Below are 56614 nucleotides of genomic sequence, written 5' to 3'. Positions count from 1 at the left end.
GTCGATGAAAGAGGTGCAGACATGCCCAACGCCATCACCCTCCAGGCATTGCTGGACGAACGGGAAATCATACGAGGCCTGTCCCGCTTCGCCCGCATCCTCGACAATAAACAGTGGGACCACTTAAGCGACGTCTTCGCGCAGGACATCAGCTTCGACTATGGCACCGGCGGCGACCAGCACGGTATGGCGGCGCTCACCGCCAACATGCGCCGCTTCCTCGACCGCTGCGGCGGCACGCAGCATCTCATCGGCAGCATCCTGGTCGATGTCGATGGCGACCGCGCGACGAGCCGATCCTATGTGCAGGCCCGGCATCAGCGGGTGAACGACCCCGCCGGACCCATATTCGATTCCAACGGCGAATATGTCGATCAGTGGGAAAGGCGCGCCGAAGGCTGGCGCATCATACGCCGCGACGCGATCTGGGCCGCGCACACAGGCGACCCGATGATCCTGCACGCTGAACCCGGCAATCTCGGCTGATAAGTCAGGGCTTGAGCCCAACACCGCCCCCTACCCCCGTTCGGGCTGAGCTTGTCGAAGCCTTCTTCTTCTAAAGAGATGTGAAACCCTTCGACAGGCTCTGCACGAACGGATTTAAGCGTTTAAATAATGGATAGCGCCCTCACCTCACGCCACCTCGGCAAAGGGCAGACACACGCTGTCAAACCCCAGCACATGCGCAACGCGGCCCAGTCCAACCCATGCCGCCACGCTATGCGCCAGGTCGACAATCTCCTCGTCCGAAAACAGCGCATGCGCCCGCTCCCAGAAATCCTCATCCTGCGCGATCGACTTCGGCTCCTGCGCAAAGCGCTCCGCAAATTCAATCGCCGTCCGCTCGCGAGGACTGAAGACAGGCGACGTCCGCCAATTCTCGACCGCCGCATAAAAGTCCTCATCGGGCGCTGATCCATTGTCGGCAACCGTATGCCCCGGCCGCTGCCCCGATGCGGCAAACATCGATTGAACGTCCCGCGCCGCGCGAAATTGCTGGCAGATGACACAACCGTTTATCTGCGCCGTCCGCGACCGCGCGCCTTCAAATTCCCGCAGCGACAACAGGCTATGCTGATAGACCGCTTTCGAAAAGCCGCCCGCTGCCCCCATGATCTCGCGCGCATAATTGCGCGATGCATAGCCATAGGGGTCGGCGGCATCCTGCTCGGGTAAGTCGATACGGATCATGGCATCTCTCCTTATGTCGCTGTTTTGTTGTTCACACGCCCGCTATTCAATCCACGCCCGGCGCACCGGGAAATTGTGCATAATATTGCCCGGTCAGCATGCCGCCATCCACGGCGATCTCCGCGCCCGCCAGATAGGATGCCTCGTCGCTCGCCAGGAACAGGGTCGCGCGCGCCACTTCCTCCGGCGCGCCGACCCGTTGCAGCGGCACATTGCCGAACCGCTCGCTCACCTTTTCCCGCGTCGATCCGTCATGATTGGTCATCACCGTATCCACGCCGCCCGGATGCACCGAATTGACGCGAATGCCCCGATGGCCAAGCTCCAGCGCGGCGACACGGGTCAGCCCCCGCACGCCCCATTTGCTGGATGAATAAGCGGCAAGCCCGTTCGCCCCCTTCATCCCATCGACCGAAGAGATGTTGACGATCGCACCCTTGCCACGGGCGATCATCCCCGGCGCGACGGCCTTGATGCCCAGAAATTCGCCGGTCAGATTGACCTTCAACACGCGCTCATATTCGGCAAGGCTGGTGTCCAGCAGTGTGCGGAACAGCAATATGCCCGCATTGTTCACCAATATGTCGACCGGCCCTAAATCCGCCTCGACCGCGCCGACCAGTTCGGCCCAGCCCTGCTCGCTCGTCACGTCATGATGATAGAAGCGCGCCGCCTCACCCAGTTCGGTCGCCAGTTGCGTGCCGACCTCGTCCAGCACATCGGTGATGGCGACCTTCGCGCCCTCCTCGGCAAAGAGTCGGCTGGTGGCGGCGCCCATGCCGCGAGCGCCCCCGGTGATGATCGCAACCTTACCCTGCAAACGGCCCATGGCGCCCTGCCTCTCCAAAAAAATTTCCGCACCGCGATACGCATTCTGGCGTTATTTCTTCGCAGACATCTTGATACGCGTGGATAAACCGGCGCAAGAACAAGGGCAACCGGAATCGGGCCTTGGTCTCAAAAGGCGCCAGAAATCCCGGAAAGGAGAGCGCAGCGATGCTGTTGAAGGACAAGGTGATCGTGATCAGCGGCGTCGGCCCCGGCATGGGTCAGGCGCTCGCAAAACTCGCCGCGCAGGAAGGCGCAAAGGTCGTCATGGGCGCCCGCAACATCGATTATCTCGAACAGGTGCGCACCGAAATCGCGGATCAGGGCGGACAAGCCATAGCCGTTAAATGCGACGTCAGCGATGAAGGGCAATGCCGCGATCTCGCTGAAAAGGCGACCACGACATTTGGCGGGCGCATCCACGGCCTCATCAACAGCGCTTATTATCACGGCGAATGGACTTTCGTTGACAATGCGGACGAAGCCCAATGGGCCAAAATCTATGACGTCAACTGCCTCGGCGCACTGCGCCTGACACGCGCTTGCGTGCCCCATCTGAAAGGCGGCGGCGCGGTGGTCAATGTTTCGACCATCGGCACGCTTCGGCCCGCTGGCGGCGAACATGGCATGGAAATGGGTTATGCCGTGTCGAAAGGCGGCCTCAACGTCCTCACCAAATATATGGCCGCCGATCTCGGCCGGTTCGGAATACGAGTGAACAGCTGCCGCATGGGCTGGATATACGGCGCGCCCGTGCAAGCCTATATCGACTCCCTCGTGACGGAAGGAACCAGCGCGGAAGACGTCATCGCGGCCGTGACCAAGGACATTCCCCTCGGCATCATCCCGCCCCAGGATGACTGCGCCCGCGCGGTACTGATGATGCTTTCCGATTATGCGGCAGTCGTCACCGGCGCGGCGCTGGACGTAAACGGCGGCCATTGGATGGCGCCCTGACACGATCATGCGAGTGGCAGGGTCAGGCGAAGCTCGTCGCCGTCTACACCTGTTCGGAAAATATCAGGAAAGGCAGATCAAGCGGTTCATACTGGAAGCCCAGCATTGAAATCGCGGCGGTAATTTGGCCTCTGTGATGCGTAGCGTGATTGAAGACATGGAGCAGCGCGCTTGACATCGGAAGCGCGCGAGCCTGCCCCGTCGTCATTATATAGCGAAGATCGTCAGCCAATGCGGCCTCGTCCAGATTATCGACATAGCCGCGCCAGCGGGCCGTTGCCGCGATCAAGCGGGACGCGAGTAGCGCGCGATTGCTCTCCAACTCTGCATCGAGGGAAAGAGCCGTTGTCTGCGCCTGCGTAAATCTCGGATACCAAATCTCGCTGTCTGTCAGCAGCAGATGATTGAGCGTTCCGTGGATCGATCCGAAAAAGAGGCCGCATGACTTATGATAAGGTTCGTCCGGGATCGACGCCACGGCCTCCAAAACGCGTTCAGTCGCCCAACCATGATAGCGCGCCATCTGCATGATCTGCATTTTGACAGAGGCGGCCATACAATCCCCAATTTGCCAGAAGCTGCAATTCTCCAGTTCGGAAGTGCCAGCTAGAGCATTTTCGAAACAGATGGCGTCATCTGCTGGCTCGGAAAATGCGGAAAACAAAAGACAAATAGAGCGTGATCCGATCCAATCTGATCGGATCACGCTCTAGTCCTCAAATGGAGGGCAGGAGCAACGATCGCGCCCCTGCCCTCACGAACTCAAGCCGCAGCGGGCATCTCACCCCAGGCCAGGTAACGCGGCGTACCATCTTCGCCAATCTCTTCGGTCAGGATGGACGTGACGCGGCTCACAGACTCCGCGATCCACCAACGCCCGTCCTGCTTGCGGTAGACATCCTGATATTCCACCGCGAGCCGGGTCACCGACCGCGTGGCGAGAATGATCGTCCGGAAATTGAGCGACCACAGCCCACGCGCTTCATCCGCGCTCACCAATTCGATATCCGCATTGGTCGCATGGTGAATGTCATAAACGCCGCCCGCCATCGCCATTTTCTGGAATATGGCGATAAACTCGTCGCGATCCGTGAATAGCGGGAAATTCTGGTAATCCAGCCTTATGCCCTGCGGCAGAAACGTCTCACGCAACTCGTCCACCAGCTTCAGGTCACAGGCGCGCAGGTAACGCGCCTTCAACTGACGGATGGCGTTGACGTCCTCCAATGCCGTCACGCGGGCGGCAAGCTCTTCCAGATTGATCGACATGATACTCTCCTCAGGGGTTGAACCTCCCCCCGTTTTTCTGCGGTTGGACAGATCGACCGTCCCCGCCTGTTTTAGGGCGTCTCTCGCGTGATTTTCGCGATGCCAGCCTCATATTTCAAATTATGAACGGACACGGACGTTTCCACCCGCTGGACGCCCGGCATCGGCCGAATGCGCTCCGTCACCAGATCGTTCAATTGCTCGATATTGGTGAACAGCCCCATCGCCAACAGGCTGTAACGGCCCAGCAGAACGATAACGCAGGTGATTTCCGGAATTTCGGATAGACGGCGCGCCAACTCCGACACATGGGATGGATCGGCATCGATCCCCATCATGCAAAGGTTGGGCGATCCCGCCATGCGGAAATCGGTGACGACGGTGAACTGGATCAGCCCTTCATTCTGCAACCGCTTGACGCGTGTGCGAATGGTGCCCTCCGTCACGCCCAGTTCGGCGGCGATGGCGCGGTTGGAAATGCGCGCGTCGCGGGCCAGCTTTTCGACGATCCCCTGGTCCAGCTTGTCCAGGCGCGCCCAATCGGCCTTCCCGGTCACAGCGGCACCACGTTGAATTCATATTTCACGATATCCACCGCCACCCCTGATGTGATGTGAACGACCCCGTCCACGCTGGCGATATGCTCGAACAACATCTCCTGCACCTCGCCAAAATCCCTCAGCGCGACGAGCAATTCCACATCATGGTCGCCGCTCATGACATTGACGCTCAGCACTTCGGGAAGATCGGCCAGATCGCGGCCAACCTCCTGAACATTGCGGCCCTGGACCTTCACGCCCAAGGCGATGATCACATTATAACCATGGGCCGCAAAATCGGTGACGGCAACGACGCGCATCGCTTTCCCGTCGTCCATCTTTTGCAGCCGGGCCGAAACGGTGGCAGCGGTAACGGACAGCCGTTCTGCAATTTCCTGATTGGTTGCGCGGCCGTTGGTCCGGAGTATCTCTATGATATTCGTATCGAGAGTATCCAGCGATGGCGGCGTCGTTTTCCGCCCGCTTCTGATCTGCATTCTTGCCCCGCCTTCAAAAATGTAGCCGGTTTAATAGCGCGCACTTGCGGGCAGCACCAGTGTCAAAGCTGATGCCGCCGTAATTTGCGCGGCTATCTGCCGCTCATCCTACCGTGTTTCGGCGGGATGCAGCGCCTTGCGAAGGGCCGCGACCGCGTCGCGCTTCATCTGGCGGACTGGCGCGGCGTCGGGCGTCACGTCAAAACCGTGATAGGCCCCCGGATATACGTGCAGTTCTGCCGCAACGCCTGCTTCGATCAGCCGCCGGGCATAATCCATGTCCTCCACCAGAAAGAGATCGAGCGCGCCCACGCAGATGAAAGCGGGCGGCAAACCAGCCAGGCTCTCCGCCCGCGCGGGGGCCGCGTAGGGCGATACGTCCGCCGATCCGGGCTCCTTACCCAGCAGGGATCGCCAGCCAAAGGCGTTGGCCTGCGGCGTCCACACGAATGCGCCCAGATGTTCGGGCTGGCGAGTGATGCAGGTGCGGTCGTCCAGCATCGGATAGATCAGGTTCTGGTGCGCGATCGCCGGGCCGCCCCGGTCGCGTGCCAGCAGCGCCAAAGCAGCGGCCAACCCGCCGCCCGCACTCTCGCCGCGAATGGCGATCCTCTTGGGATCGACGCCCAGCTGCGCCGCGCCGTCATGCAACCATTGCAGCGCCGCGTAACAATCCTCGACCGCGCCCGGCGCCACCGTTTCCGGCGCGAGCCGATAATCGACCGAAACGATGAGGGCGGAAGCGGAAAGCGCAAGCTCGATGTTGGAAAGGTGATTGGTACGCACCGACCCCATCACATAGCCGCCGCCATGAATATGCAGGATCGCGGGCAGAGTCCCTTGCGCATCGGCCAGACGATAAACCCTGACCAACAGCTCATGCCCATCGGGCGCGATGATCCGCTCCTCCCGCCATTCAACACCACTATCCTGCGGCTCAGGCGCCATCGCGGTCATCTGCTCCATGCCTTCGCGTATCGCAGGCAGGCTCTCGGCCGTGATGTCCAGCGCCGGCATGAACTCCAACCCCGGCAACAGGGTGGGGTCGATCAAGTCACGCATCATACTCTCCTATTTTTCCTATTTTCCTATTTCTTGTTTTTCAGTGCGTTCTTTTCACCACTTCCTTCACGCAATCCACCGCCATTTGCGCCCGCATTTGCGGGTTGATGCCTTGTTCGATGGCGTCTTGCTGGGGTATTTCGACGCTGATTGGTGTGTTGGGATTGAGGGCGTGGAGGAACGCTGGAATATTGAACGTGCCTTGTCCGGGGAGTTGCCGCTGGATGCCGGCTTCGCGTTCGAGTTCGCTGGGATCGATGGTTGTTGGGCCGTCGGCTATCTGGGCGATGGCGATGGCGGGGTGGGCAAGGAGGGCGAAGCTGGTGTCTGGTTCGGGTCCGCGCATGATGTGGAGGAGGTCGGCTGTGACCTTGATGTCGGATCGGCCGGAACGGGCTATTTCGTCGAGGGCGGCCCTTAAGGTTTGGACCTGGGAGGGGGGATAAAATTCGATTGCGAGGGCGATGTTGAACCCTGAAGCAAGCTCGGCCAGTTCGACGAGCTTCTCGGTGCGGCGGATGGGATCGCGGTCGTAGCACAGGACATTGGCGAGGGGCGCGCCAAGCGCGGCGCCGGTTTCGAGCGCGGGGATGAAGTCAGCGGGATTGGTGCGCCCCGCCATGGTGAAGGGGTAGATGAGGTCGACCGTGACCCCGGTGGCGGCGAGCGCATCGCGGGTCTGGCGCAGCGCCTGGGGGTCGCGCACCAGGTCATAGCTGGGCATGGCGGGCAGCACCTCCATGGAATGGAGGAACGGGCAGATGCCTGCGCAGCCCACCTGTGCGGCGATTTGCGCCAGCTGCCAGGGGGTGGTGTCGGTGACGGTGATATGGTCGAGCGACAGGCGTCTATCGGCCATATCCTCTCCTCCTGTTCCGCATGAGCCGTGCCGGGCGCGGACAAGCCGCGCCCGGCGGCTGATCAGGCCGCGGCTTCGCGCGCCTTGACCATGTCGAGGGCGACATCGACGATCATGTCCTCCTGCCCGCCGACCATCTTGCGACGGCCGAGTTCAACGAGGATAGTGCGGGTGTCGAGGCCGTAGGTTTCGGCGGCCTTTTCGGCATGACGCAGGAACGAGGAATAAACCCCGGCATAGCCCAGCGCGAGGGTCTCGCGATCGACCCGAACCGGCCGGTCCTGCAAGGGGCGAACCAGATCCTCGGCCGCGTCCATCAGCGCCATGACGTTACAGCCATGGTTCCAGCCCTTGCGCTCGGCAGCGGCGATGAACACCTCGAGCGGCGCGTTGCCCGCGCCCGCACCCATACCGGTCAGCGAGGCGTCGATCCGCACCGCGCCGCACTGCGCCGCGACGATCGAGTTGGCGACGCCGAGCGAGAGATTATGGTGAGCGTGGATGCCGCGCTGGGTCTCGGGCTTCAAGACCCGGTCATAGGCTTCGAACCGGGCCTTGACCCCGTCCATGTCGAGCGCGCCGCCGCTGTCGGTCACATAGACGCACTGCGCGCCATAGCTTTCCATGAGCAGCGCTTGGGCCGCGAGCTTCTCGGCATCGATCATGTGGCTCATCATCAGGAACCCCGAGACGTCCATGCCAAGATCGCGGGCGATGCCGATATGCTGTTTCGAGACGTCGGCCTCGGTGCAATGGGTCGCGACCCGCACCGAGCGCACGCCGATGTCATAGGCGCGGCGCAGTTCCTCGACCGTGCCGACGCCCGGCAGGATCAGCGTGGTGAGCACGGATTTGGTCAGCACCGAAGCGACCGCTTCGAGCCATTCCCAATCGGTATGCGCGCCGAAACCATAGTTGAAGCTCGCGCCATTGAGGCCGTCGCCATGGGCAACCTCGATCGCGTCGACGCCTGCGTCATCCAATGCCTTGGCGATCGATTTCACATGGTCGATGCCGTACATGTGGCGGATGGCGTGCATGCCATCGCGTAGCGTCACGTCCTGAATGTAGAGCTTGTCGCCCGCCTCGACGTTGAATGTGCTGGTCATGTCTTGATACTCCGTGGGCGCGCGCTTCAAGCGGCGACCGTCTTGCCCTGGGCGATGCGCTGCGCGAGCAGCTCGCCGGTCGCCTTGGCGGCGGCGGTCATGATGTCGAGATTGCCCGAATAGCTGGGCAGATAATCGCCCGCGCCCTCGACCTCGAGCAGGATCATGGTCTTGATGCCGGTGAACTCGCCGCGACCGGGGATGGTGAGCTTGTTGTTGTCGCCAAAGCGCTCGAACTGCACGTCCTGCTTGAGGCGATAGCCCGGCACATAGGCCTGCACCTTCTTGACCATCGCCTCGACCGAGGCGCGGATCGTCTCTTCATCCGCGCCTTCGGACAAAGTGAACACGGTGTCGCGCATGATCATCGGCGGTTCGGCGGGATTGAGGATGATGATCGCCTTGCCCTGCGCCGCGCCGCCGACCTTTTCGATGGCGCCTGCGGTGGTGCGGGTGAACTCGTCGATATTGGCGCGGGTGCCCGGACCCGCCGAGCGCGAGGAGACCGACGCGACGATCTCGGCATAATGGACGGTCGCGACCTGGGAGACGGCGGCAACCATCGGGATCGTCGCCTGCCCGCCGCAGGTCACCATGTTGACGTTGCCAGCATCGAGATTGGCTTCGCCATTGACCGTCGGGATGGTGTAGGGGCCGATCGCGGCGGGGGTGAGGTCGACCACCTGCTTGCCGTCCTTGCGCAGCGCTTCGTCATGGACCTTGTGGGCGTAAGCGGAGGTCGCGTCGAACACGATACCGATGTCGGGATAGACATCCATCTTCATGAGGCCTTCAAGGCCTTCATGGGTGGTGGCGACGCCGCGCTCGCGCGCCATGGCGAGGCCTTCGGACGCCTCGTCGATGCCGACCACGGCCACCAGTTCCATATTCTGGGGATATTTGATCATCTTGATCATGAGGTCGGTGCCGATATTGCCCGACCCGATGATCGCCGCCTTGACCTTGCCCGTCATTACTTACTCCTCACGGCATCGCCCGCAAGCGATGCGCCACTTTTCATATTCAGATAAAGCGCGCGGTGCAGCTGCCAACCCCGTGGAGCTGCATCTCGAATATATCGCCTGGCCGCGCCGGTTCGAGCGGCACCAGGCTGCCCGACAATATCACATCCCCGGCGTCGAGCGTTACCCCATAGGCGCCCAGCGTATTGGCGAGCCAGGCGACCGCCTGCGCTGGCGACCCCTGCACCGCATGGCCATAGCCTTCCGACAGCGGCTGCCCGTTCTTGGTGACGGTGACATGGAGATTGGGGAGGTCATGCTCGCGCGGGTTCACGCGCGCGTCCCCCAGCACATAGACGCCGCAGGACGCATTGTCAGCGACAGTGTCGACGATGCCGATCTTCCAGTCCTGGATGCGGCTATCGACGATCTCGAAACAGGGAACGATGCTCTCCGTCGCGGCGATCACATCTTCCGCCGTGACGCCCGGCCCCTTGAGGCTGTCCTTGAGGATGAAGCCGATCTCCGCCTCGGCGCGCGGCGCGATGAGGCCGTTTGCCGCGACATCGATGTCACCCTCGATATACATGCGGTCGGTCAGGAAACCGAAATCGGGCTGGTGCACGCCCAGCATGTCCTGCACGGCCTTGGAGGTGACGCCGATCTTCTTGCCGATGACGCGCTCGCCATCACCCTTGCGGCGTTCGAGCGCGCCAAGCGAGATCGCATAGGCGTCATCGATGCCAAGCTGCGGGTAACGCGCCATCAGCGGCGGCACGGTGCGCCCCTCGCGCAGCGCCTGGTAGAGCTCGTCCGCCAATGTTTCGTTCAGGCTATCGCTCACAGATAGGCTCCGTCCTGGAAGATGAGGGGATCGACCGCGTCGGACAGGCGCACCGCCTTGACCCGGGCGATGACGATGCTGTGGGTGCCAAAGGGGGTCATGCTCTCGATCGTGCAGGAGAGGTTGGCCTGCGCTTCATCGAGGATGGGAAGGCCATGGGCATCGGGGGTCCAGTTGCCAACGCCAAAGCGCGCCTCGCGCGCCACCGCGCCGCCGAATGCTGCCGACACTTCGCGCTGGTGGCGCGAGAGGAGGTTGATGCTGACCGGACAGCCAGGCGAGAGATGGGCGTGGATGCCCGCTGTCTGGTTAACGCAGACGAGGACGGCGGGCGGATCCATGGTGAGTGAGGTGATCGAGGTCGCGGCCATGCCGACCGGCGTCTTGCCCTCGCCCAGCGCGGTGACGATCGCCACGCCCGAGGGCAGGCGGCGCATCGCGCCCTTAAGGCCAGCGGTGACATCGACGGGCTCTGGAACAGGCACGGATTGCGCAGGAGCAGCGTCAGCCATTCTTCAGGAAGTCCAGCGAGTAGCGGTTGAACTCTGCCGCCCGCTCGACCTGCACCCAATGGCCGGTCTGCGAGAAGGTGAGGCAGCGCACGTCGGGGCAGGCGTCGAGGAAGAGACGGGCGTGGCTTTCGGGACAGAATTCGTCATTGAGGCCCCAGAGGACGAAGATCGGCTGCTTGACCTCGCCAAGGCGCACCCCGAGGTCCGGCGTCTTGACGCGGGCGAGCACATCCTTGGGCTGGGTGCGCGCGACGGCAAAACGTTCCTCGACCAGCGCGTCGGTGATCAGGTGCGCCGAGGATGGGTGCATGAGGTTGCCGATCAGGCGGCGCTGTTCCTCGATGTTGAATTCAGGGCTGCCAAAGCCCGAGCGCATCTTGGCGATGCCGGGCATGGTGAAATAGCTCATCTGTTCCGCCACGCAGCCCGGCGCCATCAGGACGAGCTTGCCGATGGTGAATTCAGGGTGGTCGAGCGCGATCTGGAGGGCGATGCCGCCGCCCAGCGAGTTGCCGATGAGGTGGCCGCTTGTGATCCCATGCTGCGTGAGCGCGTCGAGCAGGGTCTGGGTAAACAGCTCGAGCGGATAATCGGCCTCCGGCTTGGACGAGGCGCCATAGCCGATGAGGTCGGGCAGGATAACGCGGTAACCGGCATCGGCAAAATCTTGCGCATTGTTGCGGAAGTTGGACGCGCCCGATGCCCCGGGGCCGCTGCCATGGATGAAGATGACGGTGGGGGCGTTTGCCTGCGCCCCTGCGATTTCCGCGATCGAAATCTCATATCCGCCCGCAACGCTATAGGTCTTGCGGATCAATTCACTGCCCATGGATATCCTCTTTTGTCCTGGCCCGATGCTGTCCAGATGTCAGATGGTCAGATGCTCGCTTCAGATGAAGGTGAAGGCGGGTGGTTCGCCATTGATCGTGCCGATGACATCGCTGGTGCGGTTGGCCGGGTCATTGGCGACATGGGCGCGCGCGGCGTGAAGGTCGAGCCAGGGCTGGAGGATCGGGCTCGACATATAGACCGCCCGGCCGCCCAGCAGCTTGACCATGCCGTCGGCCAGTTCGGCCATGCGGCGCACGACGCTGGCGGACTGGTAGGCAAAGAGCGCGCGCTTTTCCATCGGCACGGGCTCATTGCGGCCCGCATAGTCCATGAGGTCATTGAAGGTCGTGCGGTGGGTCAGTTCCATCTCATTGGTCTCGGCGATCGCGCGGGCGATGGCGGCGTGGAGATTGGGGTCGGCCTTGGACGCCTTGCCGGTGTTGGTCGAGACGCGGTTGCCCATGATCTCCATCGCAGCGCCAGTGGCGGCGCGGATGCCGCCGAAGGCGGCGCTGGAGACCGAGCGGATGAAGAGCTGCGCCCAGGGGATGCGGTAGAGCGGGGCGGTGTTGGTTTCCTGGCCCGGATTGGTGCCGGCAAAGCCGTCGCTCGCCTTGTGGGTGCGATGTTCGGGCACGAACACGCGCTCGACCACGATGTCGAAGCTGCCGGTGCCCTGGAGGCCGAACGTGTCCCAGGTGCCCTCGATCACCTGATAGTCGGAGCGCGGCAGCAGGAAGGTGCGCATGTCGGGCGGGCCGCCATCGGTGTCGAAATTGATCGCGCCAAGCAGCACCCAACCGCAATGGGAGGAGCCTGAGGAGAAGCCCCAGCGGCCCGACAGGTAGAAGCCGCCTTCGACCTTCTCCACCTTGCCGACCGGCTGATAGGTGGAGGAGACGAGCATGTCGGGATCATCGCCCCACACTTCCTTCTGCGCCTCGTCATGGAAGAGGGCGAGTTCATAGGGGTGGCAGCCCAGCACGCCGTAGATCCAGCCTGTCGACATGCAGCCTTCGGCGAGCGCCTTCTGGATTTCGAAGAAGACATTGGGGTGCATCTCATAGCCGCCGTAACGCTTGGGCTGGAGCACGCGGAAGAAGCCGGCCGCCTTCATCTCGGCGACGGTTTCGGGGGGCACGTCATGGGCGATGGTGCAGGCGCGCGCGCGCTGGCGCAGCGTCGGGATCATGGCTCTGGCTTTGGCGATCAGACTTTCGGGTGAAGGTATCCCGGCATTCGCCTCGTCAATGGGTCGGCTTGCTACTGCCCCGGTCATGATCTTCTCCATTGTAGGCGACTCTACTTCAGATTTGCTATATGCGTAGATTATGTAAACTGCTATTACGCAAACTGTCAAGGCAAACAGGGCTTGCGCATTTGGGCCGTTGCTTATAGGCGGATTGGGAACGAATTGCCATAAGCTCGTGAGCGCGCTTAACTGCGCCTCCCCCTGCAAGTGCGAAACAGGCGGCAGCGCTTGCCATATGCGTATGGGGAAGGTCATTTTGCAACGCTCTGCGGCAGAGCATGGCTGGCAGACAGGAAAGAAGGCGAGGCGCTTGAAATGGCAGTGATATCGCTAGGCTATGTGGTGATCGAGGCGCGGGACCTGGGCGCCTGGCAGGATTTTGCCTGCAATATCGCGGGATTGATGGCGGCGCCTTCGGCAAGCGAGGATGTCGCGCTGTTCCGCATGGACGACCGGCCCTGGCGCCTGCGGGTGCAGAAAGGCGCGGCCGACCGCTTCGTGGCGCCAGGCTGGGAATGCGCGAATCGTGACGCTTTCGAATCGGTGCTGGCCCGCCTCGAGGCGGCGGGCCGTCCGGTGGAACGGGCGGGGGTCATGGAAGCGCGTGGCCGTCAGGTCTATGAACTGGCCCGCTCGTCCGACCCGGCGGGTAACCCGATGGAGCTCTTCTACGGCCGCTTCGTCGACTACGCCCCCTTCGTCTCGCCCGCGGGCGTCAGCCGCTTCGTGACCGGCAGCCCCCATGGCGCGGACGGCGACATGGGGATGGGCCATGTCGTGCTCACTGCCCCCAATTTCGACGAGACCCACGCTTTTTATAAAGACGTTATGGGCTTTGGCGACACCGACCTTGGCCGCTTCTACCTGATGGGTGGGGGCGAGGATGATCCGGGCGTGGGCTTTGCCTTCATGCACTGCAATGGCCGCCATCACAGCCTGGCGCTTGGCCAGCTGCCCGAAAGCCCCAATGGCGCTGTCCACATGATGCTGGAGGTCGGCTCCCTTGAGGATGTCGGCCGCGCCTATGACCGGGTTTTGAAGAGCAAGGGCAAGGTGCCGCTCTCGGCAACGCTGGGTCGTCATGTCAACGACAAGATGACCAGCTTCTACATGCAGACGCCCGGCGGCTTCGACATCGAATATGGCTGGAACGGCCTTGTAATCGACCCGGCGACCTGGGTCCCCACCACCAGCCTTTCTGTAAGCGACTGGGGCCATAAATGGGCTCACGAGCAGGACTGACGCAAAAGGATGACTGACATTATGCTCGACAAGCGCATGAGCGTCGACGACATCGTCGACCAGATTTCCGACGGGATGACCATCGGCATCGGCGGGTGGGCCACGCGCCGCAAGCCCATGGCGCTGATCCGCGCCATCGCCCGCTCGAACCTGAAAGACCTGACCGTCATGGCGGGCTATGGCGGCATGGACATCGGCCTGCTCGCCGCCACCGGCAAGATCAGGAAGCTGGTCTTCGCCTTTGCCAGCCTCGACCATTATCCGCTCGAACCCCATTTCCGCAACGCCCGCCAGGCGGGCGCCTTCGAGGTGCTCGAGCTTGACGAGGGCATGTATCACTGGGGTCTGCGCGCAGGCGCGATGAAGCTGCCCTTCCTGCCGACGCGCGTGGGCATCGGCACCGACATCATCACGCAAGACGGCTTCGACTTCAAATTCGTGAAGAGCCCCTATGCCGATGGCGAGGAATTCGTCGCCATGCCAGCGCTGGTGCCCGACATCGCCCTGATCCATGCCCATCGTTCCGACGAGCGCGGCAATATCCTCACCCTCTCGGTCGATCCGATCTTCGATGAACTGCTCGTGCGCGCAGCCAAGAAAAGCTACGCGACGGTCGAGAAGATCGTGCCGACGGCTGAGCTCGATATGAAGAAGAACAGCCGCTACAACCTCGTCGAGCGCGCGATGATCACCGGCGTTGCCGAGGCACCCTTGGGCGCGCATCCCTCGAGCGCTGACCCCGACTATCAGCTCGATCTCAAGCACATCAAGACCTATGTCGAAAGCGCCGCCTCGCCCGAAGCCTGGGCCGAGTATAAGGCGAAATATATCGACGTGTCGGAAGCCGATTATCAGGCAGCGATCGGCGGCGCGGACGCCGTCAAGCAGCTCCCCGTCCCCATTTACTAAGCGAGAGACCCATGACCCAGAACAGCTATTCGCTCGCTGAACTCGTCATCGCCGCCTGCGCCGAAGTCTGGCGCGAGGATGGCGAAGTGATGGCGACCGGCATCGGCCCCCTCCCCCGCATCGGCGCTGGCCTTGCCAAACTGAGCTTCGCGCCCGCGATCCAGACCACCGATGGCGAGGCCTGGTACACCAGCGAGCCGGTCGGCCCGGGCAAGCGCACCGCCGAGCCCGAGTTCGAAGGCATCGCCAATTATGACCGCGTCTTCTCGGCGCTCTGGAGCGGCCGCCGCCATGCGCTGGTTGGCCCGGTGCAGATCGACCGTTATGGCCAGGCGAACATCTCGGTGATCGGCGACCATAAGAAGCCCAAGGCAGCGATGCTCGGCGCGCGCGGCTTCCCCGGCAACTCGATCAGCCATCCCAACAGCTTCTTCTTTGCCAACCACAACAAGCGTGCGTTCGTGGAAGGCGAGGTCGATTTCGTGTGCATGGCGGGCTACAACCCGGCGCGCTACCGCAATGGCGCTGCGCCCCAGGGCCTGGACTTGCGCCGCATCATCACCAACCTTTGCGTGATGGATTTCGGCGGGCCGGATCACCAGATCCGCGTGATCTCGCTGCATCCGGGTGTGACGTTCGAGGAAGTGCAGGACAATACCGGCTTCCCGCTGGCAAAAATCGATGGCGAAATCCCCACCACGCCCGCGCCAACGGCCGAGCAGCTGGAGCTGATCGCCAGGATCGACCCCAATAATGTCCGCGCGACCGTGTTCAAGGACAATCCGGCCGGAGACAGAAGGGCAGCCTGACGATGAACGAGACCGACCGCCTGGTCGAACCGCAAAAGGTCGACATTGTTTACGAAACGGATGAGCCGGTCACCTATGAGGTGATCGACCATGTCGCGTGGATCATGATGAACCGTCCGGGCTTCAACAACGCCCAGAACGGCCAGATGACCTATGCCCTTGATGACGCGTTCGTACGCGCCGTGAACGATGACGATGTGCGCGCGATCGTGCTGGGCGGCAACGGCAAGCATTTCTCCGCTGGCCATGACATCGGCACGCCGGGCCGCGACGTGCACCAGCATTTCGAGAACCGGCTGCTGGTGCCCGGCCATGTCAACAAGCCCGCGGCCGAACTGCTTTACACCCGCGAGAAGGAGCAATATGTCGGCATGTGCCGGCGCTGGCGCGATGCGCCCAAGCCCACCATCGCCATGGTGCAGGGGGCCTGCGTCGCGGGCGGCCTCATGCTCGCCTGGGTGTGCGACCTCATCGTCGCGACCGACGACGCCTTCTTCCAGGACCCGGTCAACCGCATGGGCATCCCGGGCGTCGAATATTTCGCCCATGCCTATGAGCTGCCCCCGCGCGTCGCCAAGGAGTTCCTGCTCTTGGGCGAGCGGATGAGCGCGCAGCGGGCCGAAAGCTTCGGCATGGTCAACAAGATCGTCTCCCGCGAGGCGCTGCGCGAGACGGTGGCAGGCATGGCGGCCAAGCTCGTCGCCCAGCCCCGCCTTGGCAACTGGCTCACCAAGCAGGCGATCAACCATGTCGAGGAGCTGATGGGCAAGCGCAACGCGATGGACGCGCAATATCATATGCACCATTTCGCCCATGCCCAGAACGACCTCGTCCAGGGCAGTTCGATCGCGGGCCTCGATGCCAAGAAGATGGCCGAGGCCAATAAGAAACAGGCGAGCGAATGATGGGCGATCCGCTGCACACGATCCTGACGGAGCGGCTTGGCTGCCGCTGGCCGATCATCCAGACCGCGATGGGCTGGGTCGCTGAACCCAGCCTCGTCATCGGGTCGAGCAATGCGGGCGCCTTCGGCTTCCTCGGCGCGGCGGTGATGACGCCGGACGAAGCGCGCGAGAAGCTGCTCGCCGTCCGCAAGGGCACCGACCGGCCCTTCGGCGTCAACTTCCACAGCTTTCAGCCCGGCGCTGACGCAATCGTCGAGCTGATCCTCGCCAACAAGGATCAGGTGCGCGCCGTCTCCTTCGGCCGCGGTCCCAATGCCAAAATGATCGGCCGCTTCAAGGATGCAGGCATCCTCTGCGTCCCCACCGTCGGCGCGGTCAAGCATGCGCAGAAGATGGTCGAGCTCGGCGTTGACATGGTCAATGTCCAGGGCGGCGAAGGCGGTGGGCATACAGGCTCCGTGCCGACCACCGTGCTGCTCCCCCAGGTGCTGGACGCGGTCAAGGTGCCGGTGATCGCCAGCGGCGGCTTTGCCGACGGGCGCGGGCTGGCCGCAGCGCTCGCCTATGGCGCGGTCGGCATCGCCATGGGCACGCGCTTCCTGCTCACCAAGGAAAGCCCGGTGCCCGACACGACCAAGGCGGCTTATCTGAAAGCCACGACCGACGGCATCATCGTCACCACCAAGCTTGACGGCATTCCGCAGCGGATGGTCCGCACCCGCCTCATGGACAAGATCGAAAAGTCCGGTTCCTTGGGCATGTGGCTGCGCGCGATCGAGGCCGGCATGGCGATGAAGAAGCAGACCGGCGCGAGTTGGATCGACTTCATCAAATCAGCGCGCGGCATGACGGCGCATGGCGCGATGCCGCTCAAACAGGCGATGATGGCCGCGACCATGCCGATGCTGATCCAGAAGGCGGTGGTCGAGGGCGACATCGAACATGGCGTGATGGCGACCGGCGTGGTCGGCGGACGCATCGTTGAAATACCCAGCTGCCAGGAACTGGTCGATCGCATCGTCGCCGAGGCGCATGAGCGCCTGGCCGCGCTCGCCGCGATGGGCCGCGAGACCGCCAGCGCCGCCTGAAGAAGAGGGAAGACAATGCCGATTACGCTGACCGTCAAGGGCGCCATCGCCGAAATCCTGTTCGACCATCCGCCGGTCAACGCCTTCGACACCAAGGGTTGGGAATCGATCCCGGCCATGGTTTACGAAGCGGCGGCGAACGAAGATGTGAAGTGCATCCTGATCCGCGCCGAAGGCCGCGGTTTCTGCGGCGGCGTCGACATCAAGGAGATGCAGGCCCACCCCGAGCGCATCGCCAAATTGAACAAGGATAATTACCTCACCTTCAAGGCGATCCGCGAATGCGCGATCCCCGTGGTCGGCGCGCTCCACGGCTTCGTCATCGGCGGCGGCGTCAATATCGCGGGCGCCTGCGACGCGCTGATCGCGGCGGAAGGCGCCTATTTCTCGCTGCCCGAGATCGATCGCGGCGCGATGGGGGGAGCCGCCTTCATGAGCCGCATGCTGCCCGTTCAAATGGTGCGCGCCAACTTCTTCACCGGCGGGCGCATCCCGGTCGAGGACGCCTATCGCCATGGCTCGGTGCACAAGGTCGTGCCACTCGAAAGCCTGAAGGACGAGGCCTACGCTTTCTGCGAAATCATCGCGTCCAAGAGCCGCGCGGCCCTGGTCATCGCCAAGCAGGCGCTCAATCTCATCGAGCCCACCGACCCCTCGGCACATTACCGGATCGAGCAGGGCTTCACGCTCGAAATGTATATGCATGAAGACAGCCAGAAGGCGCGTGACGCCTTTGTGGACAATAAGGGCGCGGCGAAATTCTGATGGACCTGACTTATACCCCCGAACAGCAGGCGTTCCGCGCCGAAGTGCGCAGCTGGCTGGAAGCCCATGTGCCGCAGGGATCGCTGGAGCATTTCGACGCAACGCGCGAAGGTTTCGAAGCGCATCGCCAATGGGAAAAGACGCTGAAATCGGGCGACTGGGGCATGGTGACATGGCCCAAGGAATATGGCGGGCGCGGCCTTGACCTCATCCAGTGGCTGATTTTCGAGGAAGAATATTATCGCGCCGGGGCGCCGGGCCGCGTCAACCAGAATGGCATTTTCCTGTTGGGTCCGACGCTGATCGAATTCGGCACTCATGAGCAGAAGCAGCGTTTCCTGCCCAAGATGGCGTCGGGCGAGGAAATCTGGGCGCAGGCCTGGTCCGAACCGATGGCCGGGTCCGATCTGGCAGGCGTGCGGGCGACCGCCGTGCGTGAGGGCGACGAATATATCCTGAACGGCCACAAGATCTGGTCTTCCCGCGCGGTGTTCGCCGACTGGGCATTCGGCCTGTTCCGCGAGCCGGGCAGCGAGCGGCACAAGGGCATGAGCCTGGCCTTCTTCCCGCTGAATGCGCCGGGCGTGACGGTCAATGCGATCAAGAAGATCAACGGCCATGTCGGTTTCGCCGAGATTTTCCTCGAAAATGTCCGCGTCCCCGCCTTCAATCGCCTCGGCGACGAAGGCCAGGGCTGGCATATCTGCATGGCGACCGCAGGCTTTGAACGCGGCCTCATGCTGCGCTCCCCTGCCCGCTATCAGGTAGCAGCGAAGAAGCTTGCCGAGCTGTGGACCGCCAACAAAGAAACGGCCGACCCCGCGCTCGAAGCCGATGTCGTACGCGCGCACATGAATGCCGACGCCTATGCGCTCAACATCTACCAGACCGCCTCGCGGCTGATGGCGGGCGCCAAGATCGGCCCGGAGGCGTCGACCAACAAGATCTTCTGGTCCGAACTCGACATTCACCTCACGCAAACCGCGCTCAATATCCTGGGACCGCAGGCCGAACTCACGCACGAAGCGCCGGACGCGAACCCCGTCGACTGGATCGACGACTATATCTTCGCGCTCGCAGGCCCGATCTATGCCGGGTCGAACGAGATCCAGCGCAACATCATCGCCGAGCGCATGCTCGGCCTGCCGCGCTAAGGGGATTTAAGATGGATTTCACCTTAAGCGAAGAACAGCTGATGTTCGCCGAGACCGCGCGCTCGCTGTTCGCCGACAGCTGCACGCCCGATCATTGGCGCAAGATGATGGAAGCAGGCGTGGCGCGCGACGATGCGCGCTGGGCCTCCATCGTGGAAACCGGGCTGACGCTGGTGCTGCTGCCCGAAAGCGCGGGTGGCATCGGGCTTGGCGAGACTGACTTTGCCCTGATTGCGCAGGAAGCGGGTTATGTCGCGCTGCCCGAGCCGTTGGTGGAAAGCGCAGGGGTCGCCGCGCCGATGCTGGCGGCGCTGGCCCCCGACAGTGACGTGCTGGCCGATCCGAGCGCGACGATTGCGATCCAGCATCCGCTCAACCCCTTCGTCGCCAATGCGGACAGCGCGGCGGCTATTATCCTGCATGATGGCGGTGAGGCCTATCTGGTGACGCCCGATCAGGTGATGCTGACGGCGCAGCCCAGCATCGATCCGTTCCGCCGCATCTTCTCCGTCGCGTGGAGCAAGGACAAGGCGACGGCTTTGGGCAAGGCGGATTGGGACTTGGCGCTCGACCGCGCGGCGCTGTTCAACGCTGCCTTTGGGCTGGGCCTTGCCCAGCGGTCGGTCGACCTCGCCGTCGACTATGCCAAGGAACGGCAGCAGTTCGGAAAGCCCATCGGCAGCTATCAGGCGGTCAAGCATCACCTGGCCTCCGCTCAGGTCGCGATTGAATTCGCCAAGCCGGTGGTCGCCGCCGCCGCTGCGGAAATCGGCGCCCGCGACGTGCAGGCCCGCGCCCGTGTCAGCCATGCCAAGCTGGTGGCCCTTGAGGCCGCCGACAAGGCCGCCCGCGCCTCGATCCAGGTGCATGGCGCGATGGGTTACAGCTGGGAGGTGGACGTCCACCTCTTCTTGAAGCGCGCCCTTGCCCTGACGCAAAGCTGGGGCACCCCCGCTCATCACCGCGCGCGCATCGCCACGCGCATCTTCACCCAGCCCATGGGGCCGGACCAGACCTTTGCCAGAGACGCTGGACAAAAGCAGGAAGCTTGAAAATGCCTGAAGCCTATATCGTCGACGCCGTCCGCACCCCCATCGGCCGCAAGAAGGGCAGCCTCGCCGCCGTCCATCCCGCCGACCTTGGCGCGCACCCGATCCGCGAACTGGTCAAGCGCACCGGCATCGACCCGTCAGGCGTCGATGACGTGGTGTGGGGCTGCACCGAGACGATCGGCGGCCAAGCAGGCGATATCGGCCGCACCGCATGGCTGGTCGCAGGCCTGCCGGAGGAAATCCCCGGCGTCACCGTCGACCGCCAGTGCGGCTCTTCGCAGCAGGCCGTCCACTTCGCCGCGCAAGGCGTGATGAGCGGCACCCAGGATCTGGTGGTCGCAGGCGGCAGCCAGGCGATGAACCAGATCCCGATCATGGCCGCGATGATCGCAGGCGCCCAATATGGCTTCGACAGCCCCTTCCACGGGTCAAAGGGCTGGGTCGAACGCTATGGCATGGAAGAGGTCAACCAGATCAAGTCGGCCGAGATGATCGCCGACAAATGGGGCATCAGCCGCTTGGGCATGGAAGAATTCGCCCTCGCCTCCCACCAGCGCGCGCAGGCCGCCTGGGACAATGGCTGGTTCGACAAGGAAGTCGCACCGCTCGAAGGCCTGGCCCGCGACGAAACCATCCGCCCCACCACCTCGCTCGAGGGCCTGGCGTCCTTGAAGCCCGTCAATGAAGGCGGCATCATCACCGCAGGGGTCGCCAGCCAGAATTGCGACGCCGCCGCCGCGCTGCTGATCGCCAGCGAGCAGGCGGTCAAGGACCATGGCCTCACGCCCCGCGCGCGCATCCATCACCTGTCCGTCCGCGCCGCCAACCCGGTGTGGATGCTGACCGGCCCGATCCCCGCCACCCAATATGCGCTCAAGAAGGCGGGCATGGCGATCGGCAACATCGATCTGTTCGAATGCAATGAGGCGTTCGCCAGCGTCACCATGGCCTGGATGAAGGAACTCGCCATCCCGCACGAAAAGGTCAATGTGCAGGGCGGCGCGATCGCGCTTGGCCATCCGATCGGCGCCACCGGCGCGCGGCTCATGACCACGTTGCTGGGCGCCCTTGAACGCACGGGTGGGCGCTATGGCCTCCAGACCATGTGCGAAGGCGGCGGCCAAGCCAACGTCACCATCATCGAGCGATTGTAAGAGGGACGAGGCGCTCCCATGCCCGCCTACGCCTATCAGGGGATCACCCCCGTCGTCGATCCATCGAGCTACGTCCATCCGCTGGCGTCGCTGATTGGCGACGTGATCGTCGGGCCGGGCTGCTTCATCGCGCCCGGCGCGAGCCTGAGGGGCGATTTCGGGCGGATCGTGGTGGAAGGCGACAGCTCGATCCAGGACAATGTGTCGGTGCATGCCAACCAGCTGCGCGACACGATCATCCGCCGGGGAGCGACCATCGCCCATGGGTCGATCATCCATGGCTGCGAGATCGGCGAAAATGCGCTCATCGGCATGAACGCCGTGATCCTCGACAATGCGGTGATCGGCGCGGAAAATCTCGTCGCGGCGCTCGCGCTGGTGAAGTCCGACACGGTCACCCCGCCGCGCAGCCTGGTCGTCGGCAACCCAGCCAAGGTGGTCAAGACGTTCGAGCCGCACCAGGTCACCTGGCGCAACAATGGCGAGGGCGAATATCAAAAGCTCGCCAAAGCCGCGCTCACCGATCTCATCGAGGCCGAGCCGCTGCGCGCAGCCAGCCCGGAGCGGCAGGCGCAGCGCGTGGCGTCGGACGCTGTCGCCGTGCGCCTCACCGGCGAGACCGCGCAGCATCGTGAGAAACAGGCGGCGCAGCGGGAAGGCCAAGCATGAACAGCGCTGTCGCCATCACCAACCTCCTCTACCGCTATGCCGAACTGATGGACGCAGGCGATCTCGAAGCCGTCGCCGCCCTGTTCGCGCGCGCCCGGATCAAGACCGGCGGCGGCGAAATGGTCGAAGGCGCAGCGCCGATGCTGGCGCTGTGGCAAGCCCATATACGCATCCATGACGATGGCACGCCGCGCACCAAACATGTCATCACCAATCCCATCGTCGAGGTGGACGAGGACGCGGGCACCGCCACCTGCCGCTCTTACTATACCGTGTTTCAGGCAACGCAGGACCTGCCGCTCCAGGCGATCTGCGCGGGCCGCTATCATGACGCCTTCGTCCGCACGGACGGGGCATGGCATTTTTCCGGGCGGGATTATTCCCTGCTCGATCTCGTTGGGGACTTGAGCCAGCATCTGCTGATCCCCGTCGCAGCGCAATGAAGGAGTAAGGCAAGTGGGTATCTGCGAAGGACGTGTTGCGATCGTGACCGGGGCGGGCAATGGCCTCGGCAAAGCCTATGCGCTGGGCCTTGCCGCAGAAGGCTGCAAGGTCGTGGTCAACGACCTTGGCGTTGGCACCCATGGCGAAGCAGGCGAAACCAAGGGCGCGGCCGAGCAGGTGGTCGATGAGATCCGCGCCATGGGCGGCGAGGCCGTCGCCAACACCGACGATGTCGCTGAATGGGACTCAGGCAAGCGCATGGTCGAACAGGCGCTCGACAGCTTTGGGGCGCTTCATGCCGTAGTCAACAATGCAGGCTTCGTGCGCGACCGCATGTTCTTCACCTGTAGCCCGGAAGAATGGGACGCGGTGATCCGCGTCCATCTGCGCGGCCATTTCTGCACCTCGCGCCACGCCGCTGAATATTGGCGCGCGCAAAGCAAGGCCGGCAACCCGGTCGATGCGCGCATCATCAACACCACCTCGGGCGCAGGCCTGCAGGGCTCGGTCGGCCAGTCGGCCTACTCGACCGCCAAGGGCGGCATCGCGACGCTCACCCTCGTCCAGGCCGCAGAGCTTGGCCGCCTTGGCATCACCGCCAATGCCCTTGCCCCCAACGCCCGCACCCGCATGACCAATACCGGCGCGTTCGACATGGAGGCGAAAGAAGGCGAGTTCGACCTGTTCGCGCCGGAAAACATGGCGCCGCTGGTCGCCTATCTGGTGTCGGAACAGTCGAAGGGCGTGACGGGCCAGGTGTTTGAATTGAAGGGCGGACAGGTCTTCCTCTCGCAAGGCTGGACCGACAGCCCCGCCTTCGACAAGGGTGCGCGGATTGACGCCAGCGAGATGGACGCGATCGTGCGGGGGCTTCTCCAAACCCGCGAGCCTGCAAAGCCCGTTTACGGAGCCGCCTGATGGACTTCGCGCTCAGCGACGACCAGCGCGCGATCCAGGAAGCGGCGCGTGACTTCCTGACCGACGCCGCCAACCCGGATGTCATCCGCGCCGCCGTCGAAGGGACGAGCGGCTTTGACGAGGGCCTGTGGTCGAGCCTTGGCGAGATGGGCTTTACCGGGCTCATGATCCCGGAAAGCCTGGGTGGCCTGGGCCTGGGCGCGGTCGAAATGGCGCTGGTCCTCGAAGAAACCGGCCGGGTCCTCGCGCCCGTGCCCTTCTTCGAAACCGCCGTGCTCGCCGTGCAAGCCATCCTGGCGGCAGGCAGCGAGGAACAGAAGGCAGCGCTGCTCCCCCGCCTCGCGTCGGGCACGCGCGCGAGTTTCGCTGGCACCGCAAGCCGCCCGACCCTCACCAACGGCAAGCTGACGGGCACCGCGCAGTTCGTGACCTTCGGCCATGTGGCAGAGCTGATCGTGGTGGCCACCGCTGACGAGAGCCTCATCGTCCTCGACGCCGACACCCCCGGCCTCGTCATCGAGGCGCTGCCCGCGCTCGACCGCACCCGCCGCTTTGCGACGCTGACCTTCGATTGCGCGGTCACCCCAGACATGATCCTCGGCGCCCCCGGCAGCGCGAAAGCCGCGATCGAACGCACCCTCACCATCGGCGCTGGCCTGCTCACCGCCGAACAGACCGGCGGCATGCAGTACAGCCTCGACGCCACGGTCGACTATGCCAAACAGCGCGTCCAGTTCGGCCGCCTCATCGGCTCCTTCCAGGCGTACAAGCATATGCTCGCCGACATGATGCTGCTGGTCGAAGCCTCGCGCTCGGCCGCCTATTATGCCGCCGCCGCGATCGATGAAAATGGCGAGGAACTGGCCGAGGCGGCCCATGCCGCGCGCGCCTATGTCTCCGACGCCTATTGCTCGGTCACGGGCGACGCCATCCAGCTTCATGGCGGCATCGGCTTCACCTGGGAACATCACGCCCATCTCTATTTCAAGCGCGCCAGAGCTTGCGCCAGCTGGCTCGGCACCCCCGACCAGCATCGCGAAGCCCTCGCAAAGATCATCATGAAGGACGCCGCATGACCCCGACTTCTCCTGTGCCCCCCTATCCGACCCCGCTCGGCATGCTCAAGGGCAAGACCGTGGTCGTCACCGCCGCGGCCGGCACCGGCATCGGCTTTGCCGCCGCCAAGCGCGCCGCCGAAGAAGGGGCAAAGCTCCTCATCAGCGACTTCCACGAACGCCGCCTCAATGAAGCGGCCGACCGCATCGCTGACGAAGCCAAGGTCGAGCGTCCCGCCACCTTCGTGTGCGACGTCACCAGCGAGGAAGCGGTGCAGGGCTTGCGCGATGCGTCGCTCTCCGCATTGGGCAAGGTCGATGTCCTCATCAACAATGCGGGCCTGGGCGGCGAGGCCGACATCGTCGATATGACCGACGAGCAGTGGGCGCGCGTGTTCGACGTCACCTTGACCTCGCTGTTCCGCATGACCCGCGCCTTCCTGCCGTCAATGTATGCCAACAAGTCGGGCGTCATGGTCAACAACGCCTCGGTGCTGGGCTGGCGCGCGCAAAAGGGCCAGGCCCATTATGCCGCCGCAAAGGCAGGGGTGATGGCCTTCACCCGCTGCGCCGCGATCGAGGCGGCCGAACATGGCGTGCGCATCAATGCGGTCTCGCCATCCCTTGCCATGCACCCCTTCCTCGCCAAGGTGACCACCCAGGAAGCTTTGGACAAGCTGGTCGAGAAGGAAGCCTTCAAGCGCCCCGCCGAGGTCTGGGAAATCGCCAATGTGATGATGTTCCTCGCCTCTGATCTCTCCTCCTACATGACCGGCGAGATCGTCGCGGTCTCCAGCCAGCGGGCGTAAGATGGCGACCATCTTCGAGAATCCCCGCGACCTGCTCGGCAAGGAAGGCACCAAGCTCGACACCGCCGACTGGCTCACCATCGACCAGTCGCGCATCGACGCCTTTGCCGACTGCACCGGCGATCATCAGTGGATCCATGTCGATCCGGTCCGCGCCAAGGACGGCCCGTTCGGCGCGACCATCGCGCATGGCTATCTGACGCTCAGTCTGGTCAACCTGTTCATGCCCCAGATCGTCGAGGTCCGGCGGTTTTCCGCTGGCGTCAATGTCGGCATGGACAAGACCCGCTTCCTCAGCCCCGTCATCGTCGGATCGCGCATCCGGGGCACAGGCGAGATCGTCTCGGTCGAAGAGGTCAAGGGCGGCGCCATCCAGGCCGTGATCCGCGTCACCGTCGAGATCGAAGGTCAGGACAAGCCCGCCTGCGTGGTCGACACCATCAACCGCTATTTTCCGGAATAACGGCCTTGGCCCGCGCCATCCTCGCCCTCACATTGAGCCTTCTCGCCGCTACCCCAGCTGGAGCCAAAACCATGCCCGATCCTGTCAAGATGGAAGCCGCCGTCCACGCCTATGTCGCCGCGTTCGAAGCGGGCAGCGCCGACCAGGTCGCCGCCCTCTATGCGCAGGATGCAACCGTTGAAGACCCGATCGGCTCGCCCATCCACAAGGGCCGCGAAGCCATTCGCGCCTTTTACGCGCAATCGATGCAGACCGGCGCGAAATTGAAGCTCGAAGGCCCGGTGCGCGTGGCAGGCGATTATGCCGTCTTCCCCTTCTCGGTGAACCTCAACTATGATGGCGGCCACAAGCGCATCGACGTCATCGACACCTTCCGCTTCAACGCCGCCAATGAAGTGATTGAAATGCGCGCCTTCTGGGGGCCCACCAACATGCACGGCTTCTAAGCCGCCCACCTTCTCCCGGCGGGCGCGAAACATAGAAATAGACAAGGACATTTACCCATGCGTGAAGCAGCCATCATCTCGACCGCCCGCACTGGCGTTGGCAAAGCCTATCGCGGCGCGTTCAACGACACCGAAGCGCCGTTCATGTCCTCCCATGTGGTCGACGCCGCCATCGCCCGCGCTGGCATCGATCCCGCCCGCGTCGATGACGTGTATCTGGGCGTTGCCAACCAGTGGAACACGCAAAGCTACAATGTCGGACGCCTCACCGTCCACGGATCGGTCCTCCCCGACACCACCAGCGGCTTTTCGATGGACCGCAAATGCTCGTCGGGCTTGAACGCGCTCGCCTTTGCCGCGCGCGGCATCATCGCCGACGAGATTGACTGCGCCGTCTCGGGCGGCGTCGAGAATGTCTCGCTCACCATCGACAAGCATTATCCCGCCTTCCGCAACCGCTCCGAGTTCATCAAGGCGCGCGATCCCAACGCCTATATGGTGATGATCGAGACCGCCGAGATCGTCGCCGAGCGTTACGGCATCTCCCGCGAGGATCAGGACCGCTTTGCCGCCCAGTCGCAGCAGCGCGCCGCCGCCGCCCAGGCAGCAGGCAAGTTCGATGACGAGATCGTGCCGATCACGGTCACCAAGGCCCTGTTCGACAAGGAAGGCAATGAGACCGGCAAGGAAGAGCTGACCCTCACAAAGGATGAAGGCATCCGCGCGGGCACGACCTATGAGAAGCTCTCCGAATTGAAGCCCGTGTTCAAGAACGGACAGGTCATCAAGGAAGGCAAGCATGTGACGGCGGGCAATGCCAGCCAGCTCTCCGACGGCGCCTCGGCCCAGGTCGTCATGGACCTGGCCACCGCGCAGAAGGAGGGCCTGCCCATCCTCGGCATCTATCGGGGTTTTCAGGTCGCAGGCTGCGGCGCGGATGAAATGGGCATTGGTCCTGTGTTCGCCATCCCCAAGCTGCTCCAGCGCGCCGGTCTCACGATCGACGACATTGGCCTGTGGGAACTCAACGAAGCGTTCGCCAACCAGGCGATCTACTGCCAGCGCACCTTGGGCATCGATCCGGACAAGCTCAACGTCAATGGCGGCGGCATCGCCATCGGCCACCCCTTCGCCATGACCGGATCGCGCCTCGCGGGCCATGCCCTCATCGAAGGCAAGCGCCGCGGCGTCAAATATGTGGTCGTCTCCATGTGCGTCGCGGGCGGCATGGGCGCGGCCGGTCTGTTCGAGGTCGCCTGATCCATGCAGCTCGCCTTCGCCCCTGAATTGAAAGCCTTCCGCGAGGAGGCCGCGAGCTGGCTCAATGAACAGCTCGCCGGTCCCTTCAAGGCCATTTGTGGCCAGACCAACCAGGTCGACAATGTCGAGCTACGCCGCGCCTGGGAAGCGGCTCTCGGCGAAGCGCGCTGGAGCGTCATTGGCTGGCCTGAGCAATGGGGCGGGCGGGGTGCCTCGATCGCCCAGCAGATCATCTTCGCCGAGGAATATGCCAGAGCCAAGGGACCGCCGCGCGCCGGGCACCTCGGGGTCGAGCTGCTCGGGCCAACGCTGATCGCGATGGGCACCGAGGAGCAGAAGGCGCGGTTCCTCCCCGACATCGCCACCGGCAAGGCGATCTGGTGCCAGGGCTATTCTGAACCGGGCGCGGGATCGGACCTTGCCAACGTCAAGACCAAGGCCCGGCTCGAAGGTGACAAGTATATCATCGACGGGCAGAAGATCTGGACCTCGATGGGCACGATCGCCGACTGGTGCTTCGTGGTTGCCCGCACGCAGCCCGGCAGCGTGGGCAACAAGGGCCTCTCGTTCCTCATGGTCCCGATGGACCAGCCCGGGGTCACCCCCCGCCCGATCCGCCAGATGACCGGCGAGGCCGAGTTTGCAGAAGTGTTCTTCGATGGCGCGGAAGCCCTCGCCATCGACCGCATTGGCGAAGAAGGCGAAGGCTGGAAGGTCGCCATGGCCCTGCTCGGGTTCGAACGCGGCGTCTCCACCCTCGCCCAGCAGATGCAGTTCAAGAACGAACTCGATGACATCATCGCCATCGCCAAGGCCAACGGCAAGGCAACCGACCCGCTCATCCGCCAGAAGATCGCCACCGCCCATGCGGGCCTCAAGATCATGCGCTACAACGCCCTGCGCATGCTCTCAGGCAGCGAAGCTAACCCCGAACTCACAGGCGCCGCCTATACCTACAAACTCTACTGGTCCCGCTGGCACGTGGCGCTCGGCGACCTCGCCATGGCGGTCATGGGCCAGGAGGGGGAAATAGGCATCAACGACGAACGCATGGGCTCGCTCACCACCATGCACCTCATGTCTCGGTCCGATACCATCTACGCCGGAACCGACCAGATCCAGCGCAACATCATCGCTGAACGCGGATTAGCTATGCCAAGGGAGCCCAGAGGATGAGGAATATCCGGCGGCCCCATAGGAGCCGCCGGAGCCACCCGATCAGATGATCTTCGATTCTTGCAGTTCGGCGATGCGCGCTTCGTCATAGCCTAGTTCGCCCAACACCTCGGCACTATGTTCGCCAAGAAGCGGCGGCGCCCGGCGGATCGTCGCTGGCGTTTCGGACATATTGGCCAGCGGACTGGCGATCAGGTCGACCGTACCGGCCTCCGCCCAGGGATGCGGCGTCGTCACCCGAAGGCCGCGATGCTGGACCTGCGGATCTTCCCAAACCTCGGGCAGCTCATTGTAGCGCGCGGCGGGGATGCTCACCTCATCAAACTTCGCCTGAAGCTCTTCAGAGGTGAAGCCACGGCTCCATTCATTGATGATGTCCATCAACTCCAGACGGTTCAACTTGCCGCGCTTGAAATTCTCATCGAAGCGAGAGTCCTGATATAGTTCAGGCTGGCCCATCAGCACCGTCAAGCGCCGCCAATGCTCATCACCGCCAGCGGTGAGATACAGCATGCCATCCTTGGTATGGATGAGATCGGCGGGGCCGCCGCCATTGCCGCCATTGCCAAGGCGCGGCGGGACCACGCCACTCAACAGATAATCCTGCATGATATGGCTGACCATCGCCACTGAGCTATCCAGAAGGGCGATATCGATATGCTGCCCTTCACCAGTCTGGTTACGATGCTGGAGTGCCGCCAGTATGGAAATGGCGACATTATGGCCGGTGATGAAATCAACGAGGCTCGGTCCCGCCTTGAGCGGCCCGGCTCCCGGCTGCCCATCCGGAATGCCGGTGACGGCCATCATCCCGCCCGTCGCCTGGAACAAACCATCATAGCCCGGCCGCGCAGCCATCGGTCCCGTTTGGCCAAAGCCCGTGACCGAACAATAGATAAGGCGCGGATTGATCGCCTTCAGGCTCTCATAATCCAGCCCGAACCGCTTCAGATCGCCCACCTTGTAATTTTCGATCAGGACGTCCGCCGTCTCTACCAGCTTGCGCAGGATTTCCTGCCCCTCAGGCTTGCTATGGTTCAGCGTGATCGATCGTTTATTGCGGTTAGCCGCCGTGAAAAAGCCCGCTTGGCGGACATTCATTCCATCTTTGCCCTTCACCTCGGCAAGACCATATACCCGGCCATCATCTCCAACGCCCGGACGTTCCACCTTGATCACGTCGGCGCCCAGGTCGCCCAATATCTGCGCGCCCACGGGGCCTGCGAGCACCCGAGTCATGTCGATGACGCGGATGCCTTCGAGGGCTGCCTTCTTATTGCTCATAGTCGCCTGCCCCTCCAAATTGATATGCGTAGCGTTGGGCGGCCCTTTATCCACTTTTCCGTCAAAGCGCCAGACGACAGGCCGCGAAACTTGCAGTCGAACGATGAAAAATCTGCAGTTTCAAAACAGCGGAAATGGCTGGATCGCACGCCATCATGCAAAGGGCGCCAGCCCCGTGAGGATCAGCCGCACCAGATCCGCTTGCCCCTTCGCCCCCGTCTTTTCATATATCCGCTTCGAATAATTACGCGCCGTTTCCGTGGTCAGATTAAGCTGCTCACCCGCTCCAACGATGCTCTCGCCCAAACTCAGCGCGTGAGCGAGTGCCGCCTCGCTGCCCGACAAGCCGTGCAGCGCCGCCAAAGTCCCCGCCGCCGCCTGCGCAGGCTCGCGACGGGCGGTACGCACTATGCCGATCACAGCGGGCAAGGCGCATGGTTCGCTTAAGGCCAGGTCCGACTTGCGCAGCAACAGGTCGATATCCCTGCTATCGTCGATCCGTATCACCCGCGTCGCGCCCGGCGGTGCTGACGCCATTTCCGCGCAGGCCCGGTTAAGCGCATGGGTAGCGTCGGGCAACAACTGCAACCGCCGCTCCGGACTCGGACCAGGCTTCACAGTAAAGCTAAGCATCGCCTCGGCCGCAGGATCAGCAGCCATCACCCGACCGCCCCAATCGAACGCCAGTTGCGCGACGCCCAACCGCGACAGCGCGCCCTGCGCCATGGCAACCTGCAATCGCGCCTCGATCAACGCCACCAGCGTCCGCAGCGCAGCGGCGAAATGCGGCACGATGCTCGACAGCACGGCAACGGCAGAGGCGGAAAAATCCTCCCGCTCTCTCACCAGCAGGAAATGTGCATCAGCTACCCCGCCCGCCGCCACACGCATCCATCGGCCATAGCGGATGTTCATTTCGTTCAGCGCCTCGCGCTGCCGCACCAATTCATCCGCGTCATCGTAATTCAGCATCTCGTCCAGCGCATAGACGCGCCCCGGACGCAGCGATCCATAAGGATGCAGGCGCAACGCATCCAGCCGCCGGAAGTCCAAAGGCGGCTCCTGCGACGCGCGCGGCGCGGCGATGTGGATGACGGTCGGTTCCTGCTCAGGCATGGCATTGGCCAGAGAGATGATCAGAAAAGCCCGCCGCGCATAAGTGCGCCCCACCAGATTTCGGATGAAGGCGCCAAAAGGCGGGCTTTCATGAATCCCGTCCACCAGAGGAAGGAACAGCTCATTCTGATCGGCCCAGAGAGAACCCATTCCCACCCTCTCCCATATGGGAGAGGGACCGTCAAGCGGGACAGATCAGGGTCAACAGCGTGCCAGCAGCGCCTGCGCTTTCTTAAGGTGAGGGCGGTCGATCATTTTGCCATCCAATGTCAGGACCCCCGCGCCGGGATTGGCCGCAAAGGCATCAACTACCGCCTGCGCCCGCGCAATCTCCTCTTCCGACGGCGTAAAGGCGGCATTGATCACGGGCACCTGGTCAGGGTGCACGGCCATCATGCCCAGAAAACCGTCGCGCGCGCCGCGCTGCGCATAGGCCGCGAGACCATCCAGATCCCGAATCGCCGGATATACCGTCTCGATCGGCGGCACATCGGCGGCGCAGGCTGCAAATAGCGTGAGCGCACGCGCTATCTCATAGGGTGACGTATAGCTGCCATCGGCATGCCGTGCCGAAAGGGCGCCGATCGCGGCGGGCAAATCCTCCGCCCCCCATGTCAGGCCCGCCAACCGCTCCGACACATCACCATATTCACCCAACCGAAAGATCGCCTTGGGGGTTTCCGTGGCGATAGGCAGGATCAGCGCCCGATCATCGCCTCGTTGGCGCAATCGCTGGTCCAAATCCCTGATCGACGCCGCGCCCTCCGCCTTGGGCAACATGATCCCGGCCGGGCGGCCCCCGATCACCGCGTCGAGGTCCGCATCCGTGAGTCCGCCGTCGAGCGGATTTACCCGGACGAAAAGCATGACTTCGCTATCCGCAGCTTCGTTCAGGAATGCCGCCACCTCTTCCCGCGCCCCGGCCTTGGCACTGATAGCGACAGAATCCTCAAGATCGAGGATCAGCGCGTCCGCACCGCTTGCCAACGCCTTGCGCATCCGCTCGGGTCGGTCGCCAGGTACGAACAGCAATGATCGCAAGCGCCGCGACCGGGGGGGTCCAGTTTCATCGCCCATCAGGCGGCTACCTCCTGCTTGATCATGCCATAAAGCGTCGTGCGCTGCCGGGCGAAACGGCCCGCCGCCTCGGCGGTGCGGTGCATACGCTCCACATCGAAAAATTGCCCATGCGTGCCACCTGCCGCACGCGTGATCGACTCGTCCATCAACACGCCCCCTAGATCATTGACCCCCGCGCCGAGTGCAGCAATCACGCCCTCCTCGCCCAGTTTCACCCAACTCGCCTGAATGTTCGGGATGGCGCCATGCAACGCGATCCGCGCCACCGCCTGCATCAGCATCGCTTCACGGAAGCTCGGGCCGGATCGCGCCTTGCCCTTTCGCCACATCGGCGCTTCCATATGGACGAAGGGCAGCGGCACGAACTCGGTAAAGCCGCCCGTCTCCGCCTGAAGATCGCGCACCACCCGCAAATGCCGCGCCCAGTGGCGATAATCGTCGACATGGCCAAACATGATGGTCGCAGTGCTTTTCAGGCCGACCCGATGCGCGGCGCGCATGACGGCGACCCACTCATCCGCCGACAGCTTGTCGGGACAGATGATCGCCCGCACTTCCTCATGCAGTATTTCGGCCGCCGTGCCGGGCAAGGTCGACAGCCCCGCCTCCTTCAACATCGCCAGATAGGGTTCCAGCCCCATGCCGAGCGTCGATGCGCCGTGCGTAATCTCCAGCGGGGAAAAGGCATGGACATGGATCCCCGGCGCCGCATCCCGCACCGCCTTCACAATCGACAGATAGGTGTGGCCGTCATAGTCCGGATGGATGCCGCCCTGCAGGCACACTTCGGTCGCGCCCCGCGCCTGCGCCTCTGCCGCGCGACGTCCCACTTCGTCCAGATCGAGCCGGTAGGCAGGACCCCGCAGCGCCTTCGCCGTCCCCTTGGAAAAGGCGCAGAAGCCGCATTTATAGGTGCAAATGTTCGTATAATTGATGTTGCGGTTGATGACATAAGTGACCGCGTCACCCACCGCCTCGCGCCGCAATGCATCGGCGGCATCCATCACTCGCCGCACATCCGGGCCGGTAGCCTTGAACAGCGTGACGATCTCGCTCTCGTCCAGCCCCTGCCCCGCCGCCGCCTTGCCCAATATCGCCTCAATCCGCTTGGCCGACAGCGTCCGTCCGCCAAGCGGCAACAGCGGCGGCACCTCACCCGCTCCCGCACGCCACCGCTCGACGATAGGCAGGCCCCGCGCATCCACCGCCCGCCGGACCTTCACCGCGATTTCCGGCTCCAGCCAACGCTCCGGCTCCTTGGCATAGACCGGCCCCACCGCCAGCCTTTCTGTCAGCACGCGCCCGGCCGCCGCCGTCGCCGCGCCAAGCGCCATCAGATGCGGCCATGGCGCTTCCGGGTTCACATGGTCCGGCGTTACCGGCGACACCCCACCCCAATCATTGACCCCCGCGCGCATCAACGCCGCAAGGCCATCGGGCTGGAGATTGGGCGGCGCCTGGATGGTCATATCCGGCCCCAAAATCAACCGCGCGGCGGCGACCGTCCACAGATGTTCTTCCAACGGCGGTTCGGCATGATCGGCCATCCGCGTATCCGGCTTAGCCCGGAAGTTCTGGATGATAACTTCCTGAATATGCCCGTGCCGCGCATGCGCATCCCGGATCGCCAGCAACGCCTCGATCCGCTCCATCCGCGTCTCGCCGATGCCGATCAGCAGCCCGGTGGTAAAGGGCACCCGCGCGCGCCCCGCCGCCTCGATCGCCTCCAGCCGCACCGCCGGAACCTTATCGGGCGAACCATGATGTGGCCCGCCCTTTTCGCACAGCCGCGTCGCCGTGCTTTCCAGCATCAGCCCCATCGATGCCGCGACCGGCCGCAGCATCGCCAGATCATCGTCACCCATGATGCCGGGGTTCAGATGCGGCAACAGGCGCGTCTCCATCAGCACCGCAGCCGCCGCCTCACGCAGATAGCTCAGCGTCGTGTCATGACCCAGCGCCGCCAGCCCATTCCGCGCCACCGTATAGCGATCCTCCGGCCGGTCCCCCAGCGTGAACAGCGCCTCCCGGCATCCCGCCGCCTCGCCCGCGCGCGCAATCTCCAGCACCTGTTCGATCGACAGATAGGGCGCCCCCGCATGGCGCGGCGCCTTGGCAAAGGTGCAATAATGGCAGACATCGCGGCACAGGTGAGTCAGCGGGATGAAAACCTTGCGCGAATAGGTGACGGTCGCCCCGAATGCGGCCAAGGTCATTGCCTCAGCCTGTTCGATCAACGACTCCACCGGCTGCCGGATCAGCGCATGCGCCCATCCCTCGGCCGCTCCGGCCTCTTCTATCCTCATTCCTCGCCTCTTATTATCCGCGTCGATTGCACAGCAGCGTTTAGCTTGGCCCTGCAACCGGGTGGCACAGCTTTTACCGCCCTGACCCTTGCGGCCCACCAAATCAAGCTTTCGACGCCCTGGATGCCGAAATCACCGATTTTCCCCTTGCCCCGAGCGCCATCCCATGCACAAAGCTTGCCAATTGCCTCGGCCGCGCGAGTATTTTACTTGACGCTAACCATGTCGCAGCAAGGGTGAGTAATGGACGACGTCGTGATTCAGGATAGACAAAGCGCCAGCAGGCGCATGTCAGCTCAGGAAGTGAGCGACGGACTGTCCGTCGTCTCCATCGCCAAAAGCTATGACAAGCGCGCCGTCCTGACCGATGTTTCGCTGACGGTCGGGAAGGGTGAGGTTGTCGGCCTGCTCGGCCCCAATGGCGCGGGCAAAACGACCTGCTTCTATTCCGTCATGGGTCTTGTGCGCCCCGATCATGGCCGCATCATCCTTGACGGTGAGGACATTACCGGCCTGCCCATGTACCGCCGCGCGATCCTGGGCCTTGGCTATCTGCCGCAGGAAACATCCATCTTCCGTGGCCTCACCGTCGCCCAGAATATCAGCGCCGTGCTGGAACTGGCGGAGCCCGACAAGTCCGCCCGCGACGCCCGCCTTGCGCAATTGCTCGACGAATTCGGTCTCACCCGGCTCGCCAACTCGTCCGCCATGGCGCTGTCCGGCGGTGAACGCCGCCGCTGCGAAATCGCGCGCGCCCTCGCTGCCAACCCGTCCATCGTCCTGCTCGACGAGCCTTTCGCGGGCATCGACCCCCTGTCCATCGCCGACATTCGCGACCTAGTAAAGCAGCTCAAGACGCGGGGAATCGGCGTCCTCATCACCGACCATAATGTGCGCGAGACGCTGGAAATCGTCGATCGCGCCTGCATCATCTATGGCGGGCAAGTGCTCTTCACAGGCAGCCCGACTGAACTCGTCGCCAATGCCGAAGTCCGCCGCCTCTATCTGGGCGAGAATTTTTCGCTCTGAGATGACTGGCCCCCGCCCTTCCCTTCAGCATGACGGCAAGGGCTCCGGCTGATGGCGCTCGGGCCTCGTCTCGACCTGCGGCAAAGCCAGTCACTGGTAATGACGCCGCAGCTTCAGCAGGCGATCAAACTGCTGGCCCTCTCCAATCTCGAAATCGACGCCTTCGTCGCCGCCGAGCTGGAAAAGAATCCGTTGCTGGAGACGGGCGGCCCCATCGACAACACTCCCGCCGCCGATGGCATAGACGCGCAGATCGACCTCCCGTCGCTCGCTCCCGAAACCGGGGGGATCGACTCTCTGATCGGCCAGGGCCGCGCCGAATCCGACGCACCGCTCGACGTCGATTATGGCGCGGAAACCTTCATCGACGACGGCCCCTCCGATCGCGCCGTCAGCGCCGTGGGATCAGGCGGCCACGACATGCTTCAGGGCGGCGGCGAAGCGATCGATTTCGACAGCTTCGCCAATCCGGAAATCGGCCTGCAAGAACATCTGATGGATCAGGCGCGCAGCGCGCTGGGCGGCATGGATCTGCTCATCGCCACCCAATTGATCGGCCAGATTGACGAAGCGGGCTATCTGGAAGCCAACCTCCTCGAAATCGCCCACGCGTTGGGCGTCCCGCTCGCGCAGGCCGAACAGGTCCTCGGCGTCATCCACAGCTTCGATCCCACGGGCGTCGGCGCCCGCTCGCTCTCCGAATGCCTGACGCTTCAGGCGAAGGAAGCGGATCGATACGACCCCTGCATGGCGAAACTGCTCGCCAATCTCGACCTGCTCGCCCGTGGCGCCATCCCCCAACTGCGCCGCATTTGCGCCGTGGATGAGGAGGATATGGCCGACATGATCCGCGAATTGCGCGGCTATGATCCCAAGCCCGGCCTGCGCTATTCCACCGATCGCGCCGCGCCTGTGACCCCCGACATCTTCGTCAATCCGGCGCGCGATGGCTGGTCGATCGAAATCAACAGCGCAACCCTCCCCCGCCTGCTCATCAACCGCAGCTATTATGTCGAACTCGCGTCCGGCCCGCAAAACCGCGCGTCAAAGGCTTGGCTCGCCGACTGCCTCGCCAGCGCAAACTGGCTAGTGAAGGCACTCGACCAACGACAAAAAACGATCATTAAGGTCGCCACCGAAATCGTCCGCTGCCAGGAGGATTTCTTCCGCAAGGGCGTCGCGCACCTGAAGCCCCTCACGCTCAAGATGGTAGCCGAAGCCATCGGCATGCACGAATCCACCGTCAGCCGCGTGACATCGAACAAATATCTCTCCTGCCCGCGCGGCGTCTATGAACTCAAATATTTCTTCACCAGCGGCATCTCGGCGGCCAGTGGAGACGGCGCGGTTTCAGCCGAAGCGGTGAAAAGCCACATCAAGGCCCTGATCGCCGCCGAAGCGCCCGACGCGATCCTGTCAGACGATACGCTGGTCGACCTGCTCCGCGCCAAAGGCATGGACCTCGCCCGCCGCACGGTCGCGAAATATCGGGAAGCGTTGGGGATTGGGTCTTCGGTGCAGAGACGGCGGCAAAAAGCACTTCAAGGCAAGGCCGCGTAACGCAAAATCGCCCGGTTAAAGCGCCTCACCGCCTGCAAAACACACCCCTCCTCCGTTCGGGCTGAGCCTATCGAAGCCCTTCACTTCTTCTCAGATGTGAGGTTTGAAAAGGAAGTAGAACCCTTCGATAGGCTCAGGGCGAACGGAGGTTGTACAACGGAAATCAAACCAACCCCAACCGCGCCAACTCCCCCAGCATCGCGGGCGGCATAGCATCCAGATCATCCACCTCGTCCGATCCCAGATCAGGCGGCGCATCCTTCTCCTCCAGATAGCGCCACCCCTGATGCGCCCGCTTCGGCGCGCCCCGCACCGCGATCAGTCGCGGCTCCAGCCTTATCCAGAACCGCCCCTGCCCCGTTTCCTGAAACCCGATCAACGGACTGCGCCCCACCAGCCTGTGCTGATGTATCCAGTAAAGCGACCCGCCCTCCATCTCCGCCACCCGCTTGGGCAAATAGCGCGTGGTTAACCGCGCCTCTTCGCCATGACTTTCCAGCCAGGCACGCAGGGTCGCGGGGCTTTCACTGCCAAAGGCGATCTTGGTGAGATGAAGCGGCATCAGTAGAAGATGGGCGCTGAACGCGAACGGTCAAGCCCCGTCACAAACCCCAGATCGTCGCCAGCCCAAGGAAGGAGAAGAAGCCCATCACATCGGTCATCGTCGTCACGAATACCGCCGACGACACTGCCGGATCGATATCGAACCGGTCGAGCGTCACCGGCACCAATATGCCCGCCAACCCCGCGACCAGATTATTGATCAGCATCGCCATGGCAATGACAAGGCCAAGGTCATGATTGCCGTAGATCAGCCCCACCGCGACGCCGATTAATATCCCCAGCGCCGTGCCGTTGGCGCTCGCAATGCGAAACTCGCGCGCAATCTGCCGTATCGTGTTCGAACTGGTCAGCTGGTTTGTCGCCAACGCGCGCACGGCCACCGCCATGGTCTGCGTCCCCGCATTGCCGCCCATGCCGGACACGATCGGCATCAGCACCGCCAGCACCACATATTTCGAGATGGTGGCCTGAAACAGCCCGACTACCGAAGCCGCCAGCACCGCCGTGCCCAGATTCACCACCAGCCAGGACAGGCGCGTGCGCACCGTCTCCAATATCGGCTGATTGATGTCGCCCTCGCCCGCACCGGACAGGCGCAGGATATCCTCGCCCGCTTCTTCGGAAATAATGTGGACGATGTCATCGACCGTGATCATGCCGACCAGTCGCCCGCTCGCATCCACAACAGCGGCGGAAATCAGCGCATATTTCTGGAAGCGCAGCGCCACTTCTTCCTGATCCATATCGACCGGGATCAGCGTCTGCTCACGCTTCATAACGTCCGCCATCGCGATGGAACGCGGGCAGGTGAGTATCCAGCTCAGCTGGCAGGTGCCGATCGGCTTATGCGCCTCGTCCACCACAAAGATTTCCCAGAAATCGGTGGTGAGGTCGCGATTGTCGCGCAGATAGTCGATCACCTGCCCGACCGTCATATGCTCGGGCACCGCGACCAAGTCGCGCTGCATCAGGCGGCCGGCGGATTCTTCCGGATAGGACAGCGCGTTTTCGATCGCGGCGCGATCTTCGGGCTCCATCGCATCGAGGACAGCCTGCTGATCGGCCTCCTCCATGTCCTCGATGATCGCGACCGCGTCGTCGGTGTCCAGTTCGGCGGCGAATTCAGCCACCTGCTTGGGCTCCAGCGCATCGAGCAGGTCGTCGCGGACATAGTCGTTAAGCTCGGACAGCACCTCCGCGCCGACCAGATCGCCCAGCGCCGCAGCTACTTCCCCGCGCCGGTCGGACGGGGTAAGTTCCAGAAGGTCGGCAATGTCGGCGGGGTGCAGCGGCGACACCAGTTCGCGCGCGCGATCGCGGTCCTCATCCTCCACCGCGTCCAGCACGGCGGAAACAAAAGCGGGCTTTAGCCGATCATCCTCGTCATGACGGGATTCGGGCTGTTCAACGATCTTGTCGTCAACAGGCAGTTCGTCCGGCCGGGGTTCGGCCATATCGGCTCGCTCGCTCATCGCGTCCCCTACTGTCCGGTTCCTGTAACATTCGGCTGCTTTTGCTCATGAATGAATTAAAAGCAATGCCCCAAAGATTGATTGAGGCGCTTCCATCCCCGCCCCAACGCTCTATATGGACCAACATTTCCCCACTCCCCCTCAAGAGGAGATTTCCATGGCCGACGAAACGCTCACCCTTACCCTCGACAGCGGCGGCGACGTCGTGATCAAGCTGCGTCCCGATCTGGCGCCCGGTCACGTCGAACGCATCTCTCAGCTCGCGAAGGAAGGCTTTTACGACGGCGTCGTCTTCCACCGCGTCATCCCCGGCTTCATGGCGCAGGGCGGCGATCCAACCGGCACCGGCATGGGCGGATCGAAGCTCCCCGACATCAAGGCTGAATTCAGCCGCGAACCGCATGTCCGTGGCGTCTGCTCCATGGCCCGCTCGTCGAATCCGAACAGCGCGAACAGCCAGTTCTTCATCTGCTTCGACGACGCGACCTTCCTTGACGGTCAGTACACCGTATGGGGCGAAGTCACCTCCGGCATGGAACATGTCGACGCCCTTCCCAAGGGCGAACCGCCCCGCACCCCGGGCAAAATCCTGAAAGCTGCCGTTTCCTGATCAGGCGAAAGGGCGAGCGGAGTCATCTCCGCTCGCCCTCAACACCGTTGGCTCCAATGCCACCCTCGGTTGTTTAAATCCTACCCCACCCCGTTCGCCCTGAGCCTGCCGAAGGGCGTCACTTTTTCGAACGCCACGCTTGAAAAGAAGGAAAGGGCTTGGAGCGTTCGCTAGATCTAACGCGCCGCTGAGACGTTGTTCCCGACCTCAGCCTCAACCTCGCCCTCAACCGGCGCGACATAAGCCCCGATCGTCTCGATATGCCACCGCCGGTCAGCCTCGCTCGACCCCGGTACGTCATTGGCACGACGCAGCGTCACCTGCCGCAGCATGTACCAGGGCTTCCCATTGGCCGCGAGCCGCCCGTACACCTGCACCGGCACCGTCACATAAAGCGACCCCGCCGCGCCCTCCATCTCACTGGGCGCCCCGACATGCGCATGGATTTCGCTGAAATTACGGAATCGCCGGGCAAAGGCTTCGTCATCCTCCGCGCCAACCGCGCCCTTCTCATTCCACAAATCCTGCGCGTCGTCGAAACGGCGTTCCTCCAGCAGGCCATAATAGCCCTGCACAACCTGCGCAGCGCCCTGCGGCCCCTTGGGATCGATCGACCCTTCCTCGATTGGCGCGGCGTCCGGCGGCAATCCACCCGGCGTGCCCGGTTCAGGCGGCCTCAGCGGTTCCAGCGCCGCCTGCGCCTCGGCTCGAAAGCTGTTTTCCACCTGCGTCGCGTTGGCGCCATTGGCGAGATTGTCGATCGCGCTTTCCTCCCGCCCGTCACAGGCGGCGAGCGAGATGCATGCGATTAGCGTTACAGCGCCCCAGCCAGCCCGCATCAGCGACGCAACGTCCCGCGCCAGTGATTCCCATCGGAACTGCCATTGCCGGAGTTGGAACCCGAACCTGAGCCTGTTCCCGACCCGGATCGGCCGCCGCCCCAATTCCCGCGCGGACTACCCGCGCGCGGCTGGCTCTGAGCTGGCGGAGGAGCGGCCGTGGCATCATCCCTGTCCCGCCCGCGCCAGCGCCCATCTCTCGGGGGGCGTCCATCGCGATAGAGCTGGCCATCTCCCGGCCGCGCCAAACTGCCGCGCCAATGATCGCCCTGCTGCCCGCGTCGGCCTTCCCAATAACGGCGCTGATCATCATTCCAGCGATGGCGGCGTCCACCCCGGTCAAACACATAATAGCCGCTGCCGGGATAATAATAATCCCCGTACCAGCCATAGCCGGGACCGTAATAGCCCGAACCATAATAGCCGGGGCCATAATAATCGTCGTAATAGCCACCGCCGTAATAGCCTGATCCCACGCTCACGCCGCCATAATAGCCGTCATCATAGGCGCAGCCGCCCAGTGCCACCGCACCGGCAAGGCTAATCGCAGCCAGAAACTTCTGTCCGGACCACGTCATTGCCTTTCTCCTTTTCTCCAATACAGACAGGATAACGTCCGCAGGTTGAATTGGTTGTGAATGAAAGCCAGACTCTGCTCGTCGCGTGTCGGCATTCATGTTCATCCGACCTTCATCTCATTGGATAGATTAGCATTTCGGACAGCGGGCACGCATCGACGCGCCCCTCATTATCGGCTCGCGCCTCCCTTCAGGGGGAGGTCAGGGGTTCGGGGCGGCGTGAACTGCAACCGCCCCGAATTCCCCCGATCACCCACTGTTGCGCAGCGCCGTGGCGATCGCGTTGATCGACAGCTCGATCCCTTCCTTGATCCGCGGATCATCCTCCCCGCTGCGATGGCGCTTCATCAACTCCACCTGCAACAGGTTCAGCGGCTCGATATAGGGCAGCCGCAACCGGATCGATTCATCCAGCTTCTGATTCTTCTCCAGCAACCGCGATTGCCCGCTCGCCGCCAGCAGCCCGTCATGCGTCAGCTGCCATCCCTCACGAATACGATCGAAAATCGCCCCACCCGCCGCCTGATCCTCGACCAGCGGCAGATAATGGGCGGCAATCCCCAAATCCGACTTCGCCAGCACCATCTCCAGATTGGCGAGCGCCGATTGCAGGAAGGACCAGCTCTGCGCCATGTCCGCCAGCAACGCCTTGTCCTTGAAAGCCTCGAACGCCTGCCCCATGCCATACCAACCGGGCAGCATGACCCGCGCCTGCGCCCAGCTGAACACCCAAGGTATCGCCCGCAAATCCTCGATCCGCGTGCTCTTGGTCCGGCTCGCGGGCCGCGATCCGATCTTCAGCCCCGAAATCTCCTGGATCGGCGTCAGCTGGCGAAAGAACTCCTTGAACCCCTCCGTCCCATAAACCAACTCGCGATAGGCCGCAAAAGCCGTCCTCGACAGCTCATCCATAGCCCCCGCAAATCGCGCCGCATCCCGATCGGAAATTCCCTCCGGCTCCAGACTGGCGAGCAAAGTCGCGCTCGTCATCGCCTCCAAATTGGTCATCGCCACATCGCGCGTGCCGAACTTCGCCGCGATCACCTCGCCCTGTTCGGTGATGCGGATACGCCCCTGCACCGTGCCGCGCGGCTGCGCCTGTATCGCCGCGAAGGATGAACCGCCGCCACGCCCCACCGCGCCGCCCCGGCCATGGAACAACTGCATCCCTGTCCCCGCATCCTCGAACACCGGGGCCAGCGCCTTGCTCGCCTGATAAAGCGACCAGGTGGAGGTGATATAGCCGCCATCCTTGTTGCTGTCGGAATAGCCGATCATCACTTCCTGATGACCCCGCTCGCGCACGACGCCCGCAATCTCGGGCAGCCCAAAATAGGCCGCCATGATGTCCGGAGCCGCCTCAAGGTCGGCAATCGTCTCGAACAATGGCACCGCCATGATCGCCGCCTGCGCCGGGCCGCCATCCTTCCCCACGCGCCACAACCCCGCTTCCTTCAGCAGCAGGTTGACCTCCAACAGGTCCGAAACGCTCTCCGCCTTGGAAATAATATAATGGCTGATGCAGGCAGGCCCGTAAGTCTTGTGCGCCGCCGCCGCCGCCTGCACGATCGCCAGTTCCGACGCGGTCTCTTCCGAATATTCCGAAAAGCGCGACCCCAACGGCCGGTTGCTCGCCAGTTCGCCGCGCAGCAGCGCCACCCGCGCATCCTCATCCAGCGCGGCATAATCCTCCGCCACGCCAGCGACCTTCAGCAACTCGGCAACGACGCGTTGATGCACATCGCTATTCTGCCGCATGTCCAGCGTCGCCAGGTGAAAACCAAACGTTTCCACCGCCCGGATCAACCGCCCCAGCGCCCCGCCGGTCGCCAGCGCACCATCACCCTCGCTCGCCAGCCCCTGCGCCACCGTCACCAGATCGCGCCGCAAATCCCCCGGCAGCGCATAGGCCTCGCCCGTCAAGCGCGAAGGACGCGGCGGCTCCTTCCCTACCAACGCCCGATAGGTCGCCGCCAGCCGCGCATAAATGCCCGACAGCGCCCGGCGATAAGGCTCATCCCCCCGGCTCGGCGAACTATCCCCGCTCGCTTCCGCCAGGTCCAACACCGCCTGCGGCACCTGCGCGAGTTCCGTCGATAACGACAACTCCGCCCCCAACGCATGCACCGCATCCAGATAATAGGCCAGCGCCGCCTCACACCCGCGCCCCAATGCCGACCGCAACTGCGGCGCCTGCACGAACGGATTGCCGTCCCGGTCCCCGCCAATCCAGTTCCCCACCCGCAGGAAGCTGGGCGGTCGGCCTCCCAGCACCCGCTCCCACCGCGCATACAACGCAGGCAGCACCGGCAGGAAAACGTCGCGGAAATAGGTCAGGACATTGTCGATCTCATCCTGCACGAACAGCTTCTGCCGCCGCAAAGGGCGCGTCTGCCACAGCAGAGCGATTTGCCGCGCGATCGCCTCGTCCAGATTTTCGCCATCCTCCGTCTCGCCATGCCCCGCATCCTTCAGCAGCATCAGGTCGGCGATACGGTTCTTATGATCGATCATGCTCTTGCGCCGCACCTCGGTCGGGTGGGCGGTCAGCACCGGCACGATCAGCGCATGATCGAGCAGCGCCATCACGGCATCACGGCCAATCCCATGCGATTCCAGCCGCTCGATCGCCGAAGCCACATCGGCATCCGGATCAGCCGCCACCCCCTGCCGATCCTCGGCCAGATTGGCGAGCATCGAAAACAACATGAACCCGCGCACGAACGACAATGTGTCGTCCAGGCTGAGCGCCTCCAGCCCGGTATCCACCACATCCGCGCCATGGATGCCCCGCGCCCGATCAACCGACGCCGATCGGATATATTCCGTCTGCCGATAAAGCCGCTCGCCGCCATAAGCCCGGATCACATCGCCAAGCAGTCGGCCAAGATAACGAATGTCCGGATTTTGCGTGACCGGAGGAACAGGGGATGAAAGAGTCGCCATATGCCAGACGCTGCATCGCAACAATCGATGGGTCAAGCGGAACCGCGCGCCAGCTCTCGCCCCTCCGCCGCACACCCACCCCACCCCGTTCGGGCTGAGCTTGTCGAAGCCCCTTACTCCCTTTGAAGAAAAGAAAAGCCCTTCGACAGGCTCAGGGCGAACGGAGGAGTGAGACATAGCCACACCACCCTTGCGCGAATCCCACCGCATGGGCCAAAGGACATATGTGACCGCCACCATCAGCATAGGAACCGACGGCAACGGCAACCCCGTTCCGATCGACGTAGAGGAATTGCTCGCCACCCGCCTGCTCGTTCAGGGCAATTCGGGTTCCGGCAAGTCGCACCTCCTCCGCCGCCTGCTGGAGGAAAGCGCCGCCCTGGTCCAACAGGTCGTCATCGACCCCGAAGGCGATTTCGTCACGCTCGCCGATGAATATGGCCACGTCGTCATCGACGCTGGCGATTATAACGAACGCGAGATCGTCAAGATGGCCGCGCGCATCCGCGAACATCGCGCCTCGGTCATCCTCAGCCTCGAAAGCCTCGAACTGGAAGCGCAGATGAAATGCGCCGCGACCTTCCTCTCGACCCTGTTCGACGCCCCGCGCGACCATTGGTATCCCGCCCTCGTCGTCGTGGACGAAGCGCAGATGTTCGCCCCCGTCGCCGCCGGAGACGTCTCCGACGAAGCCCGCCGCCTCTCGCTCGCCGCCATGACCAACCTCATGTGCCGTGGCCGAAAGCGCGGCCTCGCTGGCGTCATCGCCACCCAGCGCCTTGCCAAGCTCGCCAAGAATGTCGCGGCCGAAGCGTCCAACTTCCTGATGGGCCGCACCTTCCTCGACATCGACATGGCGCGCGCCGCCGACCTGCTCGGCATGGAGCGGCGTCAGGCCGAACAGATACGCGACCTTGAACGCGGCCGCTTCCTCGCGCTCGGCCCCGCCATCTGCCGCCGCCCCGTTGCGGTGAAAATCGGGACGGTCAAAACGAGCACCCGCGGCGGCACCCACAAGCTGATGCCGCCCCCCACCGCCGCGACCGAAAATATGCAGGAACTGCTCTTCGCCAGCACGGGCGAGGACGACGCGCTTCCCCCTCCTCCGCCCCGCGCCGAACCGCCGCCGCTCCCCGCCGAAGAATTGATGCGCGCCCTCGCCGCCGCGCCCCTCGCCAAGCCCGCCGCGCCAGAACTCGACTTCGGCCAGAATGAGCCCGTCGTCATCGCCGTTTTGGAAGAAATCGTCGCCGACCTCGGCGACGCCCAGCCCAGCGTCGCCAGCCTCTATCAGGATTTCGGCGTCCGCTGCCGCATGAAAGGCCTGCGTACGCCCCCGCTCGACCTCGCCGCCTTCCGCAAGCGTTTCGCCATGGCGCAGGCAGGCATGTTCGACGCCGCCGACCCGCGCTGGGACGATGCGATGAAGGCCGCCCAGCCCCTGCCCGAAGACATGCTCGCGCCCTTCCTCCTCATCGCCCGCGCCGCGATGCAGGGCCTGCCTTGCCCGGACGACACAGCCCTCGCCCGCGCCTATGGCACCAGTTCGCCGGGCCGCGTCCGCCGCCTCATCGACTATATGGAAAAGATCGGCGTCATCGTCGCCCGCACCGACTTTGGCGGTCGCCGCTCGATCGGCGTGCCCCAGCTCGGCCTCTCAACAGCAGCGGCCGAAGGATGAGCGTCTCCGTCCTCTTCGTCTGCCTCGGCAATATCTGCCGCTCACCGCTGGCCGAAGCCGCCCTACGCGCCGAAGCCGAAAAGGCTGGCCTACCCATCAAGGTCGATTCAGCAGGAACCGGCGACTGGCACGTAGACTGTCCGCCCGACAGCCGCGCCCAGGCGGTAGCCCTACGCAACGGCATCGACATATCCACCTATCGCGGCCGTCAGGTCTCGGTCCAAGACTTCCACAGCTTCGACCACATCTTCGCCCTCGATGCGGAAAACCTCAAAAACCTCCGCAGCATCCGCCCGTCAAATGGCACCGCCGACCTCCGCCTCCTCATGGACCTGATCCCCGGTCGCGAAGGCACCAGCGTCACCGACCCCTATTTCGGCGAGGATGAAGGCTTCGATGAGACATGGGAGGATGTCACAAGGGCAGCCCGCGCCCTGATCAAACACCTCCAAGGCTAATTTTCACGCGGAGACGCGGAGGCAAACCGGCCCGCGCGGCGCATCCGTCAAAAACGTCGCATCCAACGCGAAGCCAGTAAGACGCACCTGCTCCCGTCACACGCACCCTCTCCGCGTCTCCGCGTGAAATAATCTTCGCGCAGAGGCGCAGAGCAACACCAGCGCAAAACCCTCTGCGCCTCCGAAAACCAAAACCCGAACGGCCGTTCAAGCAGGCATCTTCACCCGCGCCCGATAGGCGTGCAGTAGCGGCTCGGTATAGCCGTTAGGCTGCGCCACCCCCTCAAACACCAGCGCCCGCGCCGCCTGGAAAGCGATGCTCTCCTCCTCCCGCCCGCTCATCGGCTGGTACAGCGGATCGCCCGCATTCTGCGCATCGACCTTGGCCGCCATCCGCCGCAGCGCCGCGTCAACCTCGTCAGCCGAACACACCCCATGCAACAGCCAATTGGCGATATGCTGTGAAGAAATCCGCAACGTCGCCCGGTCCTCCATCAGCCCCACATCATGAATATCCGGAACCTTCGAACAGCCCACGCCCTGATCCACCCAGCGCACGACATAGCCCAATATCCCCTGCGCATTATTGTCCAGCTCATCGCGAACATCCTGCGCCGACCAGTTCACCCCCGCCGCCAATGGGATCGTCAGCAGCGCGTCCAGCCCAGCAACCGCTTCAACCTTCCGCTCCTCCTGCCGCGCAAACACATCGACCGCATGATAGTGCGTAGCGTGCAAGGTCGCGGCAGTCGGCGAAGGCACCCAGGCCGTATTCGCCCCCGTCATCGGGTGCCCGACCTTCTGCTCAAGCATATCCGCCATTCGGTCCGGCGCCGCCCACATGCCCTTGCCGATCTGCGCCTTGCCCGACAATCCGCAGGCAAGCCCGATCTGCACATTGCGATCCTCGTAAGCCTTGATCCACGCCGCACCCTTCATCTCGCCCTTGCGGATCATCGGCCCCGCGCGCATCGACGTATGAATCTCATCGCCCGTGCGGTCGAGGAAGCCCGTATTGATGAACACGATCCGGTCCCGCACCGCATGGATACAGGCGGCAAGGTTGGCGGAAGTCCGCCGCTCCTCGTCCATCACGCCAACCTTCAGCTGATGCCGCTCCAGCCCCAGCAAATCCTCGATCGCGTCGAACAGCTCGTTGGTAAAGGCGACCTCTTCCGGCCCGTGCATCTTGGGCTTCACGATATAGATGCTGCCCGCCCGGCTATTGACGAAACGCCCGTTCCGCCGAATGTCGTGCAAGGCGATCAGGCTGGTGACGATCCCATCCAATATCCCTTCGGGCGCCTCTGTCCCATTGGACAGCCGCACCGCAGGCGTCGTCATCAAATGCCCGACATTGCGCACGAACAGCAAAGACCGTCCCGGTAAGATCAACGCACTTCCATCCGGCGCGACATAGGAACGGTCCCCATTCAACCGCCGCGTCATCATCGCGCCATTCTTCTCGAAGCTATCTTCCAGATCGCCCTTCATCAGGCCGAGCCAGTTGGCATAGGCCGCGACCTTGTCCGCCGCATCCACCGCCGCAACGGAATCCTCCAGATCGCAAATGGTCGACAGCGCCGATTCCAGCACAACGTCCGCCAGATGCGCCGGGTCATCCCGCCCGATCGGATGGCTTGCGTCGATCACCAGTTCAATATGCAGCCCATTGTTGCGAAGCAGGATGTTATCCCCTGCCCGCCCGGCAAGTTGCGCGGGGGCGCGCAAGACCGGCACGCCACCCGCCCAATCCGCCCAGCTTCCTTCCGCCAGAGGAACCGCCCGATCCAGAAACGCCTTGGCCCTCCCAATCACCTGTGCGCCGCGCGCCGGATCATAGCCCTTGCCCGCCGCCGCGCCGGGGATCGCATCGGTCCCATACAGCGCATCGTAAAGGCTGCCCCAACGTGCATTGGCCGCGTTCAGCAGGAACCGTGCATTGAGGATAGGCACCACCAACTGCGGCCCCGCCAAGGTCGCCAGCTCTGCATCCACCCGACCCGACCCGATGGAAAAAGGCGCGGGTTCCGGCACCAGATAGCCGATCTGGGTCAGGAAAGCCCGATAAGCATCCGCATCAAAGGGCCGCCCCGCTTGCTCGCCATGCCAGCTGTCGATCTGCGCCTGAATAACATCCCTCTTTTCCAGCAGAGCCGCATTAAGCGGCGCAAACCGCGCGAAAATCGCAGCCGCGCCCTTCCAAAACGCCTCCGCCGCGATCCCCGTCCCCGGCAGGACTTCCCCATCGATAAAGCGCGCCAGCTCGGCGGCAACCCTCAGGCCCGATTTCTCGATCATGCCGTCCATGGGCAACTCTCCATCCAAAATACTGTGACGAAAGCCTATAGACCCCTCTCCATCCTCGCACTAGACAACAAGAACTCAAAGCATCTGTTCCTCACAGGAAAAGATCATCGATGGATCCCGATTATCTTCTCTTCGCCCGCGCGGTAGAGGCAGGCAGCCTTTCGGCGGCAGGCCGCATATTGAACATCTCGCCCGCCATGATGTCGAAACGCATCTCCCGGCTGGAAGCGCGCCTCGGCGTCCGCCTCATCCATCGCACCACGCGCCGCCTTGCCCTGACGGAGGAAGGCGTCGGCCTGCACCGCGACCTGGTCGCCATCCTCGACGCCATCCAGCAGGCGGAGCAACGCGTCACCAGTCGGCATCGGAGCGCGTCCGGGCCGCTGCGCATTTCGGCTCCCACCTCCTTCGGCCGCCTGCATGTGGCGCCTCATGTCGGCCGCTTTCTGGACCTCCATCCGCGCGTCGATCTCGAACTCAACCTGTCCGACGCCTATGAAGACCTGCTCGCCGAGCGCATCGACGGGGCAATCCGCATCACCAGCGACATTCCTCTCCATCTGGAGGGACATCATCTCGCCACCAACCGCCGCATCCTCTGCGCCAGCCCAGCCTATCTCGCCGCGCATGGCATTCCGGACAAGATCGCCGACCTCCCCCGCCACCGCCTACTCGCGGCCGATGGACAATTGCCATGGCGGCTGGTGAATGGCCGCGCGCGCAAGCTGATTGATGGCCAAAGCCATGTCCGCACCAACAGCAGCGAAATCGTGCGCGAACTTGCCCTGACCGGCGTCGGGATCGCCTTGCGCTCGCTCTGGGACGTGGGCGACCTGATCGCGGAAGGCAGCCTCGTCCGGGTCCTCGATAGCTGGGAAGGCCCCGCTGACCTCGCCGTTCACGCCGTCCACCCCCGCGCCGCAGGTCGTCCCGCCGCCGTAGACGCCTTCATCGGCTTCTTGCGCGAAACCTTCCGCGATGCATCGTGGAACCGGGGCGGCTGATAGCAAGAAGCCCCTTAGCGCCATCCGCTTAACTGCTTGAAAAGCGCAGAAATCCCTTCCTGAAATCATTTGCAAGCAGGCTGTCAAAAAACAGAAGCTTTCCGGAGTTAACCTGCGTAATGGCAGCGGGAAACAGGCCGATGTTATCGTTCGAGCCATAAGAAATTGAGAGAGGATAAGGGCCATGCGCCCCAATGACGCATCACATTTTTCCGCCTGCGCCGCCCAGGAAGCGCGGCAAGCCAGGGAAGCGCGCCTGCGCGGCGCAGACCAGGCCACCATCGCCCTCCACAATGAACGCGCCGTCCGCTACCAAGCCATGGCCCTACGCCTCCAGCGCGAGCACGGCGCGACGCTGAACTGATCCATCAACGCCAAGCGGCTACGTCAGCGTCCCACCACGTACCGTCATGCCAGCGAAAGCTGGCATCTCAGGCGACCACGCGCCTCCTAGCAAGGGGATCCCAGCTTCCGCTGGGATGACAAACGGAAAAATGAGGGACACGCCCATTCCCTCTCCCCTTCAGGGGAGAGGGTGCCGAGCAAAGCGAAGGCGGGAGAGGGGAACGCAAAGCACGACCGCCGCTCCCCTCTCCCCAACCCTCTCCCCTGAAGGGGAGAGGGGGTAAGTTACCTCACCCAACCACCCCCCTTGCCCTACCCCCACAGCTCCGCTATCCCCCCGTCACCCGGGCAACCCCCGGGCATGATCGCGCCGGTGCCTCGAAAGAGGCTTAAAAGGGAACATGGTAAAGGAGGCATCCGCCTCCCCAAGCCAAGGCTGTCCCTGCAACTGTAAGCGGCGAGCGCGATGCACATCGCCCCACCTCATAGGCGGGATGGGGCAAGTCACTGGGCCGGACGCTAAATCCTGCGAGGCCCGGGAAGGCCGTGCATCAAGCGATGACCCGCGAGCCAGGAGACCTGCCAGCGTCTGGTCGCTCTTGCCTTGGTCCAGGGGATGGCCGCGGCACGGTAGTTTCCGTCTGAGCGACGAACGAGCGGCGAGAGGCCGCTTCGGTGACGCTGGCGGCCGCCTTGGGGGCGTCCGGTCGCCCGCGCGCGCCGGTCGCCGTCTGGCGGCAGGTCTCTCGCCGAGAGTCGCCAGACGCCCGGAGTGCATCAAGTGAAACTACCCAATCATCTCCACCGCGCTGCCTGCGCGCTGACCGCCACGCTCCTCCCACTGCCCACCTTCGCCGCCGACGCGAACGACGCAGGCGAGGATGCCAACACCATCATCGTCTTCGGCCGAGGCGAGGACAAGATCGGCACCGCTCATGCGGCAAGCGAGGGCGGCGTCGGCGGCGCGGACCTTCTCGTCCGCCCGCTGCTGCGCGTCGCCGAACTGCTCGAAGCGGTGCCCGGCATGGTCGCGGCCCAACATTCGGGCAGCGGCAAGGCCAATCAATATTTCCTGCGCGGCTTCAATCTCGATCATGGGTCCGACTTCACCACCTATATTGACGGGGTTCAGATGAACTTCCGCACACACGGTCACGGCCAGGGCTATCTCGACTTGAACGGCCTCATCCCCGAAATCATCGCGAGGGAGGATTTTCGCAAAGGCCCCTATCGCGCCGATGGCGGCGACTTCGCGCTCGCGGGCGCGGCCTATATGACCACGATCGACGGCTATGACCGTCCATGGGTCGCGGCGGAGGGCGGCTCCTTCGGCTGGCGCAGACTGGCGGCGGGCGGCACGGTAAAGGCGGGCGCAGGCAATCTCACCCTCGTCGCCCAGGCCAAGGCTTATGACGGCCCGTGGCAGGAGGCCGAACATCTGCGCCACTATGCAGGCTTCGCCAAATATACGCTCCCCGCCGGGGCCGGTAAGATCGACGCCACGCTCCACGCCTATCGCGCGACATGGCGCCCGACCGAGCAGATACCCGAACGGATCATCGGCACGCCGCTCTGCCCCGATGTCTTCTGTTCGCCCGATCCGTCCGCGCGCGGCGAAACGACGCGCATCATCGGCAACATCGCTACCATCCAGCCGACATGGCGCACCAATCTCTACGCGCAATTCTATGACTGGACGATGTTCTCCAACCCCACCTACACCGATCCCGACGGCACCAGCGCGCAGATCGAGCAGTTCGACCGCCGCTGGGTATTGGGCTTCACCGGCGAAAAGCGTTGGGACATCGCCCCGGCACTGCAACTGAAGCTCGGCACGGAAAATCGCTATGACGCGATCGGCAATGTCGGCGTCAATCGCACGTCGAACCGCGCCTTCCTATCCTCACTCGGCCGCTATCGCGTAAAGCAGGGTTCAGCAGCCCTTTATGGCGAAGCGACCGTCACGCCGCTGCCGGGCTTGCGAGTCACTGGCGGCCTGCGCGGCGACTATTATCATTACGACGTCCGCGCCCGCGACGCCGTCGCCGCTGCGCTGGGCGAAGGCAGCGGATCGGACACGCTCGTCTCCCCCAAGGCATCGGCCGCCTGGGCGATCACGCCGCGTCTTGAACTTTATGCCAATTGGGGCCGGGGCTTTCATTCCAACGATGCGCGCGGCGCGGTCAATGTCGACACGCCTGTCCCGATGCTCGTGCGCGGCACGGGCAAGGAATTGGGCGGCCGCCTGCAACTACCCGGCTTCACCTTCACCGCGACCTATTGGTGGCTGAATGTCGGCAGCGAGTTGCGCTTCGTCGGCGACTCAAACGCGGTCGAGCCCAGCGGAGCCAGCCGCCGCCACGGCTATGAGCTTGTCGCTTTCTGGCGCCCGCTCCCCTGGCTCGCCTTGGACGGCAACTACACCGCCAGCCACAGCCGCTATACCAATGGCGACCATATCCCCAACGCTTTCAAAAATGCCGCGTCCGCCGGGGCCGCCATCGTGCTCGATCCATGGGAAGCCAGCATCCGCGTCCGTCACCTTGGCCCCTCACCACTGATCGAGGACAATAGCGTGCGCGATTCCGGCAGCACGGTCGTCAATGCCCGCGCCGCGTGGAAAGGCAAGCGGGTGCAAGTCTATGCCGAACTGCTCAACATCCTTGGCAGCCGGGACAAGGACATCGCTTATTATTACGAGTCCTACCTTCCCGCCGCCGATGCGGAGCCTGTCGAAGGGAGGCTAAGCCGCGTGGTCGAACCGCGATCGGTGAGAGGCGGCGTCAAGTTCAGCTTCTGATGCTGGGGAAGGCCGCGTCTAGAAAGAGCCTGCGGCCTTTCCAATCAATGGCTTACATAATGAACGGCGATGTTCATAAAGTAAAAGTGAACAGAGCAACAATCAAACTTCAATAGAATACATGTTAAATACCCGTGGAAATTTTGAGACGTAGTTGACGTCTTTTCGCCGCTATGCAATTTTCCCCCTCGGCAATCTGGACAAAGAATCAGTAGCCTGGAGAGGATGCCAATGAAACACGCACCATTAAGGGGCGCCGTTTTTCACGCGATATTGCGTGACTGCCTGGAAGCACAGCGCGCCCCCAAGGAAACAGAAATACAACTGATCGCCTGCAAAATATGGCAGGACAGTTTCGCGGCGATCACGCACAAGAACTGGCACGACCTCGTACCGGGCGGCGAGGAGTATGAATACACCATCAACGCCGCGCGCATGGCCTTCGGCCTGCACGCGACCAACACCGCCGCCTAAATGGATAGCCCAATCCGCTTACGCCGACGATTGCCGGATCAAAGCTGGAACTGGGTTATCCATTCGCAGATCAGCGCGGGCTTGCTCTCGCCTTCTATCTCTACCGTTGCTTCGGTGGTCAGCTGAATCTGCCCCGGCCGCTTTTCGACGATCTCCAGCGGCTTGAACCTTCCGCGCACACGTTTGCCGGATCGAACGGGCGCCAGGAAACGCAGCTTGTTGCTGCCATAATTGATCTCCGTAGCGCCGTCGGGAACGATGTCGCCTCGCGCATCGGCGCACAGGTGCGGCAGGAGTGAAAGCGTCAGGAAACCATGAGCGATCGTCCCGCCAAAGGGTGACTGCTTCGCGCGCTCCGGATCGACATGGATATATTGATGATCCTTGGTTGCTTCGGCGAACTGGTCAATCATCTCCTGACTGACCAGGAACCAGTCCGACACGTCTTCCTCGTCCGCCCGCGCCTGAAGATAATCGAAAAACTGGCTCATTCCATTCACCCCCCATGCTGCTCCAAGAGCAAAACTATGCACAAGCATGCGCGAATGCGATAGGAAAATACTCCAGTGGTGATGAGGATCAGTTGGACCTTGTCAGCGGCGTCGAGTTACTTACCCTTCCCAAAAGAATAAGCTGGAGAGGCCATGACTGGAGAAGACAAGAAGCTTCGGCTGCACGAAAGCCGTGCAGCCGAAGAGTCGAGGGATGGATATCGATCGCGGAACCATCCACGATCAAACATCGCGGAATATGATCTAGCGCCGTGGTCGGCCCACATCATCCTTGCAGCGTGGGAAGGGATCATCTGATGAGCCCCTCTCATCCGTCCAACGACCCTTTCGGAATGGAACATGAGCTGCTGCTGGCGGCGCTCCGACGGCGGCTACGAGCAGCGGGCCTGACCCAGGCCGACGTCTCGAAAAAGCTTGGCGTGGGCACCGCCACCGTCAAACGATGGCTGCATGGCCGTGGGCTGGGCCTGCGCACCTTGTCGCAACTGTGCGCACTCGCCGACACCACGCTCACCGAAATCGCCGAAGAGGCCGCCGTGCGCGATCGGTCATCCGACAAGCTGACGCTGGCGCAGGAAAAGGCGCTGACCACAAGCCCCGAACTATCCACCATTTTCTTCATCATCGTCACGGGTTGGCCGGTGTCCGAAGCCGAGGAAGGCTTTGGCATACCGCCCGAACATATCGCGCAACATGTCGAACGGCTGGAAAGGTTGGCGCTGATCGATCGCCTGCCGGGAGGACGTCTACGTGCGCGGCTGGACCCGGCCCATGTGTGGCAACGCGAGCCCATGCGCAGGCATTTCGAACAGCATATGAAGCATCTGTTCTTCAATCTGAACTATGGGGATCCAGATACGATCTTCGGCGTGGAAACGGTCAAGCTGTCGCCCGTGGGCGTCGCGCGTGTCGCGGAAAGGATCGAGCGTTTCAGGGCCGAACTGCGGGAAATCGCGCAGGCGGATCGTCGCACCTCGGCCCTGCCCGGGGAATGGCACGCTGTTCTTGCAGTTGCATGTCCGGTGGCGCCGCTGAAACCTCGCTGATTGTGGATGGCCCTTGACGAAGGGATCATTTCAAGACACGCTGCATGCAAACAAGATAGCTCGGCCGAAGAGCTGATCGGTGGCCGAAGCTGTCAGGAGAGGATGCAGAAAGGGCTCGCGGCCATGTGTCGCAGATCAGGCTGCATCATGAACAATATAATGGCGGAACACCGCCAAACGTCCGTTTTCGGATGCGCGTACGCGTGTTCGGCCCCGGATGGTGGACCGAGCTTCTAAACGGAGCACGGCCGTATCGAGGGATGGCATCGCCCGACGAAAGGAAGGGGATTGCCATGCGTTCATCTATTGCCGTTGCGTTAGCGGGCATATCATCGTTCGCCACGACAGCGGCTCTGGCGCAGACTGCCGACCCGGCCACGCAGGCTGCGGTTCAGGGGCAGCTGGCCGACATCATAGTGACGGCGCAGCGGCGCGAGGAAAGCCTGCAAAAGGTGCCCGTCGCCGTGACCGCCATCGGCGCGGACCAGCTTGACCAGTTGCGCGTCACCAATGTGCGCAACCTCGCTGGCCTGGCTCCCAGCCTTCAGATCAATACGCAGGGCCTGCAATCCAATCCCACGATCATCATTCGCGGCGTGGCTTCCGGCACGTCCAACAATGCGGTCGATCCAAAAGTCGGCATCTATCTGGACGGCGTCTATATCGGCCGCACGGTCGGCTCGATCTTCGACCTGTCCGACATCCAGCGTGTAGAAGTGCTGCGCGGCCCGCAGGGAACGCTGTTCGGCCGCAACGCGACAAGCGGCGCGATCAGCCTTGTGACGGCTGCTCCAACGGGCGAGTTCGGCGTTCGCGGTACGGTATCCTATGGCAATTACGAGGCGTTCCGGACGAAAGTATCCGTCGACCTGCCCGCCTTCGGCCCCTTGTCGGTCAAGCTGTCCTACCTTCATGACGAGATTGAGGGTGATTATCGCAACCTCCTGGGCGGCCGCACCATAGATCTGCGTCAGCGCGACCCGTCATTCGGCGTGCAACGCATCGCCGACCGGCTAGGCGAACGCAATGTCGATGGCGTAGGCGTCGCGGCACGACTGAATCTGGGCGACCTGACCGCCGACTATCGCTTCGACTATACCGATGCGCGTTCGACCGGCCGGGCGATACAGAGCTATGGCGTCATCCCGGATGCATCAGGCCAGTTGTTGGCGCCGATTATCGCCTTCCAGCCGCTATTCGGCGGCATCACCAATATTTCGACTGATCGCCTGACGTCAGTCGCCAATGCGACCAGTCCCGAACATGTAGTGACGCAAGGGCATAGCCTCACCTTCACCTATCCCGTGAGCGATGAGATTACGCTCAAGAGCATCACTGCCTATCGCAAGTTCCGGCAGGATCCGAACATCTACGACCTTGGCGCGACCGGAGGTTTGCGATTTACGACCCTCCAATTGCAGGCATTGCTGGCACAAAATATTCCGGCCGTGCTCGACCCCAACAATGCGCCTCAGCCCAACGATTCCTTCTTTTCCCTGCTGACGTCGCGATCGACCAGTCAGAAGCAGTTCACCCAGGAATTTCAGGTCCAGGTCACATCCGAAGCCTT

Annotated in this window: 56 protein-coding genes and 1 riboswitch (2 of these 57 running past the window's edge); of the genes, 31 read left to right on the top strand and 25 right to left on the bottom strand. The window is 63.2% G+C overall.

Features of this window, described 5'->3' with window-relative positions; all coding sequences use genetic code 11:
* Window positions 1-486 carry the 3' portion of an EthD family reductase gene (locus ACZ51H_RS15705; RefSeq protein WP_464803011.1) on the top strand. 327 nt of this gene lie to the left of the window's left edge, so 486 of the gene's 813 nt are visible here — the last part of the coding sequence; the start codon falls outside the window, past its left edge; the stop codon is at window positions 484-486.
* 147 nt (window positions 487-633) lie between these two features.
* Here the strand turns inward: ACZ51H_RS15705 and ACZ51H_RS15700 are convergent, their stop codons facing one another.
* Window positions 634-1191, bottom strand: a complete 558-nt coding sequence (locus tag ACZ51H_RS15700; protein WP_449468780.1) for a carboxymuconolactone decarboxylase family protein — start codon at window positions 1189-1191, stop codon at window positions 634-636.
* A gap of 46 nt (window positions 1192-1237) precedes the next feature.
* Complete coding sequence (locus ACZ51H_RS15695; protein WP_460988734.1) at window positions 1238-2020, bottom strand: glucose 1-dehydrogenase; 783 nt, start codon at window positions 2018-2020, stop codon at window positions 1238-1240.
* A gap of 167 nt (window positions 2021-2187) precedes the next feature.
* Between ACZ51H_RS15695 and ACZ51H_RS15690 the strand changes: the two genes are divergently transcribed.
* Complete coding sequence (locus ACZ51H_RS15690) at window positions 2188-2976, top strand: SDR family oxidoreductase (protein ID WP_460988732.1); 789 nt, start codon at window positions 2188-2190, stop codon at window positions 2974-2976.
* A 43-nt stretch (window positions 2977-3019) separates the two neighbouring features.
* Here ACZ51H_RS15690 and ACZ51H_RS15685 read toward each other — a convergent pair whose 3' ends face one another.
* From ACZ51H_RS15685 to ACZ51H_RS15630, 12 genes are all read right to left on the bottom strand, one after another.
* Window positions 3020-3532 (bottom strand): DinB family protein, encoded by a 513-nt coding sequence (locus ACZ51H_RS15685; RefSeq protein WP_460988730.1) that lies wholly within the window; start codon window positions 3530-3532, stop codon window positions 3020-3022.
* 206 nt (window positions 3533-3738) lie between these two features.
* Window positions 3739-4245, bottom strand: coding sequence for a nuclear transport factor 2 family protein (locus ACZ51H_RS15680; protein ID WP_449468775.1), 507 nt, complete (start codon window positions 4243-4245; stop codon window positions 3739-3741).
* Between the two features lie 71 nt (window positions 4246-4316).
* Window positions 4317-4802, bottom strand: a complete 486-nt coding sequence (locus tag ACZ51H_RS15675) for an Lrp/AsnC family transcriptional regulator (protein ID WP_449468773.1) — start codon at window positions 4800-4802, stop codon at window positions 4317-4319.
* On the bottom strand, window positions 4799-5281 hold the full coding sequence (locus ACZ51H_RS15670; protein ID WP_196227017.1) for an Lrp/AsnC family transcriptional regulator: 483 nt from the start codon (window positions 5279-5281) through the stop codon (window positions 4799-4801). Before ACZ51H_RS15670 ends, ACZ51H_RS15675 begins: the two co-directional genes overlap by 4 nt.
* A gap of 108 nt (window positions 5282-5389) precedes the next feature.
* Entirely contained in the window at window positions 5390-6346 is a 957-nt protein-coding gene (locus ACZ51H_RS15665; protein ID WP_464803010.1) for an alpha/beta hydrolase, read from the bottom strand.
* 37 nt (window positions 6347-6383) lie between these two features.
* Window positions 6384-7202 carry a sugar phosphate isomerase/epimerase family protein gene (locus ACZ51H_RS15660; protein WP_464803009.1) on the bottom strand — a complete coding sequence of 273 codons (819 nt, stop codon included), beginning with the start codon at window positions 7200-7202 and terminating at the stop codon, window positions 6384-6386.
* A 62-nt stretch (window positions 7203-7264) separates the two neighbouring features.
* Window positions 7265-8311 (bottom strand): 4-hydroxy-2-oxovalerate aldolase, encoded by a 1047-nt coding sequence (gene dmpG, locus ACZ51H_RS15655; protein ID WP_464803008.1) that lies wholly within the window; start codon window positions 8309-8311, stop codon window positions 7265-7267.
* A gap of 26 nt (window positions 8312-8337) precedes the next feature.
* Window positions 8338-9285 carry an acetaldehyde dehydrogenase (acetylating) gene (locus ACZ51H_RS15650; RefSeq protein WP_464803007.1) on the bottom strand — a complete coding sequence of 316 codons (948 nt, stop codon included), beginning with the start codon at window positions 9283-9285 and terminating at the stop codon, window positions 8338-8340.
* 49 nt (window positions 9286-9334) lie between these two features.
* Window positions 9335-10117, bottom strand: a complete 783-nt coding sequence (locus ACZ51H_RS15645; protein ID WP_464803006.1) for a fumarylacetoacetate hydrolase family protein — start codon at window positions 10115-10117, stop codon at window positions 9335-9337.
* Window positions 10114-10629 (bottom strand): flavin reductase family protein, encoded by a 516-nt coding sequence (locus ACZ51H_RS15640; RefSeq protein WP_464803005.1) that lies wholly within the window; start codon window positions 10627-10629, stop codon window positions 10114-10116. Before ACZ51H_RS15640 ends, ACZ51H_RS15645 begins: the two co-directional genes overlap by 4 nt.
* Window positions 10622-11458 carry an alpha/beta fold hydrolase gene (locus ACZ51H_RS15635; RefSeq protein WP_464803004.1) on the bottom strand — a complete coding sequence of 279 codons (837 nt, stop codon included), beginning with the start codon at window positions 11456-11458 and terminating at the stop codon, window positions 10622-10624. The genes ACZ51H_RS15640 and ACZ51H_RS15635 overlap by 8 nt, the downstream gene beginning before the upstream one ends.
* A 60-nt stretch (window positions 11459-11518) precedes the next feature.
* Window positions 11519-12739: an acyl-CoA dehydrogenase family protein gene (locus ACZ51H_RS15630; RefSeq protein ID WP_464795496.1), complete on the bottom strand. Its 1221-nt coding sequence runs from the start codon at window positions 12737-12739 to the stop codon at window positions 11519-11521.
* Between the two features lie 288 nt (window positions 12740-13027).
* On the opposite strand from ACZ51H_RS15630, the gene ACZ51H_RS15625 reads away from it, so the two are divergent.
* The 18 genes from ACZ51H_RS15625 (at window position 13028) to ACZ51H_RS15540 (ending at window position 29030) form a co-directional block, all read left to right on the top strand.
* Window positions 13028-13954, top strand: a complete 927-nt coding sequence (locus ACZ51H_RS15625; RefSeq protein WP_464803003.1) for a VOC family protein — start codon at window positions 13028-13030, stop codon at window positions 13952-13954.
* A 9-nt stretch (window positions 13955-13963) separates the two neighbouring features.
* The gene (locus tag ACZ51H_RS15620; protein WP_449468756.1) at window positions 13964-14863 is read left to right on the top strand and encodes a CoA transferase subunit A; all 900 of its coding nucleotides are present in this window, start codon (window positions 13964-13966) and stop codon (window positions 14861-14863) included.
* Between the two features lie 11 nt (window positions 14864-14874).
* Window positions 14875-15672: a CoA-transferase subunit beta gene (locus tag ACZ51H_RS15615; protein WP_460988404.1), complete on the top strand. Its 798-nt coding sequence runs from the start codon at window positions 14875-14877 to the stop codon at window positions 15670-15672.
* Between the two features lie 2 nt (window positions 15673-15674).
* Window positions 15675-16577, top strand: coding sequence for an enoyl-CoA hydratase (locus tag ACZ51H_RS15610; RefSeq protein WP_464803002.1), 903 nt, complete (start codon window positions 15675-15677; stop codon window positions 16575-16577).
* The gene (locus ACZ51H_RS15605; RefSeq protein WP_464803466.1) at window positions 16577-17665 is read left to right on the top strand and encodes an NAD(P)H-dependent flavin oxidoreductase; all 1089 of its coding nucleotides are present in this window, start codon (window positions 16577-16579) and stop codon (window positions 17663-17665) included. The genes ACZ51H_RS15610 and ACZ51H_RS15605 overlap by 1 nt, the downstream gene beginning before the upstream one ends.
* 15 nt (window positions 17666-17680) lie before the next feature.
* Window positions 17681-18430 carry an enoyl-CoA hydratase family protein gene (locus ACZ51H_RS15600; protein WP_464803001.1) on the top strand — a complete coding sequence of 250 codons (750 nt, stop codon included), beginning with the start codon at window positions 17681-17683 and terminating at the stop codon, window positions 18428-18430.
* Window positions 18430-19584, top strand: a complete 1155-nt coding sequence (locus ACZ51H_RS15595) for an acyl-CoA dehydrogenase (protein ID WP_464803000.1) — start codon at window positions 18430-18432, stop codon at window positions 19582-19584. The genes ACZ51H_RS15600 and ACZ51H_RS15595 overlap by 1 nt, the downstream gene beginning before the upstream one ends.
* 11 nt (window positions 19585-19595) lie before the next feature.
* Window positions 19596-20636 carry an acyl-CoA dehydrogenase family protein gene (locus ACZ51H_RS15590; RefSeq protein ID WP_449468744.1) on the top strand — a complete coding sequence of 347 codons (1041 nt, stop codon included), beginning with the start codon at window positions 19596-19598 and terminating at the stop codon, window positions 20634-20636.
* Window positions 20637-20638: 2 nt separating this feature from the next.
* Window positions 20639-21790: an acetyl-CoA C-acetyltransferase gene (locus ACZ51H_RS15585; protein WP_464802999.1), complete on the top strand. Its 1152-nt coding sequence runs from the start codon at window positions 20639-20641 to the stop codon at window positions 21788-21790.
* 18 nt (window positions 21791-21808) lie between these two features.
* Complete coding sequence (locus ACZ51H_RS15580) at window positions 21809-22459, top strand: gamma carbonic anhydrase family protein (RefSeq protein ID WP_464802998.1); 651 nt, start codon at window positions 21809-21811, stop codon at window positions 22457-22459.
* Window positions 22456-22902 (top strand): nuclear transport factor 2 family protein, encoded by a 447-nt coding sequence (locus ACZ51H_RS15575; RefSeq protein WP_464802997.1) that lies wholly within the window; start codon window positions 22456-22458, stop codon window positions 22900-22902. Before ACZ51H_RS15580 ends, ACZ51H_RS15575 begins: the two co-directional genes overlap by 4 nt.
* A gap of 13 nt (window positions 22903-22915) precedes the next feature.
* Window positions 22916-23821 carry an SDR family oxidoreductase gene (locus ACZ51H_RS15570; protein WP_464802996.1) on the top strand — a complete coding sequence of 302 codons (906 nt, stop codon included), beginning with the start codon at window positions 22916-22918 and terminating at the stop codon, window positions 23819-23821.
* A complete protein-coding gene (locus tag ACZ51H_RS15565) occupies window positions 23821-24897 on the top strand; it encodes an acyl-CoA dehydrogenase family protein (RefSeq protein WP_464802995.1) in 1077 nt (358 codons plus the stop codon). Before ACZ51H_RS15570 ends, ACZ51H_RS15565 begins: the two co-directional genes overlap by 1 nt.
* Window positions 24894-25685: an SDR family oxidoreductase gene (locus ACZ51H_RS15560; RefSeq protein ID WP_464802994.1), complete on the top strand. Its 792-nt coding sequence runs from the start codon at window positions 24894-24896 to the stop codon at window positions 25683-25685. The genes ACZ51H_RS15565 and ACZ51H_RS15560 overlap by 4 nt, the downstream gene beginning before the upstream one ends.
* A gap of 1 nt (window position 25686) precedes the next feature.
* Window positions 25687-26148 (top strand): MaoC family dehydratase, encoded by a 462-nt coding sequence (locus ACZ51H_RS15555; RefSeq protein ID WP_464802993.1) that lies wholly within the window; start codon window positions 25687-25689, stop codon window positions 26146-26148.
* Window positions 26149-26219: 71 nt separating this feature from the next.
* Complete coding sequence (locus tag ACZ51H_RS15550; protein ID WP_464802992.1) at window positions 26220-26594, top strand: steroid Delta-isomerase; 375 nt, start codon at window positions 26220-26222, stop codon at window positions 26592-26594.
* 57 nt (window positions 26595-26651) lie between these two features.
* Window positions 26652-27854 (top strand): acetyl-CoA C-acyltransferase, encoded by a 1203-nt coding sequence (locus tag ACZ51H_RS15545; RefSeq protein WP_464802991.1) that lies wholly within the window; start codon window positions 26652-26654, stop codon window positions 27852-27854.
* 3 nt (window positions 27855-27857) lie between these two features.
* Window positions 27858-29030, top strand: coding sequence for an acyl-CoA dehydrogenase family protein (locus tag ACZ51H_RS15540; RefSeq protein ID WP_464802990.1), 1173 nt, complete (start codon window positions 27858-27860; stop codon window positions 29028-29030).
* A gap of 42 nt (window positions 29031-29072) precedes the next feature.
* On the opposite strand, the gene ACZ51H_RS15535 is transcribed toward ACZ51H_RS15540, so the two are convergent.
* From ACZ51H_RS15535 to cofH, 4 genes are all read right to left on the bottom strand, one after another.
* Window positions 29073-30314 carry a CaiB/BaiF CoA transferase family protein gene (locus ACZ51H_RS15535; protein WP_464802989.1) on the bottom strand — a complete coding sequence of 414 codons (1242 nt, stop codon included), beginning with the start codon at window positions 30312-30314 and terminating at the stop codon, window positions 29073-29075.
* Window positions 30315-30467: 153 nt separating this feature from the next.
* The gene (locus ACZ51H_RS15530) at window positions 30468-31580 is read right to left on the bottom strand and encodes a helix-turn-helix transcriptional regulator (protein ID WP_464773101.1); all 1113 of its coding nucleotides are present in this window, start codon (window positions 31578-31580) and stop codon (window positions 30468-30470) included.
* 51 nt (window positions 31581-31631) lie between these two features.
* A complete protein-coding gene (locus ACZ51H_RS15525) occupies window positions 31632-32507 on the bottom strand; it encodes an HpcH/HpaI aldolase/citrate lyase family protein (RefSeq protein ID WP_464773102.1) in 876 nt (291 codons plus the stop codon).
* Window positions 32507-34816, bottom strand: coding sequence for a 5-amino-6-(D-ribitylamino)uracil--L-tyrosine 4-hydroxyphenyl transferase CofH (gene cofH, locus ACZ51H_RS15520; protein WP_464773103.1), 2310 nt, complete (start codon window positions 34814-34816; stop codon window positions 32507-32509). The genes ACZ51H_RS15525 and cofH overlap by 1 nt, the downstream gene beginning before the upstream one ends.
* Before the next feature lie 243 nt (window positions 34817-35059).
* Between cofH and lptB the strand changes: the two genes are divergently transcribed.
* Both lptB and rpoN read left to right on the top strand, forming a co-directional pair.
* On the top strand, window positions 35060-35845 hold the full coding sequence (gene lptB, locus ACZ51H_RS15515; protein WP_460988423.1) for an LPS export ABC transporter ATP-binding protein: 786 nt from the start codon (window positions 35060-35062) through the stop codon (window positions 35843-35845).
* A 51-nt stretch (window positions 35846-35896) separates the two neighbouring features.
* On the top strand, window positions 35897-37405 hold the full coding sequence (gene rpoN, locus ACZ51H_RS15510; RefSeq protein ID WP_464802988.1) for an RNA polymerase factor sigma-54: 1509 nt from the start codon (window positions 35897-35899) through the stop codon (window positions 37403-37405).
* A 163-nt stretch (window positions 37406-37568) separates the two neighbouring features.
* Here the strand turns inward: rpoN and ACZ51H_RS15505 are convergent, their stop codons facing one another.
* Both ACZ51H_RS15505 and mgtE read right to left on the bottom strand, forming a co-directional pair.
* The gene (locus ACZ51H_RS15505) at window positions 37569-37967 is read right to left on the bottom strand and encodes a DUF1489 family protein (RefSeq protein WP_464802987.1); all 399 of its coding nucleotides are present in this window, start codon (window positions 37965-37967) and stop codon (window positions 37569-37571) included.
* 40 nt (window positions 37968-38007) lie between these two features.
* Window positions 38008-39441 (bottom strand): magnesium transporter, encoded by a 1434-nt coding sequence (mgtE, locus tag ACZ51H_RS15500; protein ID WP_449469815.1) that lies wholly within the window; start codon window positions 39439-39441, stop codon window positions 38008-38010.
* Between the two features lie 157 nt (window positions 39442-39598).
* Between mgtE and ACZ51H_RS15495 the strand changes: the two genes are divergently transcribed.
* The gene (locus ACZ51H_RS15495; protein WP_449469813.1) at window positions 39599-40051 is read left to right on the top strand and encodes a peptidylprolyl isomerase; all 453 of its coding nucleotides are present in this window, start codon (window positions 39599-39601) and stop codon (window positions 40049-40051) included.
* Between the two features lie 176 nt (window positions 40052-40227).
* Here the strand turns inward: ACZ51H_RS15495 and ACZ51H_RS15490 are convergent, their stop codons facing one another.
* The 3 genes from ACZ51H_RS15490 to ppc all read right to left on the bottom strand — a co-directional run bounded on the left by ACZ51H_RS15490 (window position 40228) and on the right by ppc (window position 44414).
* A complete protein-coding gene (locus ACZ51H_RS15490) occupies window positions 40228-40890 on the bottom strand; it encodes a hypothetical protein (protein WP_464802986.1) in 663 nt (220 codons plus the stop codon).
* Window positions 40890-41468: a hypothetical protein gene (locus tag ACZ51H_RS15485; RefSeq protein ID WP_464802985.1), complete on the bottom strand. Its 579-nt coding sequence runs from the start codon at window positions 41466-41468 to the stop codon at window positions 40890-40892. The genes ACZ51H_RS15490 and ACZ51H_RS15485 overlap by 1 nt, the downstream gene beginning before the upstream one ends.
* 249 nt (window positions 41469-41717) lie before the next feature.
* Window positions 41718-44414 carry a phosphoenolpyruvate carboxylase gene (ppc, locus tag ACZ51H_RS15480; protein WP_464802984.1) on the bottom strand — a complete coding sequence of 899 codons (2697 nt, stop codon included), beginning with the start codon at window positions 44412-44414 and terminating at the stop codon, window positions 41718-41720.
* Between the two features lie 226 nt (window positions 44415-44640).
* Between ppc and ACZ51H_RS15475 the strand changes: the two genes are divergently transcribed.
* Both ACZ51H_RS15475 and ACZ51H_RS15470 read left to right on the top strand, forming a co-directional pair.
* Window positions 44641-46095: a helicase HerA domain-containing protein gene (locus ACZ51H_RS15475; protein ID WP_464802983.1), complete on the top strand. Its 1455-nt coding sequence runs from the start codon at window positions 44641-44643 to the stop codon at window positions 46093-46095.
* Entirely contained in the window at window positions 46092-46553 is a 462-nt protein-coding gene (locus ACZ51H_RS15470) for a low molecular weight protein-tyrosine-phosphatase (protein WP_464802982.1), read from the top strand. Before ACZ51H_RS15475 ends, ACZ51H_RS15470 begins: the two co-directional genes overlap by 4 nt.
* Window positions 46554-46760: 207 nt before the next feature.
* Here ACZ51H_RS15470 and ACZ51H_RS15465 read toward each other — a convergent pair whose 3' ends face one another.
* On the bottom strand, window positions 46761-48863 hold the full coding sequence (locus tag ACZ51H_RS15465) for a malate synthase G (protein WP_464802981.1): 2103 nt from the start codon (window positions 48861-48863) through the stop codon (window positions 46761-46763).
* Window positions 48864-48973: 110 nt separating this feature from the next.
* Between ACZ51H_RS15465 and ACZ51H_RS15460 the strand changes: the two genes are divergently transcribed.
* The 4 genes from ACZ51H_RS15460 to ACZ51H_RS15445 all read left to right on the top strand — a co-directional run bounded on the left by ACZ51H_RS15460 (window position 48974) and on the right by ACZ51H_RS15445 (window position 53486).
* Entirely contained in the window at window positions 48974-49867 is an 894-nt protein-coding gene (locus ACZ51H_RS15460) for a LysR family transcriptional regulator (protein WP_464802980.1), read from the top strand.
* A gap of 184 nt (window positions 49868-50051) precedes the next feature.
* The gene (locus ACZ51H_RS15455) at window positions 50052-50231 is read left to right on the top strand and encodes a hypothetical protein (protein WP_464802979.1); all 180 of its coding nucleotides are present in this window, start codon (window positions 50052-50054) and stop codon (window positions 50229-50231) included.
* A gap of 335 nt (window positions 50232-50566) precedes the next feature.
* Window positions 50567-50813, top strand: a riboswitch (cobalamin riboswitch).
* 240 nt (window positions 50814-51053) lie between these two features.
* Complete coding sequence (locus tag ACZ51H_RS15450; protein WP_464803465.1) at window positions 51054-53012, top strand: TonB-dependent receptor; 1959 nt, start codon at window positions 51054-51056, stop codon at window positions 53010-53012.
* 231 nt (window positions 53013-53243) lie between these two features.
* Window positions 53244-53486: a hypothetical protein gene (locus ACZ51H_RS15445; RefSeq protein ID WP_449469799.1), complete on the top strand. Its 243-nt coding sequence runs from the start codon at window positions 53244-53246 to the stop codon at window positions 53484-53486.
* A 38-nt stretch (window positions 53487-53524) separates the two neighbouring features.
* On the opposite strand, the gene ACZ51H_RS15440 is transcribed toward ACZ51H_RS15445, so the two are convergent.
* A complete protein-coding gene (locus ACZ51H_RS15440) occupies window positions 53525-53977 on the bottom strand; it encodes a MaoC family dehydratase (RefSeq protein ID WP_464802978.1) in 453 nt (150 codons plus the stop codon).
* A 317-nt stretch (window positions 53978-54294) separates the two neighbouring features.
* On the opposite strand from ACZ51H_RS15440, the gene ACZ51H_RS15435 reads away from it, so the two are divergent.
* Complete coding sequence (locus tag ACZ51H_RS15435; RefSeq protein ID WP_449469795.1) at window positions 54295-55044, top strand: helix-turn-helix domain-containing protein; 750 nt, start codon at window positions 54295-54297, stop codon at window positions 55042-55044.
* 293 nt (window positions 55045-55337) lie between these two features.
* A protein-coding gene (locus ACZ51H_RS15430; protein WP_464802977.1) for a TonB-dependent receptor crosses the window boundary here: on the top strand, window positions 55338-56614 show its 5' portion. 1192 nt of this gene lie beyond the right edge of the window; the window shows 1277 of its 2469 coding nt (coding positions 1-1277); its start codon is at window positions 55338-55340; the stop codon falls past the right edge of the window.

The sequence above is a fragment of the Sphingobium sp. TomMM15 genome (assembly GCF_055397045.1).
The sequence above is the reverse complement of the archived record's forward strand: the minus strand, read 5'-3'. Positions and strand labels throughout refer to the sequence as shown.

Bases quoted from the DNA above. Each gene is read 5' to 3' on its own strand.
- ACZ51H_RS15700 (WP_449468780.1), bottom strand. From the start codon at position 1,191: ATGATCCGTATCGACTTACCCGAGCAGGATGCCGCCGACCCCTATGGC.
- ACZ51H_RS15695 (WP_460988734.1), bottom strand. From the start codon at position 2,020: ATGGGCCGTTTGCAGGGTAAGGTTGCGATCATCACCGGGGGCGCTCGC.
- ACZ51H_RS15690 (WP_460988732.1), top strand. From the start codon at position 2,188: ATGCTGTTGAAGGACAAGGTGATCGTGATCAGCGGCGTCGGCCCCGGC.
- ACZ51H_RS15685 (WP_460988730.1), bottom strand. From the start codon at position 3,532: ATGGCCGCCTCTGTCAAAATGCAGATCATGCAGATGGCGCGCTATCAT.
- ACZ51H_RS15680 (WP_449468775.1), bottom strand. From the start codon at position 4,245: ATGTCGATCAATCTGGAAGAGCTTGCCGCCCGCGTGACGGCATTGGAG.
- ACZ51H_RS15670 (WP_196227017.1), bottom strand. From the start codon at position 5,281: ATGCAGATCAGAAGCGGGCGGAAAACGACGCCGCCATCGCTGGATACT.
- ACZ51H_RS15665 (WP_464803010.1), bottom strand. From the start codon at position 6,346: ATGATGCGTGACTTGATCGACCCCACCCTGTTGCCGGGGTTGGAGTTC.
- ACZ51H_RS15660 (WP_464803009.1), bottom strand. From the start codon at position 7,202: ATGGCCGATAGACGCCTGTCGCTCGACCATATCACCGTCACCGACACC.
- dmpG (WP_464803008.1), bottom strand. From the start codon at position 8,311: ATGACCAGCACATTCAACGTCGAGGCGGGCGACAAGCTCTACATTCAG.
- ACZ51H_RS15650 (WP_464803007.1), bottom strand. From the start codon at position 9,285: ATGACGGGCAAGGTCAAGGCGGCGATCATCGGGTCGGGCAATATCGGC.
- ACZ51H_RS15640 (WP_464803005.1), bottom strand. From the start codon at position 10,629: ATGGCTGACGCTGCTCCTGCGCAATCCGTGCCTGTTCCAGAGCCCGTC.
- ACZ51H_RS15635 (WP_464803004.1), bottom strand. From the start codon at position 11,458: ATGGGCAGTGAATTGATCCGCAAGACCTATAGCGTTGCGGGCGGATAT.
- ACZ51H_RS15630 (WP_464795496.1), bottom strand. From the start codon at position 12,739: ATGACCGGGGCAGTAGCAAGCCGACCCATTGACGAGGCGAATGCCGGG.
- ACZ51H_RS15625 (WP_464803003.1), top strand. From the start codon at position 13,028: ATGGCAGTGATATCGCTAGGCTATGTGGTGATCGAGGCGCGGGACCTG.
- ACZ51H_RS15620 (WP_449468756.1), top strand. From the start codon at position 13,964: ATGACTGACATTATGCTCGACAAGCGCATGAGCGTCGACGACATCGTC.
- ACZ51H_RS15615 (WP_460988404.1), top strand. From the start codon at position 14,875: ATGACCCAGAACAGCTATTCGCTCGCTGAACTCGTCATCGCCGCCTGC.
- ACZ51H_RS15610 (WP_464803002.1), top strand. From the start codon at position 15,675: ATGAACGAGACCGACCGCCTGGTCGAACCGCAAAAGGTCGACATTGTT.
- ACZ51H_RS15605 (WP_464803466.1), top strand. From the start codon at position 16,577: ATGGGCGATCCGCTGCACACGATCCTGACGGAGCGGCTTGGCTGCCGC.
- ACZ51H_RS15600 (WP_464803001.1), top strand. From the start codon at position 17,681: ATGCCGATTACGCTGACCGTCAAGGGCGCCATCGCCGAAATCCTGTTC.
- ACZ51H_RS15595 (WP_464803000.1), top strand. From the start codon at position 18,430: ATGGACCTGACTTATACCCCCGAACAGCAGGCGTTCCGCGCCGAAGTG.
- ACZ51H_RS15590 (WP_449468744.1), top strand. From the start codon at position 19,596: ATGGATTTCACCTTAAGCGAAGAACAGCTGATGTTCGCCGAGACCGCG.
- ACZ51H_RS15585 (WP_464802999.1), top strand. From the start codon at position 20,639: ATGCCTGAAGCCTATATCGTCGACGCCGTCCGCACCCCCATCGGCCGC.
- ACZ51H_RS15580 (WP_464802998.1), top strand. From the start codon at position 21,809: ATGCCCGCCTACGCCTATCAGGGGATCACCCCCGTCGTCGATCCATCG.
- ACZ51H_RS15575 (WP_464802997.1), top strand. From the start codon at position 22,456: ATGAACAGCGCTGTCGCCATCACCAACCTCCTCTACCGCTATGCCGAA.
- ACZ51H_RS15565 (WP_464802995.1), top strand. From the start codon at position 23,821: ATGGACTTCGCGCTCAGCGACGACCAGCGCGCGATCCAGGAAGCGGCG.
- ACZ51H_RS15560 (WP_464802994.1), top strand. From the start codon at position 24,894: ATGACCCCGACTTCTCCTGTGCCCCCCTATCCGACCCCGCTCGGCATG.
- ACZ51H_RS15555 (WP_464802993.1), top strand. From the start codon at position 25,687: ATGGCGACCATCTTCGAGAATCCCCGCGACCTGCTCGGCAAGGAAGGC.
- ACZ51H_RS15550 (WP_464802992.1), top strand. From the start codon at position 26,220: ATGCCCGATCCTGTCAAGATGGAAGCCGCCGTCCACGCCTATGTCGCC.
- ACZ51H_RS15545 (WP_464802991.1), top strand. From the start codon at position 26,652: ATGCGTGAAGCAGCCATCATCTCGACCGCCCGCACTGGCGTTGGCAAA.
- ACZ51H_RS15540 (WP_464802990.1), top strand. From the start codon at position 27,858: ATGCAGCTCGCCTTCGCCCCTGAATTGAAAGCCTTCCGCGAGGAGGCC.
- ACZ51H_RS15535 (WP_464802989.1), bottom strand. From the start codon at position 30,314: ATGAGCAATAAGAAGGCAGCCCTCGAAGGCATCCGCGTCATCGACATG.
- ACZ51H_RS15530 (WP_464773101.1), bottom strand. From the start codon at position 31,580: ATGGGTTCTCTCTGGGCCGATCAGAATGAGCTGTTCCTTCCTCTGGTG.
- ACZ51H_RS15525 (WP_464773102.1), bottom strand. From the start codon at position 32,507: ATGGGCGATGAAACTGGACCCCCCCGGTCGCGGCGCTTGCGATCATTG.
- cofH (WP_464773103.1), bottom strand. From the start codon at position 34,816: ATGAGGATAGAAGAGGCCGGAGCGGCCGAGGGATGGGCGCATGCGCTG.
- lptB (WP_460988423.1), top strand. From the start codon at position 35,060: ATGGACGACGTCGTGATTCAGGATAGACAAAGCGCCAGCAGGCGCATG.
- rpoN (WP_464802988.1), top strand. From the start codon at position 35,897: ATGGCGCTCGGGCCTCGTCTCGACCTGCGGCAAAGCCAGTCACTGGTA.
- ACZ51H_RS15505 (WP_464802987.1), bottom strand. From the start codon at position 37,967: ATGCCGCTTCATCTCACCAAGATCGCCTTTGGCAGTGAAAGCCCCGCG.
- mgtE (WP_449469815.1), bottom strand. From the start codon at position 39,441: ATGAGCGAGCGAGCCGATATGGCCGAACCCCGGCCGGACGAACTGCCT.
- ACZ51H_RS15495 (WP_449469813.1), top strand. From the start codon at position 39,599: ATGGCCGACGAAACGCTCACCCTTACCCTCGACAGCGGCGGCGACGTC.
- ACZ51H_RS15490 (WP_464802986.1), bottom strand. From the start codon at position 40,890: ATGCGGGCTGGCTGGGGCGCTGTAACGCTAATCGCATGCATCTCGCTC.
- ACZ51H_RS15485 (WP_464802985.1), bottom strand. From the start codon at position 41,468: ATGACGTGGTCCGGACAGAAGTTTCTGGCTGCGATTAGCCTTGCCGGT.
- ppc (WP_464802984.1), bottom strand. From the start codon at position 44,414: ATGGCGACTCTTTCATCCCCTGTTCCTCCGGTCACGCAAAATCCGGAC.
- ACZ51H_RS15470 (WP_464802982.1), top strand. From the start codon at position 46,092: ATGAGCGTCTCCGTCCTCTTCGTCTGCCTCGGCAATATCTGCCGCTCA.
- ACZ51H_RS15465 (WP_464802981.1), bottom strand. From the start codon at position 48,863: ATGGACGGCATGATCGAGAAATCGGGCCTGAGGGTTGCCGCCGAGCTG.
- ACZ51H_RS15460 (WP_464802980.1), top strand. From the start codon at position 48,974: ATGGATCCCGATTATCTTCTCTTCGCCCGCGCGGTAGAGGCAGGCAGC.
- ACZ51H_RS15455 (WP_464802979.1), top strand. From the start codon at position 50,052: ATGCGCCCCAATGACGCATCACATTTTTCCGCCTGCGCCGCCCAGGAA.
- ACZ51H_RS15445 (WP_449469799.1), top strand. From the start codon at position 53,244: ATGAAACACGCACCATTAAGGGGCGCCGTTTTTCACGCGATATTGCGT.
- ACZ51H_RS15440 (WP_464802978.1), bottom strand. From the start codon at position 53,977: ATGAGCCAGTTTTTCGATTATCTTCAGGCGCGGGCGGACGAGGAAGAC.
- ACZ51H_RS15435 (WP_449469795.1), top strand. From the start codon at position 54,295: ATGAGCCCCTCTCATCCGTCCAACGACCCTTTCGGAATGGAACATGAG.